Consider the following 55,851-nt stretch of genomic DNA (forward strand, 5'->3'; position numbering starts at 1 on the left):
GAATTGAAAACCACGACCTCAGCCACACGCCACACCGCCTGTGGTTCAACCGGCATGCGCAATTCCAAATATCGGAGGGGCGAAGGTTGCTGAAATCAACGGGACACAACGCATATCGGCAAAAAGCCCGCACAAAACCCGATGAGTTTGCCAACACCAGCCCTACCAACCCAACCTGCCCAGTCAGATCCAGAGCAACCGAACGGCTCAAATCCCCATAGACACAGCTGATCCGCAAAGACCAACCCCGCGATTTCCCGCTTGCGCGCTTCTCCGACGCCAGGCAACGCCCCGCTCTTACTCAAACGTACCGCGTGGCGTCCGAGAAACCTGCACCGAAGCAGACGTCTGCCGACGGCTAAGCTTATGTCAGGATAGGCGAAACCGTACTGAAATACTTTCGCGCTGCACCGAAGGGAGGCTTCTTTTTCTGCTCTGCTGGGCGAGCACTTTCTCCAATTTTCTGGCTCAGTTCGTATCCACCGGCTTCGACCGCATACGACCCGCGGTTTCCCGTTCGGCGCGCTTGCAACGCATGGGCGGCAGCCCCTTATCCATCAGCGCCATATCTTCCAGGACCATATCGCCCATCTTCTTGAAGGCCACGTCCATCGCACCCGCGCGGTGCGCCGAGTGGATAAGACCGGGAAGCCTGCGGGCACGGTGGTCGGGCGGCAGCGGCTCCTCGGGCCAGACATCGGACGCGGCAAGGATATGGCCCCGCTCCACCGCATCGAGCAGGGCGTCGAAATCGACCACATCCGCGCGGCTTAGCAGAATAAAAGCGGCGCCGGGACGCATCCCGGCGAATTCCTCTGCCCCGAGAAACCCGCGGTTTTCAGTTGTGACGGCGGCCATGACGAAGACGAAGTCGGAGTCCTTGAGCACCTCGTCAAGGCTCGCTGGCGCAACTTGGTGGTCCTGAAGGATCGACGGCGGCAGCCAGGGGTCGTGTACCTTTACGTTGCAGCGAAAGCCGATCAGCAACCTGTTGAGCGTCCGCCCCAGATCTCCAAATCCGATTATGCCGACGTCGGCGCCGGTCAGCAGGCGTGCCGACAGGTTGCCGTCGCCCCCCCAGAGTTCGCGCCCGGCCTTAAAGTCGGCATCCGACGCGCTGATCTGCCGGGCGAGGTCGAGCGCGAAACCGAGGCCGATCTCGGCCACCGGCACGGCGAAGACGGCACCGGTGGTGACGACGTGGATGCCACGGGCAAACACCTCGTCGTACGGCATGTTGTCCAGGAGGTTCGATTCGACGTTCAGCACCGCCCGAAGCGACGTCATTTTGGCGAGCGTCTCCGACGGGATCGGAGGCTGGCCAAGCACGTATCGCGCCCTTGCGAGAGTGGCATCGTCGAGCCCGGCGACGGCTTCGGCTTCGGTCTCGAACAGTTCGTACCGGTCCCGCAAGACTGCCAGTTTGTCCGACGTGAAGATCAGATCGAGGCTGCGCGGCTCCGGGGCGCAGATCACGAACGGCTTGGGTGTTGCGGGCATTTTGGCTCCTCCAATCGAAAATGAATCGATTTACTTGCATAATAAACCGATTTATCGTCGGATTCGAGACCCGAAAACGGGACTCCGGGGAGGAATATGCAGCCGGACGACAAGCACAGACGCGCGACGATACACGACGTCGCCCGGGCCGCCGGAGTATCGGCGGCAACCGTGTCGAAGGTGCTGCGCGGCGTGAAGACCGTTCGGGCGGAAAACGCCGAGCGGGTGCACAAGGCGGTGAGCGAGTTGGACTACCGGATGGACCCCGTCGCCTCGGGCCTGCGCGGCGAACAGCGGCGGATCATCGGCGCAGTGGTCCCGGATCTGGAAAGCCCCTTCTTCGGCAAGCTCGTGACGGAGCTGGAAAGTCTCGCCGAGGCGGCGGGCTATCACATGATCGTCGCCTCGTCGCGCGAGAACGAGGCGCGCGAGGCCGACCTTGCCGCACGGATGAACGATTGGCGCGTCGCCGGCTGCATACTGGTGCCGGTCCGGTCCGAACGCGGGCCCGGGGCAGAGAAACTGCTAGACTTCGGCATGACGGCGGTACTCGTCGACCGGGTCTCGGCCGACGAGCGCTTCGACACGGTCTCCGCCGACAATCATGAAGCGTCGGCGTCCGTGGCGGATCTGTTGATCGGCCAGCAGGGCCACAAACACATCCTGCTGCACGGCGCGACGCGAATCTCCAAAGCCATCCGAAACCGGCTCGCCGGGTTCGGGGAGAGGGCCCGGACACTCGATCCGGGCGTCGTGATCGACGAGCTTCTGTCCGACGAGCAGCTGGAGACCCAGCGTGCCGCGATCCGGTCCTATTTCGATGGCCAAGTGGACGGCCATCGGCCGACGGCCATCTTTTCCCTGTCGCAGCATTCGACCCTGCTTGTTCTCTCCGAGATCCGTAGGATGGGCCTGAAGATTCCCGAGGATGTGGCACTCGTCGGCTTCGACGATGCAGATTGGATGCAGACCACCTGGCCCTCGATTACCGCCGTCGCGCAGCCCGTATCGGCCATTGCCGAGCGCGCATTGGCGGCGTTGCTTGCACGCGTCGAGGGAGAGCACACCGGGTTCCCCGTTCAGTACCTGGAACCCTGCACATTGCTCGTCCGCCAATCGGCCGGACAGACGGAGACTGAACGACCGCGTCGGTCAGGCCGGAGCGGATAACCCAACGAAATGGTCCAAGAGGAGGAGGAAACCATGTCGAAACTGAAAACCACCCTGAAACTCGGCGCCACGCTCACGGCATTGCTCGCCGTCACGCCGGCAATGGCTGAGGGGGAATACGGCGTCTTGATGAAAACCCTCGCCAACCCATTCTGGGGCGCGATGGGCCAAGGGGTCGAGGACGGCGCCACGGAGGCGGGCGTCGAATATTACATGCAGGCGGTCGAGAGCGACCAGGCGGCCGAAAGCCAGCTCAACGTCTGCAATACCATGTTGGAACGCCAGCCGGTGGCGATGATCACCGCCGCGATCAACTCGACCAACCTGCTGCCCTGCCTGAAGGCCGCGCAGGAATCGGGCATCAAGGTCGTCGACCTGGACGGCAACCTCGATCAGGCGATCCTGGATTCGGAAGGAATCGAGATCACGTTCCGGATCGGCTCCGACAATGTGCTGGCCGGGGCTCAGGGCGCTGAATACGTGGTCGGCCAGCTTGGCGCCGATGCCACTGGCCCGGTGCTGGTGATCGAGGGACTCTCGGGGAACATCACGGGCCAGAAACGCGCCCAGGGCTTTGCCGACAAACTCGCGGAGCTCGCGCCGGGCCTCGAGATCGTCGCCTCGCTGCCGGGAGACTGGGACCGCGGCAAGGCCGCCAACATCACCAACGATATCCTGACCCGCAACCCGGACCTCGTCGCGATCTTCGCCGCGAACGACGGCATGGCCCTGGGCGCGGTCGAGAGCGTCTTTGCCGCCGGAAAAGGCGGTGACGTAGTCATCGTCGGTGTCGACGGCAACTCGGACGCCGTGAAGTCGATCAACGAGGGCCGGCTTACGGCATCTGTGGCGCAGCTGCCCTACCTCGTCGGCAAGCAAGCGGTCGAGAACGTGAAGGTGGCCGTCGAGGGCGGCTCTGTCGAGAGCGAGATCATCGTGCCCACACTCGTGCTCACCAAGGAGGTGATGGACGCCGGTACCGAGCCGCTGCTCGAATACGTCAAGTGATCCTCCCGCCGGTTGGGCCTTAGGGCCCTGCCGGCACTTCAGACGGCCTGACGCGCGCCGCGGCCCCTGCCAGCAATGCCGGAGACGACCTCCCAATGACGCAATCCAATTCCGGACCCGCCAAACCCGGCCCGAGCCTCTGGGCAAGGGCACAGTCGAGCGCCATCGAGCAGCTTCACATCCGCCTTGAAAGCCTGATCGTGCTGCTCGTGCTCGGCGCCATCATGTCGGTGCTGAGTCCCTATTTCCTGTCGGTCAGCAATTTTATGAACATCTTTCTGGCGACCGCCACGATCGGGGTGCTTGCCATCGCCGCGACCTTCATTCTGGGCTCGGGCGGGCTCGACCTGTCGCTGGGATCGGTCATGGGCTTCGCCGGTGTCGTCGGCGCCTGGGTGGCCGTGACCGCGGGCCTTCCGACAGGGATCGCGGTCATCGCGACCATCGGGGCCGGCGCCCTCGCCGGTTTCGTCAACGGCATAATCATCACCCGCGCCTTCGTGCCTGCGTTCATCGTCACGCTGGGGATGCTTGGCATCGCCCGCGGTCTGGCGCTGGTGATCAACAACGGCGCGGCGATCTACGGCCTGCCGCCTGCGATGGTCTATCTCGGCCAGGGCCGCCCCATGGGCATCCCGATGCCGGTGATCATATTCATCGGCACCGCCATCGTGATGCACATCCTTCTCGCCTACACCCGCTACGGCCGCCACACGCTCGCAATCGGCGACAGCGAGAACGCGGCGCGCACGGCGGGCATCAACGTCTCGCGCCTGCGGCTGTCGCTCTATACGCTCTCGGGCGCGCTCGCCGGCCTCGCCGGGCTTATTTTTGCGACGCGCGTGAATGCGGGCGACCCGACCGCCGGGCTGACCTACGAACTCACCGCCATCACGGCGGCCATCATCGGCGGCACCAATCTCTTCGGCGGGCGCGCCTCGATCCTCGGCACGATGATCGGCGCGCTGATCATGGGCGTGCTGCAAAACGGCCTCAACCTGCTCGCAGTGCAGAGCTACTACCAGCAGATGGCCATCGGCGCGGTGCTAATCCTCGCGGTCTTCATTGACCAGTGGCAGGTCCGGAAGGAGAGCCGGGTATGACCCTTCTCAACATCACCAAAGTCTCCAAGGCCTTCGGTCCGGTCAGCGTGCTGCATGGCGTCGACATGAGCGTCGACCGCGGCGAAGTGGTCGGCCTCGTGGGCGACAACGGAGCCGGCAAATCGACTCTGATGAAGATCGTCACTGGCATGTACACGGCCGACGCGGGCGAGATCACGCTCGACGGCCAGGACATTCTCGGCAACACCCCCGGCGAACGACGTCGGATGGGGATCGAGATGATCTACCAGGATCTCGCCCTCGCCCGGCAGCAGGATGTCTCCGCCAACATCTTCCTTGGCCGCGAGCCGGAAAAGAAGGTGCTCGGGATGAATTTCGTGGACAAGGCCACCATGCGGCGAGAGGCCCAGGCGATGATCGACCGGCTGGGCGCGCGGCTCCCCGCGATCAACCGGCCAGTGGGCTCGTTTTCCGGCGGCCAGCAGCAATCCGTCGCCATCGCTCGGGCGCTCACCTTCGATCCGAAGCTCGTCATCATGGACGAACCAACGGCGGCCCTCGCCGTTCGGGAGGTGCAGGGCGTGCTGGACCTGATCCGCCAGCTCAAGTCGGAAGGGATCGGCGTGATCCTGATCTCGCACCGGCTGAACGACGTGCTTTCGGTCACGGACCGGATCGTGGTGCTGAACCACGGCCGTGCCGCCGCCAATCTCACCACCGCAGAGACCAACATGACCGAGGTCGTTTCCGCCATCGTCGGCAGCGCCGAGATGGACCACGCGGCCGCGCATGAAGCAAGAGGATAGACATGGCTCAGCTTGGCCTTCACACGTTCGCCGCCGCACCCAGATGGGACCAGGCAGAAATGCGCGCACTTCTGGACAAGTTCCAACAGCACAAGATCCGCGTGCTCGAGATTCCGCTGCTCAACCCGGCCGAAATCGACGTGGCCGAGACCCGCGCTTTTTGCGAAGAAACCGGCATCGCGCCGGTGTGCTCCCTGGGTCTGCCGCCGGAAATCGACGTGATCGCGGATCCGGACTCTGGCCTCGCCTTCCTCGAACCGGCATTCCAGGTGGCAAGCGGCGTCGGTGCCTTCGCGCTCGCCGGCGTCACCTACGGCACAATCGGCAAGATCTCCGGCGCGCCCCGCTCCACCGAGGAATTCGACGGCACCGCGCGTTTCATCGAACTCGCGGCGAGAGCGGCGAGGTCGCATGGGCTGAAGCTCGGGCTGGAGCCGTGCAACCGCTACGAGACCCATATCATGAACACCGGTGCCGATGGCCGCGCTTTCTGCGAAGCGGTGGGGGCCGACAATGTTTTCATCCACATCGACACCTACCACATGAACATAGAGGAGGTGTCCTATGCCCAGGGCTTCCGCGATTGCGGCCCGTTCCTCGGCTACGTTCATCTGTCGGAGAGCAACCGTGGCGCGCCGGGAGCCGGGACAATCGACTGGGAGCAGGTATATGGGGCTCTTGTCGAGGTCGGTTTCGACGGCATCACTACGCTGGAGAGCATGAATTACGTTCATCCCGCAATCGCCTCCGCTCTGGCGATCTGGCACCCAGTGGCCGCGAACCCGGACGACGTGGTCGACGTCGGCCTGCCTTTCCTACACGAGGTAGCGGCGGCGTCCGGCTTTCTCTACACCTGACCGGGATTGAGAAGTAAGCGTGCCGCTGTCAATTGGGCAGCAACTCATTCTTCGGCCCACATGCTGCGCTCTTACGGTGAAGGACGGGGTCGGCAATGTTGATCGTGAGATACCCTGTGATGAAGCCAACGTGATCAAGCAAATTATCCTGACCAGACGATCAGATTTGAGTTCTAATTCGTAGAGTACAGCCGGCGTGGTTCGAGTAGCGGACTTTGGTGTTTCATGCAGCGAAGGTCGGTAAACCGCCCTTCTTGACGAATGCTGCAGCCGGCATGGACGGCAGCTTTGGATGCGAGGCGGTCATCCGAACCTGTCTCTGAGATGACCGTAAGACCGTCCGGGAGGCCTACCATTGAGACTGAGAAGATCTGAAAACGAAAGGCATTTGATGAACAGGATTGCGTCGCTCGCGTCTGGGCAAAACCAATTGAACCAGAATTTGACCTGGTGACCCACTCTCTATCGCAGATAGTACTGGGCTTGAGCTGTGCGTGTCAGCGACCTACCCAAACACGGACGAATTATACCGCGGGTCGGTATCGCGATCTGCCGACCCCAAAGGCTCGCCATTTTCCCGATACCCAACGTAGCAAAAGGGGCGGCCACACTGACATAATTGCGATGAGTCGGAGGCCGGGCACGGTCTTTACGTTCGGTCTCGGAAAGTCGCGATATCGTGCGATCCTCAACGACACGCGTTCTTACCCCAGTTTTTTGATTGCCGCCTGTGGACTCGCCTCACGATGACATCTAACCGTGAGACCGCTCGCGCAACCTTGGTCCGCAGGATCTTGAGATCCAGATCGAGATTCCGGGCCTTGGCTTTCCGCTTCAGGGCGGAGATCATGCCCGATCTCTCAGCTTCATCAGACTTTGCGATCTCGACGCAGGCCGGGTCCACTTCGTCCATGGACATGGGAGCGACGCGCTTCTGCACCTGCTTCTTGATATCGAGCGTCGTCCAACCGGGGCCGAGGAGCGGCTTCAGTCTTGCGATCTCGTCGGGCCACGCGTCGGGATCCATTATTGCAATGCGGGAGAACTCTTTGTCTCGGGCTGCAATGTCCAGCGCCTGCGTTCGAAATCGTCGCTGGAGATCCTTCTCCAGCTTCGCTACGGTCAAACCTTTGGGCTCGCCCAACTCAACAATTAGGTCTCCCAAGAGTGTTGCCCGTTCCGCCTCGGTGCCGAGTTCAGCGGCCTGATCCAGCACCTCGCCGACTCGTCTGTTCTGTTGCTCACTCAGCATCAGGTCTTTCCCCCGATGGTGGCAAAGAACTCTGCTTCATCCTCTTCGGACGTGGCCGGCTGAACCAACGCCGGAGCTATGTAGTCTTTTTCCAGTGACCGGATCGCGGCGGCGGCGCATCTGCACGCAGCACGTGGCTGCGAAACGGAAGGGCTGTTGGCGGCCTGTCCATGCTGGAACTTCTTAACGAGCAGAAAGACGATCTCGTCGAACGTGAAACCGGCCCGGGCAAGCATGTGAGCCGTCGAGAAATCCATGGCGGAGCGACTTCGTGCCTGCTCCTTGAGGCCGCCAGTCATTCCCTCCCAGCGACCGGCGATCCTCGCACCGACGAGGATCTTGACTTCGAGCCGACCCATCACATCGGCTTTTTGCTCTGTCGTCAGTTGGGTGTACTCAGGCAGGTCGAGGCGTCCGACACCAGAGCCACCGGAGTACCCGCGAATGATCTCCTTGCAGGCGCTGTCGGTCAACATGGCTAGGGGCTTGGGCCGTACCACACGGTAGCCCTCGCCGAAGGCGATCCAGCCGCCAGCGCCGCGACCGTCGAGGCCAACCACGATCCCGGCACGGCTAGGCAGGTCACTGAACTTCGCGGGAGTGCGATAGATGGCGTGCAAACCTCCCGAGACGGTCCTGTGCACGCGTGTATCTCCGGTCAGCCCGTGCTTCTTCAGCCATTGTTCGGGAGCCGATCCGGGCTTGTAGATATCGAGATCGAGGGCATAGAGCCCGTGGCCCATCAGGATTCCGACGCCGTTGCAACGTCCCTCCCAATCGTGAGCGTCGATGTCGAGACTGGCGTCAAGGTGCCCGTGTTGGGTCAGCGGAGTCTTTTGCCACTTCTCACCAATCTTCTGGACCCTTACCGGGAAGACGGGAATGCCCATGGTGATGAACTGGCGGGCATCATCCCCAGACATAGGGCAAGATCGAGCGCTGGCACCAGACCATGAAGAACCGTGTTCTGCTGGAGAACTACTACCTGCCAGGTGACCTCGAACGGCAGATCGAAGCCTTCGTCGAGCACTACAGCAACCACCGCTACCACGAGAGCTTGGGCAACCTGACACCCGCTGACGTCTACCACGGTCGGGGCGCTCAGATCCTGTCAATGAGAGAGGAGATCAAGAAACAGACAATCCGGAAACGCCGCTTGCAGCAGGACAGCGCTGCCGCGTAACCTCAAACAGAAAGCGAACCGGAACTCACGTTACGAAATCGCCTCGCGATCTCCGAAAAACTCTGACGACGGACAGATCCTACTGTCGCTTCTGGTCGGGATGTTTCCTCTGGGTTTTGCCGGTTCGCTCATCGGCTTTTCGGGGGGTCTCGCGGACGGCATCTCGGTTGCCGCCATGCTGTCGGCGGTAGCAGACCTCGTAAGCCTTGGCGCAGCTATTGCGACGGTTCTGGTTTTCCGATCCCTCGTCAAGGCGACCTACCGGAAGGCGCGAGATCCCGGCAACGTGACGCCGCTGTCTCCGCGGTCGTCCTCGAAGCGCCCCGCATACGGGAACGTCCGGAAGGCGGCCTGAAGGACCACGGACCGAATTGTTTTCGCGGCCGAGTTTGAACTGCTCCGGAAGGTTGCCGTTGCTGTTCGTCGCGCTCGCCTGAGAGATTCATTTCCAAAGTGCATTGTGAACTAAGAGAGCTTTGTCTCGCCGTTCGCCTTGTCCGTCATCAAAAGAAGTGGTCCGACTGAGTTGATCCCGATCTGGAACCACGATGTAGCGGCTGTAATCATCGAGGATGGTGGAGAGATCGAACCAGCCCCAACCAATGACCCTCAGGTAGGTGAAGTCCGTCTGCCACAGCTGGTTCGGTCGCATTCGCCATTTTCGCTCGGACCATGTATGGATGGCGTCCGCGGGGCAAGGGCTTGTCGTTGCGATTTTGGCGTCTGGTCGGTTGCGGCCATGTATACGGCGTCTGATCTGCAACACGGCGGCTGCGCGCCCTGATGTATTCCGCGGTCGCTTTGGTTCCAATCAATGGCACGCGCTTCGATGCGCTCCGGTTCGAACAGGGTGTCCTCTGTGGAATGACGATCCCGAATTCCCCGAGATGTGCCCGGATCGCATTCATGATCTGTGTCCGCTGGCGCACCAGAAATTCCCTTGCCTTGTGGGTAACCAGCCGGCCTTGCGTTTCTTCGAATTTCACGGGACGAACCGCATCGAGGTCCGTGTGACAGCCTCACAGATCGCTTCCGCGTCCGCCTGGTCTGTCTTGCCTCGTTTCACATAACCCTTCACGTAGCTCGGCTCCACCTTCAAAACCATCAAGTCGGAGCTGATATGGCCGCTCGCCTGGCAGACCCGCGCACAGGCCGAAAACGCCATCGCCAAATACATCGACGGGTTCAATAACCCCATCAGGCGACAGTCATCGCTCGGTTTCCAAAGCCTCATCGCCTTTGAGCGCAGGAGCCAGGAAGTGAGCTGAACGCTCTCCGCAAGATCCGGGCAAGTCCAGTTTGGGTGCTTGGCTTCATCGCTGACGCTGCTGTGTATATCGACAGCTGATCGGCGGGAGGCCCGGGTTTCAGCAGAGCGGGGCAAGCTGGCGGCGAAGCTGTCGTTCGTCGACCTTGGAGGCGTGACGTTTGTCCATGGGGATGCTCTTCACGTGTACGACATTGCCCACACCATGCGTCTCGGCGTTTCGACGCCACTCGTGCAGATGCAACGGATCGCCCTCAATTGCCAGAACAGCCGATTCATCGTTCAGCCGTACCAGCGCGGCGCGGCTTACACCCGGCCAGTAGCGCGCCGAGGTTTCTACCTGCAGCGGCATCGGCTGCGAGATCCCGTCGGCCCGCCAGCGCCCGAGAAGCCATAGCCGCCCCTGCGTGTCCATCCGCGCTGCATCTCCGGTCCGATGCCAGATCCGCGCGTCTTCGCGGATCTTGTCGCCTGCATCCTGTGCCGGATCGATATATCCCGAATTGACGTGATCGCCGGAGACCTGGATTTCTCCATCCACGAGGCGCAGTTCGAGACCCGGCACCGGGGGCCCGGCGAGCAGGCCGCCACCGGCTTCCATCTCGGCCCAGTCCGCGTCCGAAATCGACTCCGTTCCGATATGCGCGATCGGCTCGGCTTCGGTCGAACCGTAGACGGCGACCACGCGCAGGTCCGGCCTTTGGTGCCGCAGCCGCTGTATCGTGTCGGGGAAGACCGGGCCGCCGCCCGTGAAGATTGTCGAAATGCTCGACGGAACGCCCGTTGCCGCCAGTTTTTCGCAGATCGCCGGGGGCAGCAGCAGGCGGGTGGCGCCGCTGCGGGTGATCCAGTCGCGAATCTTCTCGATCTCGGCACGGTCCTGGCGGGTCAGTTTCCAGTTCGGCAGCACGGTGCAACGCCCGGCGGCAAGGTTGACCAGAGCGAATACCGGGAAACCGACCAGATCGCGCTCGGTGCCATCGGAGGCCAGCAGCGGCGAAACGGCTGCGTTCTGCGCCATCAGGAAGCCATGGCTGCGCAGGATGCCCTTGGGCGCGCCGCTGGAACCGGAGGTGAAGGAGATCAGGGCCGGGTCGTCGGGCGTCACTTCCGGTGATTGGAAGGTGTCGTCCCCTGTTCGCGACGCTTCAAGCCAGTGCATCCGCCAAAGCGCCGGCAGCAGGCGGAGCAGCCAATAGCGCCCCGCCGTGGCGAGCGCCACGGGTCGCGTCACGCGTATGGCATGCAGAAGCCCCCGCAGGCCCAGTGCCGGTTCGGGAAATACCGCCACCAGCCCGGCTTTCCAGATCCCGGCCAGCGTCACGTAGAGCTCCGACGTGACCGGAGCCGCCACCAGCACCCGGTCCCCCTTGCGCAGGCCGCGCTTCAGAATTTGCGCCGCAAAGGCGGTCGAGCGCCGATCGAGTTCGGCGTTGGTGGTGATCTTTCCGGACGGATCAAGCAGCGCCGGGTCGTTCGGCGTGCGCGCAACCCGCGCCGCGAAGGCTTCAAGCAGGGTTGTCATCAAGCACTTTTCCCATCAGCGCGTAACGGCGGAACATGCGCCCCCCGAGCTGGGCGCTTCGCTGGGCCGAGACGTTCGTCTCATGGATCAGCGCGTGGATCGCGGTGGCGAAACCCGCCTCCTGCGCCGCGCTGTGGAAAACCGATGCCAGCGCTTGCCCCGCGCCATGTTGCAGGCTGGCATAGGTCTTGAGAATGACCGTGTCCGGGGCAGGACCCGCGCCATAGTTCGGAATGCCAAAGAGAAAACCCACCAGTGCGCCTTCGGAATTGTAGGCGAACAGGACGAATTCGCGCCGGATGACGGGCACGAAGGGAAGGTACATCCCCAGGAACGCCTCCCGCGAGATGGGGGTATAGAAAGCATTCCCGGAGAAGGCGGATAGCGACAGGTCGTAGACCTGAGAGAAATGCGCCTCGGGATCGGTGCCGTCCCAGGTTTCGACACGAATTTCCGGGTCCACGGGCGGTGGATTGTCCATGCCCGCAAGCGTGACCCGGGCGGAGAAATACCGGGCGATCGGGGCAAAACCGGCGGCCTCGAAGGCGGCAAGGTCGGATGGCCCCGAGGTTGGCTCCATGAGGAAGGGCGGCGTTCCATCGGTTTCGGTGACCAGCCGGTAGCTGTTCCAGGTGGTGCCGTCCATCGGGCCGAGAAGCCGGCGGGCACCGGCCTCGCGCGCGGCGGCTGTGGCCTCGGCGAGAACCGCAGCCCCGTCCTTGACCGAACCGCATGAAAACTTTCCCACCGCCATGGTTGGCGCGCCTTCCCAGTCCGGCGCGTCGGGAAACAGCGTTGCATGGGCAGTGCCGTGGTTGAATTCCTGGGTCACAGCTTTCCTCCCTCGAAGGTTGCGGCAGAGATGGCGTAGGCGAGCGCTGGCAGCAGGACCGCCAGCACGCCGAGCCGGGGCATGCGGTATCGGTAAAAGACGCCGGGGCGGGTCACCGTCGCCATGCCGACCAACGCGACGCTTGCAATCATGACCAGCCCAGCCTGCGGTGCCCAGTGTTTCTCGGCCGGGTTGAAATCCATCAGCCAGTTCCAGACCGGCGGCATCGCAACGCCCAGCCCGAGAAAGGCGGCAAGCCGTGTTCCAAGGCCAAGGCCCGACATCGCCAGCATCGTCAAACCCACGCAAATCCCTGCAAGACTCGCCCCGAAGGCATCCAGCGCGTTGAAGCCCGTTGCGTTGCCAGCGGCGAGCCAGCCAAAGCTCAGCGCGGCGAGTGCCGCGACCGCATCCAGTTCGGGATGCGCGCTGGCGCTGGGGGATTTGCGTTCGGCGACGAGGTGAAGAAGCAGCATCAGAACGCAGAAGACGACGTTTTGCGTGGCCGTGACCGAAAGCAGAAGGAAGATCGCGGCAAGGTACGCGCGCGCGATCTGGGTCGGCAGGCCGAAACGGCGGGCGGTTGCATGGAACAGGGCCAGTGCCCCGAGATAGGTGGCGAACAGGGTTATCAGGTCTTCGGCACTGCTTGTCCTGTGTTCCCGCAGAATGATCAGCACCGCCAGCGGCAGGAACAGGTTGTCGAAACCGCGCCAGCTATCGGCCTCCACGAACGTGCTGAAGGTCGCGATCAGGAAGGCGAGGATCACGACGTTTTCGCGCGAGATGCCGGACAGCAACAGCAAGCATGTCATTGACAGGATGACTGTTACCAGGAAGAGGACCGCACTGCCCTCGAGGCTCTTTTGACCGTCCTCGACGGCAATGAAGCGCCTGCCATAGGCGCTGCCGGCCAGTGCGGCGGCGGCGTCGCCAAGTGTCAGAACGGCCAGCGGCAGGATATAGAGCAGCGGATCACGCTGGCTGAGCAGGAGCACCAATCCGACCGCGGCAACGATCAGGAAGTCGCCATAGGACTGCCGCTCCACGGAATGGAGCGCGGCGCCGGCACCCTTGGAACGCAGGGCGGGCAGGCGCATCGCGGCCATCGCCAGAACTGCAAGACCGAGCAGCAGATAGACCGGCCAGTTTTCGGAAAAGACGTACGGCAGGCAGATCGCAAAGAGCCCGGTGACCACATGGACGATCTTGCGCTGCAATTCGGCGCTCCAGCAGGCAGCCTCCGCTCGGCGGCGCACCAGCATCATGAAGCCGAGCAGGCCCGCAATGGAGAGTGCCGCCAGCAGGATCGGGCCGAGCAGGGCCATCACCGCACCTGCTCGATCACGAAATCGGAGTAGAAAAAGGCTTTGTCCATCTGCTTGAGGTCGTTTTCCAGAGCGGTGAGTGGCTTCACCCGGTCTGCAAGTGAAGCAGGTACCCGGCGCGGCGCCATCATGTTCCAGTAGACCAGCCGCGCCCCCGGGCTCGCGCGCTCAAGAAGTCGCGCATAGGCGGCTTCGGCCGCTGCGGGCGACATGTATTCGAAGATATCGGACAGGTTGAACCCGTCCACCGGCGTGGTGCCGCTGGACTCCATGGGGCCGTGGACCAGTTCGAGCCGGTCCAGCCTGTCGCGGATGATCTCGTAGGGCTCCGGCCGCCAGGGCATCGGCAGTGCCGCGCCATGCCCGCCCTTGAGGATCCAGTGCAGGAACGGGTTCTCCGCCGGGTCGCAGGTGACCCCTGCATGGCGGATGCGACGGGCGACATGTTCGGCGACGGAGCCCTCGACATGGTCGAAGAACGCCTTGTCCCGGCCCATTCGGCCCATTGTGAAACGGGAAAAGAAAAGCTGCAGCATCAGCCGCCAGCGCCAGGTGACGAAGCGCTCGTCCAGGAAACGCACGCGTTCGGCCTGTGGTCGGGAGACGAAAACATCGTCGATGGTTCGACGGGAATGGATAAGCGGCAGGAGCCATTGGCGGAAGATACGAAAATACCGCTCGAACCGGCCGACACCGCCAGCGCCAAAGGCTTCGACCTGTGGGCGCAGCGCCTGCCAGCGAGTGCGGGTCTCCTCCGGCAGGTTCTTCAGCGCGCGGTCTAGCAATGCGCCCCGTCGCTCGCTCGGGCGCGACCCCATCAGTTCGAGGAATTCCGGCTGCTCCATCGCGCGCATCGCGCCCATGCGCAGGCGCAGGCAATCGAGCTGTGCCGCCGACAGGTCGACCGCCGTAACCCGCTCGGGGTCCAGTGTCAGGAGCGCCAGCGCGTTATCGCCCGCCGAGCAGACCGAGAGGAAATTCTGCCCCGGATCCGGGCGCATCGCGGCGACCAGGATATCGGCATCCTCCCATAACTGGGCGTAGCGGATGATGTCGAAGCGGGCCCGCTCGGCGATGTCATTGCGTGTCATGGCCGAGCCGAACCTCCCCGCTTTCCCCGTCGACGGTCAGCCACGCGCCCTCGGGCACCCAATCCGTCGCCCCCTTGATGCCGACGACGCAGGGGATGCCAAGCTCCCGCGCCACGATGGCCGAATGTGACAGCAGCGAGCCGCGCTCGACGACAATGGCCGCCGCGTTGGAAAAGACGGCGATCCAGCCGGGGTCGGTGTTTCGTGCCACGAGGATTTCACCAGCGACCAGGTGCTCGCTGCGCGGGTCGCGGATCACGCGGGCAGGCGCGGTGACACGGCCCGCCGAACAGCCCGTGCCGATGCGGGCATCGCCGGTCTCTTCCGGTTTCGCCTGTGCCGGCCCGGCGCGCACCAGCAGCGCCGCACCGCGCCCGATGAGGCGTTCCGGCGGATCGGGCAGGCGTGCGTTGTGATCCTGTTCCGCCTTGCGGGCAGATACGATCGCGCGGAGATCGGTCGAGAGGGCATTGCCTTCGATGGCGCCCAGAACCTCCCCGACCGTCAGGTGGAAGATATCGCGCGGCGCGTCCAGCCGGCCATTGGCCCAGAACTCCCGGCCCATGGCGAGGAAAACGCGCCGGGCATGGCCAAAGATCCGGGTGCGCTCGAAGCGCAGGTTCTCCCGGTCCCGCACCCGCGCCTTGGCATAGACGGTGGCCCAGCGGGCGAGCTGTCGGCGGACCGGCCTGCCCGGAATTGCTGCCTCCCAGTCGGGTTCGGAGCGCTCGGCGGTGGCTTTGGCGGATCGGTTCGCGCTGGCTGCAATCGCGGCGAGAAGCTGCGAGGGGTCTTCATCGAGCGGGATCGATTCCAGTTTCAACTCCTGCGTGCAGCGATCCCCGAAGCGCTCCAGATAGGCTGTGAACGCGGCTTCGATTTCAGGCTGCCCCGCCAAGGCCACGCGACCGTCTTGGAGAAGGGCGTTGGCCAGCCCTGCCGCGGCCACCATCCGGCCCATCTCAGCGATCCGCTGCGACGGCTCGGCAGAGACAATATCGCCTTGGCCGATCATCACGTCGTTATGCAGCGACAGTCCCGCCGGGCCGGCCCATTTCTCCAACAGCTTGCGCGATCCGCCAAAGGCCATCATGCAGAGGAAATCGTTGACCAGCGGCGCATCCCAGCGGTCGAGAAGGTCCGCCTCGATGGTCCGCCACGTGGCGGCCAGTTCGGTGAGATTGGCCCTCTCGGGCGGCGTGCCGGTGGCAAGGGCGCGTTCCAGCCGCGTAAGGAACCGGCGTTTCGTGGCCGGCAGGCGCAGCGCGGCCCAGAAAAGGCCCATGGCGACCCGCGTCGTTCTGAGCGTTTCGATGAACCGCTTCAGCCCGGTGGCCGGTGGCGGGCCGATGGAATCCCGAAGTTCGGCCGGAAGCGGCTCATCGACCCCCATCATGGTTTCCATGTGGTCCCGGTTGCGGGAGAAGCCGGGCAGAAGCGCCAATGTCCGGTACCAGTTGCCGAGGTTGTAATAGACCCGGCCATCGACGCGGGTAAGCAGGTTGTCGAAGACGGGCGTGTTGGCGGAGATCTCGGCAGGGCGGACCCCGAGCAGCGCCACGAAGGCCCGGTAGACCCGGTTATAGACATAACAGGCAAAGCTGTAGGTGAGCGGGCTGACGATGCCGGGATAACTCTCGACGATATTGGAATTGTCCAGCACGACCAGAGCGCCGTCCGGCATCGGGCGCGGGCGTAGCAGCGTGGTGATCGGGCGGGATTGCAGCATGTAGAGCCGCGCGCCGTCGAGCGCCCATTCGATATCCTGTGGCCTGCCGAAAACCTCCTCGGCGCGCGTGGCAAGGGTGGCGATCTTCTGCGCCTCTTCCTGCGTCAGGACCTGCGGCTCCGCGGGAGTAACGAGCAACTCGCCTGTCTCCGAAACCTGCCAGTCTTCGCCATCGGCCGCGCCGGAAACCAGCGCTTCGCCCAGTCCCTCCACCGCCGAAATGACCCGGCACCCCTGGAACCCGCTGACCGGGTCGGCCGAAAATGCCACACCGGCCGCGCGCGCCGGCACCATTTGCTGAACGATGATCGCCGGGGCTTCGGCCGGCGCGGCATGGGTTGCCGCCCGGTAGCTCGCGAGGCTGTCGGAAAAGCCCGAGGCCCAGACGTCGCGGATTGCGGCTTCCACCTCCGGCGCGGGAATGTCGAGCCCGGTATGGAACTGGCCGGCGTGGCTGTGCGCGCTGCCGTCCTCGGCCCGCCCGGAGGAGCGCACGGCGTATGGGCCCGGTCCCAGGCGTTCGAGCGCCTCTTGCAGTTCTGCGGCGAGTTCTGGCTGCGCGACAACACAATCATCCTGCCAATGGCAGGCTTGCGGCGAGACCACGCAAAACGCGGGCACATCGAAGCCCGCCTCGGATAACCGGTGGAGCGCCGCGCCCTTGCCGCCGGCGGTTTCCACCGAGATCTCTTCGGGCTTCAGGATCAGGTTCATGGCTCAAGCCCCGAATTCGAGCGGAAGGAAGCCTGCCGCGAGGTAGCACAGCAGCACCCATAACCCGGAAGCCATGTCCACGCGCCCTTGCCAGACGGGATCGGGTGTGGCCCGAAACCGCATCATGCAGAAGGCGACAAGCAGCAACCCGGTGCCGCCCGCTGCCGTGATCGCGGTCGCCGCGCCGAGCGCTTGTCCCAGGGCGGCGAGCAGGAGGAAAGCGATGACGACCGTGGCAAACCATATCAGGACTGCCCGCCGTGGCCCCCACAGGCCCGAATAGGTCTCGACCCCTTCACGCTCCTTCTCGGGCGCCCAGACCTTGCGGCCGATCTCGATCACGCAGCCATTGGCGAAACTCAGCGCAAGGAACCACGCGAGGGCGGGTGAGGGGGCTCCGCCGCCGGCGGTCCATTCGATGCCGGTCAGCATCAGGTCGATCAGCGGCATGATCAGCATGTGGCTGAGCAGGTAGACCACCGGGCGGGCCTTGAGCCACGCGGGCGATCCGAATTCGGCGGTCATCAGGGTCAGCCAGACCCATGTCAGGCACAGCAATCCCAGCGTTGCCAGGTTCCACGACCACGCGAGTGCGAGCATCCCGGCACCCACCACGGCCGCGAGCGTGAGAATGGTCCGCAGGCTGACCAGCCCGCGCGGGATGGGCCGTTCGGGCCGGTAACGGCAGTCGTCCTCCAAGTCCTTGTACTCGTCGCAGGCACGCATCTGGAAGAAGATCCCGAGCGCCAGCAGCGCCGCGATGACATAGGCCATGGGGCCGGGCAGGGGGCGCCCGGCCAGCATCGCCGAGACATTGATGCTGGCGGCGGCGAACACGGAAAGCAAAGGCACTGTCCGAACAAGCGGAAAGCGCTCGGATTGGTAGATCCAGAGGCGTCCTGCGAGGCCCGCGGTCATCTCTTGCGCGCCAGCTTGTGGTGGGCAGACGCGAAATGCCCCGCCGCCATCGCCGCCACGATGGAGATTTCTCCACACAGGCAGAGCGCCGCCGTCACCTCGGCCAGGGCCGCCGCGCTCTCCGGTCCCTCCAGCCCGACAAGGCTCAGCGCTGCGTGCTGGCTGGGAAGGCGCGTGCCGCCGCCTACGGTTCCCACGAGGATATTCGGCATCGTGACCGAGCAGAACAGCCCGTCCTCGCGCCGCTCCAGTCGCGTGAAGCCCACCGCGCTTTCGGCGACGCAGGCGGCATCCTGCCCGGTCGCGATATAGAAGGCCGCCAGCGCGTTGGCGTAATGGGCCTGGGCGCCGAACTGGCCGGAAAGCAGCGCGCCGAGCCCTGCCACGCGGCTGTAATCGAGCATCGCGTCGATATCGGTGCGCAGCACCTTTTGGACGATCTCCCCGGGCAGGACCACCGAGGCGCTGACCTTGCGCCCGCGCCCGGTCAGGGTTCCGAGCGAGGTCGCCTTCTTGTCGCCGGAGAAATTGCCCTCGACATACCAGCGCTGCGGCTTGATCGGGCATTCGGCGACCGCCTTCTTGCCAAGGGCGTCGGTCGCGATGGTCACCATGTTCTGTCCCGCGGCTTCGCCGGTGGTGAAGCGGCAAAGCAGGAAAGCGATGTTGTTGTCGATCACGGGCTCCAGCGAGACGAGCCGTCCGTGCGATGTCGTCGCTTCGGCGGCCTTCTTCAGCTGCTCCACGTTGCTCACGACCCAGTCGACGAAACGTCCGGCGCTCAGCAAGCTGTCGAAGACGAAGGCCGGGGAACGGAGCACGCCTTCATAGAGGACCGCTGTGCTGATCCCGCCGGCCCGGGTGGCGGCCAGGGCGCCCCGCGCAGAGGACGCGACGAGCGCGGCTTCCGTGGTCGCGAGCGGCAGGTGGAAATCTCCATCCGCGTGCAGGCCGCGCACACGCAGCGGACCAACGACGCCCACGGGCACCTTCACCGTTCCGATCATGTTCTCGATATTGCCCGAGTAGGCTTCGGCGTTTGCCAGTGTCTCGGCATCGGCCAGGAGCGCCTCGCTCAGCTCGGATGCTTTCCCCTGTCCGCGAAGCACCGTCCACAAGCTGGTAATTGACGCCGACGATGCCGACTGCGTACCCCGGAATGGCGCATGCGCCGCATCACTGGGAAGCATGCGGCTTTCGCGACCGTCCTGAAAATACAAGGCCCGCACGCGTTTGAGCATATCGAGCACATGGTTGGGGACAATCACGACCGTCACCTCCAGCATCCCGGCCGGCTCCCGCAGCGCGCCGGCAATCATGCCGAGCGTACAGACGGGACCTGTCCCAAGCAAGAAGTCGCAAGGCCCGCAAACAGGATGGTCGATTGTCGCGAGGCGATGGTTTCGGGCTTTCCAGACCTGTTGAAGGCCGCCGAAATCTGGACCGCATGATGTGCCGGGATTGCGGTCTTTCGGACATGGTGGCTGGCTGGAAGGGGCTGCTTTCATGTGAATGCCACGCCGTGGGCGTGGCATTCACACGGATATCACCCGTAAATCAGGTTCGGCAGCCACGTTATGACCTCGGGGAAGAGCATGCAGACTGCGAGGCCAACGACCTGCAGGAACAGGAATGGAAGCGCCGCTACGAAGATATCCTTCATGGGAATCGACGGCGGGGCCACCCCCCTGAGGTAGAAGAGAGCGTAGCCGAAGGGGGGCGACAGAAAGCTCATCTGCATGTTCACGAGGTAGAGCACGCCAAACCACAGCACGAGGTCGTTCGGGTCGTCGAAGCCGAAAGCGGCCGCCCCAAGGGCCTTGATGATAGGCACGAAGATGGGCACGCAGAGCAGCAGGATTCCCACCCAGTCGAGAAACATCCCCAACACAATCAGCAATATCTGCATGACGATCAGGATACCCCACGGGCCGAGGCCCGCGCCCTGCATCGTTTCCTGCACGAATTGCTGGCCGCCTTCGAGCACGTAGAGGCCAACGAAGATCGTCGCGCCGAACATGATCCAGATCACCATGGCGCTGGCCTTGAGCGTGGTCAGGCAGGCTTCACGGACGGTCGCCCAATCCAGCTTGCGGTGGATCGCCGCGACGATGAAGGCGCCGAAGGTGCCGATGCCGGCGGCTTCCACCGGCGTGGCGACGCCGGTGAAGATCACGCCCAGCACGATCACGATCAGCGCGATCGGCGCGGCCATCTTGCCAAGCAGGTTGAATTTTTCGCGGGTCGAGACGCGTTCGCTTTCCGGGATCGGCGGGCCGAGATCGGGGTTCAGGAAGCACCGGAAGGTGACGTAGAGGATGTAGAGACCAGACAGCATCAGGCCGGGGATGACCGCCCCGACGAAGAGCTCACCCACCGATTGTTCGGCCACCACCGCGTAGATGATGGCGAGGATCGAGGGGGGGATCAGGATGCCGAGTGTGCCGCCGGCCATGATCGATCCCATGGCGATCTTCGGATCGTAGCCGCGCTTGAGCATCGCCGGCAGCGCGATGATACCCATCGTGACAACCGCCGCGCCGATCACTCCGACCATGGCGGCGAGGATGGTGGAGGCGAGGATCGTCGCCGCCGCCAGTCCGCCGCGCAAACCGCCGAGCAGCTTGTAGATCACGTCGAACATATCGTTGATAAGCCCGGCTTTCTCCAGCATCGCCGCCATGAATATGAAGAGCGGTATCGCTGAAAGCTGGTAATTCGTCATCAGCGGGAAGATCCGGCTGGGAACGATATTGAGCGCCCGTGCGTCGCCCAGAACGAACAGGAACACGCAGGCCAGCCCGCCGGTGACGAAGGCCAGCGGCAACCCCGCCATCAGCAGGGCTACCAGCGATCCGAACATGATGAGCGTCAACAGCTCGATGGAAATTTCGAGGCCCATGGTCTCAGTGTCCTCTCGCGATCGTGCGGATATCTTTTGATAGCTTGGAAACGCCCTGCAGGATCAGAAGCAGCGATCCGACGACCATCATCCATTTCATCGGCCAGAGCGGGATCTCCCACTCGTTGAAGCTGATCTCGCCCCAGCGGATATTCGGGTCCGTCCAGTCGCCGAAGGTCAGCATACCGAGCATTTCGAAGAAACCGACGTCTCCTCGTGCCCAGTCCGACACCACGGAGTTTCCGGAAGGCACGGCGATGGCGTCCATTGCGAAGATGTAGGAGGTCACCAGCAGCGTGCCGGCAAAGATGAAGAAAAAGATCGACGTGACCAGATCCGCCCAGGCTTTCTGTGGCTTGCGCAACGGGGCGTAGAAGATGTCTACCCGAACGTGGCTTTCGGTGAGCATCGCGTAGGATCCGGCAATCAGGTACTGCATTCCGAACATCAGGTACATGGACTCGTGGGCCCAGTTGGTCGGCGAATTGAAGACGTAGCGGACGATGACCTCGTAGTAATAGACGAAGACCGCGATCACGGCCCAGTAACTTACGAATTCGCCAGCATAGAGCGCGAGCCGGTCGATCCAGTTCTCGGCGAAATCGGCATCGCCGCGGCGGGCATCGGGGTCGAACTCGGCGGCCCGTGCCGCCGTTTCCTCGTCGATCTCGAACTCTTCCTCGTTGTCCTGCTCGGCGAGCGCGCGTGCGCGGCGCGCCAGTCCGGGCAGGAGCACGGCGTCGATCGCAAGCAGCGCGAGGATGACGAAGAACGCATAGCGCGCCATGCTGTTCCAGAACGCCCGGCCTTCGGCGGCCTCATCGGCAGCCGGGCCGTATTCGGCAAGCTGCGCCTGCGCTTCCGCGATCCGTTCGCGTCCGGTTTCAATCCCCTTCTCCGCGCGCGACAACGACTTTTCCGCGCGGCGCTTGGTAAAGCTGCCTTCCTCGGCGACCTGCACGGCGGCCTGAAGCTCCGGCAGATCCTTCTCGGCCGTCTCGACCCTCTCTGCCTCACGCTCGATCGTTCGTTCCGCGGTCCGCACGTAATTGCTGGCATCCGAATAGAGCGAGCGTGCCGCGCGCTCCTGCCCGTTTGCGAACAGGATCGCGATGAAAAGCGGGATATAGACCAGTCCCAGCAGGCTGCGGAAATAGAAACGGTGCAACCCGAGCAAGCCGCCGGTCACGAGGATCATGTACCCCAGCGGCAAACCATATGTCCGTTCCCCCGGCGCGGTCTTCCGGGCCAGGTACATCGCCGCAAGCGGAAACAGGATGAGCCCCACCCAATACATCCAGTGCGGCAAGGTGAAATCGATATTCGGCATGCTTCACTCCAGCTCGACGGCATTGCGCCGCCACGCGCAAGTGTCCGCGCGCCGGGGCGCGCGGACATTCCTCATGGCTAACGGTGTCAGAGATCCAGCGTAAGGCCTTCAATCTGCTCGGGGGTCACGTAGCCGAGCGAGCCGGACATCATGTAGTCCAGCTGGATCTTGAAGACACGCGCCGCGTCCTTGTCGCGGTTGGCGTATTTGAACCAGATCGGCACGGCGACCTCGGTCATCAGCTCCACGTCATCCTGGGTTAGGCGCGTCACCTCGGTGCCGTCGGCCTCGAATTTCGCCCAGGCCTCCTGGTCTGCTGCCTGGATCGCGGCGTGGTGCATGTCCGAATAGACATGGGTTTCCATCTCGACGAACTGCTGCATCTGCGGGCTGAGCGCATCCCAGGCCGCCTGGCCGACGGTGATGTCCATCAGGTCGACCGGCTGGTAGAGCGACATGAAGCCCGGCGGGCCCATGGAGATGTACTTGGTCACCTGGCTGAAGCCGAGCGCGTAGTTCACGGCCGGGCCGACATAGTCGGCGACGTCGATCGTGCCCTTCTCCAGCGCCGGGAAGATCTCGGAACCCGGCAGAACCGTGGTCTCTGCGCCGATTTCCGAGAAGACCTCGGCGACCATGCCGCCGGGAACCCGCATCTTGCGGCCGGCGAAATCGTCGATGGAGCGGATCGGCACCTTCGAGTGAATGATGTTCGGGCCGTGATGCACGGGACCGACGAAATGCATGCCCTGGGCCTTGTAGAGTTCGCGGGCAATCTCGAGGCCACCCAGCGAATAGTAGAACACGTCCCATTCATGCGGGTTCCGCAACCCGAGAGGATAGGAGGTAAGGAAAGTCGCCGCCGGGATGATACCCTGGGCATAGATCGTGAACGGGTTCACCGCGTCCAGCACGCCGTTCTTCACCGCGTCGAAAAGCTGGAAGTCGCCGACGACATCGTTGGCGCCGAACGGCTGGAAGGCGAGTTCTCCTCCCGTTTTTTCTTCGATTGTCGCACACCAATCCTTGAAGATCTGCAACCCAACGCCGCCGGGCCAGGATGTCTGGATTTTCCAGGTCGTACCCTGACCTTGGGCAGAGGCGATATGCGGCGCTGCAAGCGTGGCCGTTCCGGCGGCTGCAATCCCTCCAAGCGCGCCGCGGCGCGTTACCAATTTTACTGTCATTTTTTCCTCCCTAGTCGACGCTCCCGTCTGTTAATCAACGGTAAGCCCGGTCGAATATATCGTCGAATGCACAAATTGGTATGTTTTTCTTTCCAATACGATCAAGTCGCTAAGTGCCGCCGACGAAAACGAGAAAGATCCGGCGCGGTTAGGCATCATTCCCCCCCACAAATCGATGCGATCAGGTACCGCAGCGGCAATGAAAACAAAGAGTTGCCTTGAATCGATCGCGGTATTCCGGACCCACTTGTCATCTCGGGGCGGATACGGGCGGCACGGCAGCAAGTGCAGTGCCGCCCGCGCAGATCAAAGGCTGTCAACGGCCTTGTGGTGGATCGAGGGCCAGGTTTCTTCGGCCTTGCGCAGCGTTTCTTCCGGGTTCTCCTTGTACTTGGCAAAGACGGCGGCGTTGACGAAGAGATAGAGCTTGCCATCGACGATATCGGCATAGCGCGGCTTGCAGGTCATGATCTTGGTCCTTGAATTGTGCCAATACTTGGCGGTTTCCCGGGGCGGAATGCCGCCGGGATCGGGTCTTCCGGACCGGTCTGCGGAGCAGATCTGCCGGGAATTCGGTGAATGGAAACTGGACGCCCGGCCCCGACGGGGACGTTGCCTTGGGAACAGACGGGGCCGGGCGTGGCGACCGATGCCTCTTTTCGGGGACAAGGAGGCGCCTAGTCGGTCGCGGGACGAACTGGCGCGGGAACGGCGCCGAACGTCCGGGGTTACTTGCCGTAGGCGGTTTCGATCGCGCGTAAGGTGTTCTCGGTGTTGTTCACGTCGCTGGCGATCATGCGGAAATTGGTGAGCGAGGCGGCGTAGCCGTCATAAAGCGGGGTGATCGCGCCAGCCGTCGCGTCGGTGACGACCATGACCTCGAAGCCGGCCTCGATCAGCGAACGCATGTGGCTCTCGGTGCACAGGTTCGAGGACATGCCGCCGAGGATCACCTTGTCGATGCCCGCCTTGCGCAACTGGAGCGCCAGGTCATTGCTGTCGGGCCCGTAGATCTTGTGCGGGCTGGTTACGATCACGTTGTCACCGTCGATAAAGGGCTTGTAGAGTTCCAGCCAGTCGGCACCCGCGCCTTCGAAACCGTCGAGACTCAACGCATGGGGCCGGTCGAACATGCCGATGGAATGCATCAACGTCTCCAGCGTGCCTTCGAAATGCCATTCGTGATCGTGTTCGAAATAGAAGTGCGGCGAGACGAAGACCGGCATTCCGACCTTGTCCGCCACGTCGAAAAGCGCCGCGAGATTTTCCACCGTACCGTTCGCGGTGATGCTCTGGCCGACAACGCCCCATGTCACGCCATCCGGCGAGAGAAAATCGTTCTGGGGATCCGTGATTACGATCGCGGTGGTCTCCGGCGTGATCTCGAAGCCCGGCAACGGCAGGCCGTCATTGACCGGCGGCATCCCGGCGGTGACGGCGCGCGCTTCCATGCCTTGTGCCAAGGCTGTGCCACTTCCCAGCCCGAGGATTGCGGTGCTGGAGGTGAAGGCCATTCCGGCGCCGAGCAGGGCGGTTGCCAGGTTCATGCCAAGGATATTGCGGGAATTGTTCATCTTGGTGTCCTCACGTAGATTCATTAATAGGTTTCAATTGGTTGACTTGCGCGCGTCGTGCGTTTGGCGGTGTGCCTTCCGGGTGGCGTCGCGGTGTCACTGAACATCTTCTGACTACGTTAGGACGAGGCGCCCGGTCTTGACCGGGGGTGTCAAAGACTTGACCGGGCGCGTCAAAGCCGGCGAGAACCGATCACGCGCGCGTGATCGTTCCAGCCATTGGCACCGCATCCGGCGGTCGGGGTGCAGGATGCAAGAGGATATGGCCCCATGATTTCAGCCTTTTACGCAAGAAAGCAGATCGAGCAGGCGGTCAATGTGCCCGACGTTTCGGCGCTGTACGACATCGTCTCCCTCACGCCCGAGAGCGCTGCGGACCCAACGGCCATGATCCATCCGGACGACTATCATTCCCTGATGGAAGCCATTGCCGCGAGCGAGTGGCCGGACCTGCGCTTTCACATGCGGGTCTGTGCCGGCATGCGCTGCGACGAGTTTGGCGCCTTCGGTCTTGCGATCAAGTCCGCGCCGACCCTGCGTCACAGCCTCAAGCGCATCGGCCGCTACACCCGGCTGCACAACCAGATTTCCGAATTCGTCGCGTTGGACAGGGGAGAGGTGTTCTGTTGGACACATCGCAAGCCATGGATCGCGCGGCTGGGCAGCCACCTGTCGAACGAGGCTGCGCTTGCGACCACGTTGACGCTATGCCGCGAGGCAACGACGCCGAGCCTTACTCCGGTGCGCGTGCAGTTTGTACATCGGCGCGAGGGGTCCATCGCGGCGTTGGTCGAGCATTTCGGCATCGAGCCGGTGTTCGGGGCAGAGTTGGATGGGATGCAGTTCGCCATCGAGGAAATCGACAAGCCGACCGCCGTCGGCGACCCCGGTATCTGGCAGTTCTTCACCGATCATCTTGAGAGCCTGCTGCAGGCGGAGGAACAGCAGCCCGATCTGCCGCTGGACACACGGGTGGTGGAAGAGATCGCCAAGCTGCTCAGCGGTGGCGTGCCGCCACTGGCAGAGGTGGCGATGACACTGGGCATGGGGGCGCGCACGTTGCAGCGTCGGCTCGCGGAGCGGGGTACCACATACCAGGCGTTGGTCGACGAGGCGCGCCGGCAACTCGCGCATCAACTGGTCGGCGGGTCGCAATACGCGCTTTCAGAGATCGCGTTCCTGACCGGATTTTCGGAACAGAGCGCCTTTATCAGCGCTTTCAAACGCTGGGAGGGGCAGACCCCGCGCGCCTTTCGGCAAGCGGGAGCCGCGGGGTCAGGTGCCGGGTGACGAGGGGCCGCGTCGCGCAAGCTCGGCTTCCAGCATCGCGATGCGGCTGTCCCGCTCGGCCAGCAATGCCGCCGCCCGAGCCACGTCGATCCGCTGCGGGATATGTTGCGGGCAGTTGACGTCCCAGGCGGCGATGTCGAAGAGAATGGCCCGCTCGGCCCGTCCGGAGCCACCCTCGGGACGCAGCCGGTCTAGCAGTGAGGGATCTTCTTCCACCACGCGGGCAGACCCCCAGAGCCTCACGCGCCGGGCATGTTCATAGTCGATCAGGAACAGGTAGGCGCGCGGGTTCTCCGAGAGGTTGCCCAGCGTGATATATTGCTTGTTGCCCGCGAGATCGGCGAAGCCGAGTTGCCGGTCTCCCAGCACCTTGAGAAAGCCCGCCGGGCCACCGCGATGCTGGATATAAGGCTGGCCAGCGGCGCTCGCAGTGCCGAAGAAAACGCTGCTCTGCGCGCCGATGAACGCGGCAAGCTCGGGCGTGATCCGGTCGGACCACGGGCGCTTCGTCTCCACATTCGCATAAAGCGCGCGCGACCCTTTTGCCGCCTGTACTGCCTTGACCGCGGCAGAAAAGGCGACGTCGCTGGGGGGAGGGGTGACCATTTTCAGAGCCCCAGATCACTGAGCGAGGGGTGCTCGCGCGGACGGCGGCCAAGAGGCCAGTGAAACAGCCGGTCGGCCGCATCTATCGCGAGGTCGTTGATACTGGCATGGCGTTCGGCCATCAGCCCTGCCGCATCGAACCGCCAGTTCTCGTTACCATGAGAGCGGATCCACTGACCGGCCGGCCCGCGCCACTCATAGGCAAAGCGCACGGCGATGCGGTTGCTGTGAAAGGCCCATAGTTCCTTGATAAGGCGGTATTCCTGCTCCTTCTGCCATTTCTCGGCGAGGAAGGCGACGATCTGCTCTCGCCCGCTCAGGAAGGTGCTGCGGTTGCGCCATCGGCTGTCGGGCGTGTAGGCGCGCGATACGGCGTCCGGATCGCGGCTGTTCCAGGCGTCCTCTGCCAGGCGCACCTTCCGGGCTGCGGTCAGTGCGGTGAAAGGGGGAAGCGGGGGGCGGCTCATCGTCTGCTACTGTTGGCAATGGCGGCTTGGAAGTGGCGGCGGGCGTTCCGGCCCGCCGCGCGGGGGGCGGCTCAGGCCGCGACGCCTTCGGCGACGGGGAAATCGATGTCGGTTCTGGCCACCTCGTTGAGGTAGTTGGTCCAGATGTTCAGCGCGACGTGCTGGATAATCTCGATCACCTGGGCATCGTCATAACCGGCCTCGTGCACGGCATTCAGATCGCCATTGCTGACATGGCCGCGCGTCTCGGTGACCTTCACGGCGAACCGCACGGCGGCGTCGGCCTTGGCATCGGTCGAGCCGCCCCGGCGACGAGCCGGAACCGTGGCCGGTGAGAATCCTCTACCGCGGCGGACTCGTTGCCCAGAAAGTCCGCGCCTTCGTCGACTTTGCCGCGCCGCGCCTGGAAGCGGCGCTGACCGGCACGCCGCGCCCGCCCGTGTCCGTGAGCGCTTGAAACGGTGCCGTAACGGGAAAAGGGAACGGTGGTTCAGCCGGAGGGTTCCGGAGCGGGAGCCCCCGGCCAGGATTCTCCCCAAAAGAGGGGGTATCAGCCGCCAAACGGCCCGATTTGCCTGCCTTCCCCCGAAATCGTCTGCACGCCCGGCAAGCGCACGAGGTTCTGGTTCCGGTTGGCAACCAGCGGAACCAGTCCTGCGTCCTTGACCCGCTCCACCACGCGCTCCGGCAAGAGCACTTCGGCGCAGGGCATCAGCCGCGTCCCTTCGATCGCCTCGTAGTAGACCAGCGGCAGGTCGCCGAAGTCTAGATTGCCGGCCAGCCATGCCTCCCAGCCCTCCTGCCGGTAGGCCTGCGCGATCAACACCGCGCCGAGCACCGAAGCTGCGCCCCACAGTAACGCCTCCGGCTCTTCTCCGGGCCGCTCCAACTCCTCGAAGGTGAAACCATCGACCGGGTCGAACTTCTTTCCATAGGGCGATCGCAACAGGAAACCCGGCCCGAAACCGCAGATCCGGCCGCCAACCCCGCTTTCGCACAAGGCCGTCCACCCGACGGAAGGGGCAATCTCCTGCCCGGTCGCATCCGCCAGCGCCGCCCAGCTCTCCGCGCCCAAGGCTTCCGGGCCGACCGGGGCCAGCACGACGCCCCCCGTCCGCCCGGCAATCGCGCCGAGCGTCCCGAGCAGCCGCATATCTTCCATCTCGCCGCGAAACGGAATGTCGCTCACGATCAGCGAGAAGGGCGCCCCTTCGCGCTCGACGACCAGCCGCCGGTCCAGCTCCGACCCCTCAAGCGCCCCGTCGCCCAGCGATGCCTGCAACTCCTCCCGGGTCACGTTCCACAGGTGGAGTGAAAGCTCTTCATCCGTCTCGACCTGCGAGACGAGGAAATCGAGTCCGCGCCACGCCGCCTCCAGCGCCTGGAATCCCGGATCATGCAGGATGCCTCGCATCTGGGCTGCCAAAGCCGCGTCCACCGCCGCCACGTATTGCTCCGCCCGCGGGTCCTCCGCCGCCACGATATGTGCGGCCACTGCGTCCCGGATCAACCCTGTCAGGAAACCCTTCTGCGGCGTCGCAGGCGCGGCCGCGGCCTCTGCGGGTTTGCCCAACAGGCGCGCAAAGGTGTCATTGTCGCTCTCCGGTGCCGCCTCGGCCTCGCCGGCTTCCGGTACGTCCTGCAGCAGGGCCCGAACCTCTGCCGCCGCCGCCTCGAAACTCCCCGACATTCGCAGCCGCCGCCGCAAGTCCTTCAACTTCTGGAACGCCGGCAGGATCCGCGCGATCTCGTCAGGGCGGAAATCCTCAACCTCCCGCGGTGCGATCTCCTCTTCGCCCAGCGAAAAAACCGGCCGCTCGCGCTCGAACAGATCCTCGAAACTATCGATATCCAGCGGCAGGATCGGGCGCGTCTCCACGGGCACATCCTGCGAGCGCGTCCCCGGACCCAGATCCATCATCACGAGAATGCGCAGGGGCTGCCCCTCCACCCGTCGCGCCGACGGGTCCACCTTGCCGAAATCCATCGAGAAATGAAGCGGATTGGACATCGTGAACCTCCCTGACCAATGATCTTCCCCGATGGTACAGCCCGCGCCCAATGGATCCAGAAAATTCGTTCATCCGGGTTGCGCCCGGGCATGCCGCCGGCAGCGCTGGACCTTGCTGCCAAGCGCCAATCCCGCTGAAGGCCGTCGTATCGTCTCTGCTTTCGGTCGGAATGGCCCGCTTGACGGCATTGGGAGATGGTAGCCGCGGGGGCTGCCAAGGCGCTCTTCCAATTTGCCCAGTCGTCACAGGCGCCGGCCTTGCCCGGATTTCATCCGCGGCATTTTCGTTTGGAGCCTGATTGCGGTTCGATCCAGATTGTATCTGGCCTTCGACAGACTTATCCCCCGGGCCCAAACGCCTATGGAGCAAGGACATGACGAAGGTTGACACCATTTCGACGGCACTGATTGCGGCCCACCAGAGCGGCCAGCGTGCGGATGCCGGCAAACTTCCGGTTCCGGACTATGACGAGGCGCTGGAAGTCCAGCGGCGTGTCCAGGCAGAGCTCGGCGCTGTCAGCGGTTTCAAGGTGATCGAACGCCCCGATGCGCGCCCGTTCCTTGGGCCCATTTCCGCCGCGTCGACCGTGCCTTCCGGCGGGAACGTGTCGGTGAAAGACCAGATCGGGATCGAGTTGGAGATCGGGTTCGAGCTGATCGCCGAGCCCTCCGATGACATGACGAGCGACCCGAAGGCGTTTTTCCGTCCGCGTCTGGTGATCGAACTGGTCGACACGCGGCTGGATGGCGCTGACGAGCTGGCGATGTTGAAACTGGCCGATATGCAACTCAATGCGGGCCTCGTTGTCGGTCCGGAAATGGCCGACTGGGATGGTCGGGATTTCGGCGCGACCACCGCGTTCCTGTGCTGTGGCGACCAGCAGGTCCTTGACGGCGAGACCACCGTTCCGGGCGGGTCGGCACTGTCCAACCTCGCGCTGTTCTGCACCAATATCGGCGCGCATCTCGGCGGCCTTCAAAAGGGGCAGATCGTGATCACAGGCTCGCTGACGGGCTGCGAATTCTTCCCCGGTGGCATCGACGTTACCGGCCGGGTCGAAGGATTTGGCGAAATCTCCGTGCACCTTGTGTGACGGGGGGCCGGGCGCGGTCACGCGCCCGGACGGCTCCGAACTTCCCTGAAGGAGCCAAAAAATCGGACGCAGCCTCGATGGGTTCCGTTTCAACGCTCCTGCGGGGCTGTGTCCAGCAAGGCCAGCGCGGTCTGCTCGTCGGTCACCAGATTGTTGACATAGCCACCGCGCAGCGAGGCCCGGATGATCGTCAGCTTGTTTATCCCATCCGAGGCGAGAACCGAGACCGGCTTGTTGCGAAGAGCCGCCGGGTTGAGCGCCACCGCTGTCCGGTTGAGCGGGTGATCGACGATTTCGCCCTGCGCATCGAGGAAACAGCCGAGAATGTCGCCCACCGCGCCAAGCTCCAGCAACGCCTCGCGCGCCTCCTTCGCCCGCCGCAACTGCATGACCGAGGATAGGGGGGAAAGATCTCCGGCCGAGATCAGGGCCACCTCGACCCCTTCGGCCATGTGCATGGTGGCCGCGAGTTCCTCGTCGGTCAGCAGGGCCTGTCGGGTCCGCTGGGAATGGCAATAGAGCGGCGCGGTCAGGTAGTGGCATTCCATGCCGAGCGCGTTGGCGATGGCGGTGGCGACCTCGATCGTGTTGGATCCGGTGGCGCGCGGCGCCGCCCCCATCAGGCCGACGACATGGGTGAGGTCGTCATGCGGGCTGAAGATGCACCGCGCGACATGGCTCAGCGTTTGTCCCCAGCCCACGCCGATGCCCTTGTGGTGTTCGAGATGCCGCTCCACCATGCGTCCGGCCGCTTCGCCGATCACACGCTGCATTTGGTGAGCGTCATCCAGCGTCGGCAGAACGCTTGCGTCGCGCAGCCTGAAGCGCTCTCTGAGGGCGTCCTCCAGAGCCACGCAATCCACCAGCGGCAGGCGCAGGTCCACGACCACGGAGCCTTCGGCGCGCACCTGTCCGATGATGCGGTTGACCCGCAGCCGGGTAACGCCAAGCCGGTCGGCGACCTGTTGTTGGGTCTGTCCGCCCACGAAATAGAACCAGGCTATGCGGGCCCTGAGCAACTGGCCTTCGAGATCCGGTTCAAAGGACGAGGCGCTCATTCCAGGTTCGTGTGGTTTTGGCGCATGGCGTCGGAGTCGATCGCGAGGCGATCCCGAAGTTTCAGGATCATGCATTCGAACAGCACATATTGCGACCCTTCATAGAGAGACCCCATTGGCAGCACTGACAGCGTGTCACCGGCCTGCTCGGGCCGGTCATCGGACATTGTCTTTGCCGGGATCGTGAGTACATGATCGGCGGCCTTCGGGCATTGGCCTTCGGGCTGTGCGGTGATGCAGAGCGTCCGGGCGCCAGCAGAGGCGGCCGTTTTCATCAGTGCGGCGACGGTGGAGAAATGCCCCGGTCCGGCGGAGACGATCAGCAGGTCGCCCGCGCCCAGGGGCGGTGTCGTCATGTCGCCCACGACGGAAGCCTTCAGGCCGAGGTGGAAGAGCCGCATGGCAAGGCCCTTGATCTGCAATCCCTCCCGGCCAACGCCGTAGAGCGCAATGCGTCCGGCGCCGGCGATAACCTCTACCGCGGCGTCGACCGAGGCATCGTCCAGGCGGGCGAAAACCGTACCCAGTTCGCCCAGGGCCTGATGGTAAATGCTCATCATTGCTCCTCCTTAAAGCGCACATCCTCACCCTTGGCGAAATCCACCTTTTTCCAAGGCGCGCCAGGCAAATGAGTCCTTATGTAAAAGGAACATCAAGGATACGATAAACACTTGTAAATCTGAAAAACAATTGTAATTGTCCGGTCGGAGGCGTGAATCGGGAAGGCCGGAGGAGGCTTTATGTCCCGGTTGAGAGCTACGCCCGCCATGGAGGAAATCATGAAAACTCTGACACTTGCGCTGGCAACTGTTGCAACCCTCGCCCTGCCCGGGCATGCCGTGGCCGCAGATGGACCCGGCATGACGAAGAAGGACAGCTATCGCTTCGTCATCATCCCAAAGGTGGTCCATCCCTGGTTCGACCTGGTCAATGATGGCGCTCAGGAGGCCGGCGCCGTGATCGAGGCCCAGACCGGCTCCAAGGTGGAGATCGTCTACAGTGCACCGCAGCAGGCCGACGTCGTGCAGCAGAACCAGATCATCGAAAGCTCGATCGCGACCCGGCCCGACGGCATCGCAATTGACCTTCTGGACGCCAGCGGCAACCGCGCCTCGCTCGAGGAAGCTATGGAGCAGGGCATCCCGGTGACCGTTTTCGATTCGGTCCCCCCCGAAGGCATGAACCTGACCTCTATCGGAAACGATTTTTGCGAGCAGGCAGAGATCGCCTCGGAACGTCTCGTCGAACTGTTGGGTGGCGAAGGTGAAGTCGCGATCATGATGGGCGTTCCGACCGCCCCAAACCACGCGATCCGAGCCGAATGCCACGAGAAAGTGTTCGCGAAATATGACGGCATCAAGCTCGTCGCCACCGGCATCGACAATGACAGCATCAAGACGGCCCAGAAACAGGCCGCCGCGATCATGCAGGCCAACCCGGGCCTGAAGGGTTGGGTCGCCTGTGACGCCGCCGGCCCGATCGGCATCGGCCAGGCAATCCAGGAAGCCGGCAAGGTCGGCGAAGTGCTGATGGTCGGCCTCGACAACCTTCCCGAGATGCCGCAGCTGATCCGGGACGGTGTGGCGGACAGTTCCTCCTCCACCAAGCCGCAGATGCAGGGTTACTGGTCGGTCATGGCCATGTGGCAGCAGGCAACGGGCATAGAGACCCCGAAATACATCGACACCGGCATCGCCATCCTGACAACCGACAACGTCGGCGAATAAACCATCTCATCCTTCGTCCGGCCGTTCACGCGGCCGGGCGCCTTCGCGGGCAATGTTCGGGCGACCGGACAATGCCGAGGCAAACCGGCTCGACCGGCAGACGTTTTCCGGGATGGATCATGGCATTTCTCGAAGTAGAAGACCTGGGCCGGGACTTTCCCGGTGTACGGGCCCTGAACGATGTCAGCCTCAAGCTGGAATTGGGACGGGTTCACGTGCTGGCCGGCGAAAATGGCGCCGGCAAGTCGACCTTGGTGAAGCTGGTGACCGGCGCCTATCGGCCCAGTCGCGGGCGTATCCTGATCGACGGGCAGGATGTCGATCAGCACCCCGAACTGCATCGCTACGTGGCGTATGTGCCGCAGGAGCTGAACCTGTTTCCCAACCTCTCCGTGGCCGAAAACCTGTTTCTTCCCTATGACCGGGCCAAGCTTGGCGGGGCAACGGTCAACCGTCGGGAGATTGAGCGAGCGGCGCAGGAATACCTCGATCGTTATGCCATCACGGCCGCACCGAGGGACCTAGTGCGCGATATCTCGGTGCCGGAGCAGCAGCTTTTGCAGATCGCCCGGGCCTCGACCAATCACGACATGAAGGTCTTGTTCCTCGACGAGCCAACCTCGTCGCTGACCTCGACCGAGATCGAACGGGTGATGACCGTGATCCGCGGCTTCCGCGACAGTGACCATGCGATCGTCTTCATCTCCCACAAGATCGAGGAAGTGCTCGAAATCGGTGACGAGTACACCGTGCTCCGCAATGGCGAGAAGGTGGCCGACGGGCTGATCGCCAAGATCGACGAGCCGGGGCTGATCCGTGCCATGTCGGGCGCGGAGATCGCCATTGACCAGCGTTTTCGCCCCGATCCGCCCCCCGAGGGCGCGCCGGAAGAGGTGATCCTCGATGTTCAGGGGCTTTCGGGTCATGGGTTCGAAAATGTGTCCTTCCGGCTGAAACGGGGCGAGATCCTCGGCTTCGCGGGGCTTCTCGGCGCGGGGCGGTCCGAGGTCATGCAGTCGATCTTCGGCTACATGAAAGCAACCGCTGGCACGGTTGCCCTCAACGGCAAGGACTTTCCGCTGGGCGATACCAGCCGGTCTGTCAAGGCCGGGCTGCTCTACCTTTCCGAGGAGCGCAAGCTGCACGGCATCCTGCCGCAGCTTTCGGTGCGCGAGAATATCGGCATCTCGATTCTCGACCAGATCACCGGGCGGCTCGGCATCTCGCGCCGGCAGGAACGCAGCCGCGTGCATGACATCATCAAGGCCTACGACATCAAGGTCGCCAGCATGTCGCAACAGATCTCGAACCTCTCGGGCGGCAACCAGCAGAAGACAATCATCGGGCGCGCGATGGCGACCGAGCCGGTGGTGCTGATCTTCGACGAGCCGACCAAGGGGATCGATGTACGCACCAAGGCGGAGATCTACCGGATCATGAAATCCCTCGCCGAACGCGGGGTGGGCATCCTCCTTGTCTCTTCGGAGATGGAGGAGTTGCGCAAATGCGCCAACCGGATCGTCGCCATGTACTCAGGCAGAATCACAGGCAGCTTCGACACCGCCACGACCAGCAACGAGACGCTGGTGGGCGCGATGTTCGGATCGGAGAAAACAAATGCAGCGTAAGAGCAAACTTGCCTTTCTGAGGAACCAGATGATGGGGGTGCTGATCGCGCTGCTGGTGATCTTCGCGATCTCGGCGGTGATGTCGCCCTATTTCCTGACCTCCTACAACATGACGGTCGTGGCCCGCTCGCTGGCCTTTGTCGGGCTGATCACCATCGGGCAGTCGATGCTGATGATCCTGGGCGAGCTGGACCTCTCGCTTGGCGTAATGGCCGGGCTTTGTGGCGTGGTCAGCGGCATCCTGATGGTCAATTACGGACTGAACCCGTGGTTCGCCATGTTCCTGAGCCTTTGTCTCGGGGCGGCGCTGGGCTGTTTCAACGGGCTCATGGTCACGTCGCTGCAACTCCACTCGCTGGTGCTGACCATTGGTACCGCGGGGATCTTCGGCGGCATCAACCTCGTGCTGACAAAGGGCGTGGCGATCACCAATATCCCCAAGGAGGTGCAGTTCCTCGGCCGTGGCGATTTCCTCGGCATCCCGGTGCCCTTCGTCATCATGATCGTGGTGCTCGCCGTCGCCTCGTGGGTGATCCTGAAGACGCCCTTCGGCCGCTATATCTATGCCATCGGCGACAACACCCCCGCCGCGCGGATGCTGGGGATCAAGGTGGACCGGGTGCGCATTCTCGTCTTCACCGCCGCAGGCACGCTTGCGGCTCTTGCCGGCCTGCTGATGGTTACCCGGCTCGGCACCGCGCAGCCCTCCATTGGCGAGACCTGGGTGCTGCCGCCGATCGCGGCCTCCGTCATCGGTGGGGTGGCGACCACGGGCGGCGTCGGCACGCCTTTCGGCGCCATCCTCGGCGCGGCCATCATCGGGGTCATCGAGAACATCATCGTGCTCTTCGGTGTCTCGCCCTACTGGCAGGGCGTGGTGAGCGGTTTCATCGTCGTGCTGGCGATCTCCTTCGACTCGATCTCGCGGCGTTACTTCCGCGGAAACCGGTAATGCCTCACGGGAGGGAATGACATGAAACTTGGCCTGAACCTTTCCTTTGCGATCAAACGCTGCATCGAAAGCGAACGTCTCGCGACGCTTGTGGCGGAGGATCTGGACACGAAATATGTCCAGTTCACCTGGGACCTGGTCGATCCCGGCTGGCCAGCACAGACGCGCGATGCGCTGGCAAAGGACTATGCGAAAGCCTTCAAAAGCGCGGGCGTGACGGTGGAGAGCACCTTTGGCGGCCTCGCCTCCTATACCTATAGCCACATCCTGGCGCCGAGCCCGGAGCTTCGGGCGCTGGGCCGCGATCACCTCAAGAACGCGATCGACATGACGGCGGCGATGGAGGTTCCGGCGGCCGGGATGCCTTTCGGCTCCTTCAGCGCCGACGATGCGCTGAACCCGGCGCGGCGGGAGGAGATCTACAAGGAAGCGCTGGAGATCTATGTCGGCCTGTCACGCCACGCCAAGGAGCGCGGGCTTTCGATGCTGCTGGTGGAACCGGTCCCGTTGGCGACCGAGTTCCCCTCGACCGCGGCCGATGCGCTGCGGCTGATGCAGGACCTGGACGGGCAGACCGACGTGCCGGTGCGTCTCTGCGTCGACTGGGGTCATGCGATGTTCGAGCCGCTCTTCGGTACGGATGCGAACATGGATCACTGGGCGGAAGTGGTTGGCCCGTGGATGGCGGTTTATCACATCCAGCAGACCGACGGGCACTATGACCGGCACTGGAACTTCACCCATGACGGGCTGGTCACGCCGGAGCTGTTGCGCAACTATTGGGACCGCTACGGCCTTACCGACCAGACCTATTTCCTCGAAATCATCTTTGCCTTCGAAGAACGCGACGAGATCGTGCTCGAAGACATGAAAGCCGCCCTGAAACTCCTGCGTGCGGGATAGGCAAGTATTCGGTTCTCCGCTGTCGGCGATCAACTGCCGCGTCAGCACTGCTCCGTTTCAACGGGCCTGTGCTGGCGCGGTTCTTTTTTCCTGCGTTCAGTTTTCGGTCGCATTCGAGATATAGAGAGGATCGGAGCGGCTGAGGTGGTCGCCCATCATCCGGATGGCGCCCTCCTGATCCCGCTGGCCGAGAAGATCGGCGATCTTCTCATGTTCCTGAAGCGTGGTGTTCTCGCGACCCTCCCAATGCAGAACGGGCTGGTAATACTCAAGCAGCCAGGTCAGCATCGCCCGCGTCACGCTCACCAGAAGCGGGTTGTCCGTGATTTCTGCGATCCGGACGTGAAAGGCGATATCGGCCTGGATAAAGGCCTTTTCGTCGCCGAGCAGGCCACGCTGCTCTTCGATCAGGTTGCGCAAGTCCCGCACATCCTCGGCCCCGCAGCTTTCAGCGGCGAGGCGAACCGTTCCCGCCTCCAGGATCTTGCGAAGCTGCTTGAGGTGGTCGACATTCGACGGCTCGGCCGACAACAGAAGCTTGGCGATCTCGTCCACCTGGCCGAGCGCGGTCGTGGCGTTCAACTCGTTCACACGGCTGCGTTCACCATGGGAAATGGAGATCAGTCCCTTGTTCGCCAGCGATTGCAGCGCCTCGCGCACTGCCGGCCGGCCAACGCCGAACAGCTCCATCAGCGCGCGTTCAGAGGGCATGGCATCGCCCGGCGCCAGTTCGCCGGACTTGATCATGCGCCAAAGGCGGTCAAACACCTGGTCGGACAGCTTTTGCCGTTGGATCGGCTCGACCGGCGTCTTGGAAAAAGGAGTGTCCTGGGGCATGGGGCGACCATCTTGTTACTCCTTTCGGCTTACTTGAGTGCTAATGGTATGACAAGGTGATGAGCTGCTTTTGGGCTGTTGTTGGGTCGGGTGGACCGGTTTTGTGGCTTCTGAAGGCATTTTGGCCCGCATCTGTCGCATAGCAACGCCGAAGCTGGAGCCGGTCCGCGAAAAGACGGTATCCGCGCAGAGCGTCAAAGCTGTTGACATATCGACTCGAAACCTGCACTAGCCGCTTCGAACGTTCTCTGCCGCGTGAGCAGAAGGCGGTCTCCCATGACGGGATGACGCAGAACGTCCTCAACTTCCCAGGTTCCCAGATCACGCGGGGGTCCGACGCGGTGGCGACCCTCGAGGCAATGCGGCTTCGTGGTCACGACATCGCGCAACCCGACTGCGCCCGCCACTTCGTTCCGAAGGGCGGCGATTCTTTTTGGCACGGCCAATGGCCGGCGCCGCGATTGGACACAGACATATGACTTTTGAAACACTCGGCCTGGCGCCGCGCCTCGTTCGTAAACTTGCTGAACAGGGCATCTCCGAGCCGACGCCGATCCAGACCAAGGCAATCCCGCATGCGCTCGCCGGGCGCGACGTCATGGGCATTGCCCAGACCGGCACCGGAAAGACCGCTGCTTTCGGCCTGCCGATGGCGCATAACCTGCTTGGGATGGGCAGCGCGCCCGAACCGAAATCGGTGCGCGGACTGATCCTCGCCCCGACCCGCGAACTGGCCAAGCAGATCGCCGACAACCTCGCGGCTTATACAAACGGCACGCATCTCAAGGTAAACCTCGTCGTCGGTGGCGCCTCCCTTAACGCGCAGGCAACTCGGCTTCACCGGGGCACGGACCTGCTGGTGGCAACGCCGGGCCGGTTGATCGACCTGATCGAGCGCAAGGCCGTCCGGCTCGACCAGACCCGCTACCTCGTTCTCGACGAGGCCGACCAGATGCTGGACATGGGCTTCATCCACGCGCTTCGCCGCATCGCGCCGCTGCTGTCGAAGGACCGCCAGACCATGCTGTTCTCGGCCACCATGCCGAAGTTGATGGCGGACCTGTCGAAAACCTATCTCACCGACCCGATCCGCATCGAGGTCAGCCCTCCGGGCAAGCCTGCCGACAAGGTCGAGCAGGGGCTGCATTTCGTCGAACAGGCTGGCAAGACCACGCTCTTGATCGAGCATCTCGATGCGCATCGCGCGGAAATGGCGCTGGTCTTCACGCGCACCAAACACGGTGCGAACCGCCTGGCCGGAGCACTGGAGAAAGCTGGTTATGCAGTTGGCGCGATCCATGGCAACAAGTCGCAGGGCCAGCGGGACCGGGCGATCAAGGCGTTCAAATCGGGTGAGCTGAAAGTGCTGGTGGCCACGGATGTCGCGGCGCGCGGGCTGGACATTCCGGGTGTGCGGCATGTCTACAACTACGACCTGCCCAATGTTCCCGACAACTACGTGCACCGTATCGGCCGTACCGCGCGTGCCGGCCGTGATGGGCGCGCCGTCACCTATTGTGCGCCGGCTGAAATGTCGGAGCTGAAGGCGATCCAGAAGACGATGGGGCGCGAGATCCCCGTGGAAGGCGGCACGCGCTGGTCCGGGTCCCAGGGCGAGACCTCGCGGCGCGGGAACCAGTCCAAACCGTCGCGTCCGAATGCCAAAAGCCGCCCGCGGCGCCGGACTGGCGGTCGCAAGGCGGCCTGACGCAAAAAAGCGTTTCGGGGAAAACGTGGGACATCCGTATCGCCTTTTTGCGTCTGAAGGGACGCCGGGAGGTGAGGGAAGGCGATCTGTTTTCCCCGAAACACTATAACGTACCGCGCGTCGGGCCTGGCTTAGTATCGGGCCCGGGCGCTGCGGCCCCCGCCATGTTGCCGGGAGCCGGTTTGGGCATTGTCGATCGGAACGATCAGGTGATCCGCTCGACGCTCGCGGCGATCTCGTCATCGTCGAAGCAGCGCTTCCAGTCGTCCTTCATCAGCACGGGGATGCCGTATTCGATGGCCTTGTTGGCCGCATCGGAGAAGACGCCCTTGTGCTGGTCGAAGGTCACCGCGCCCATGATGTTCATGTGCCCAAGCAGGAAGTCGCGCGCACAATCATAGCTCACGCCCTTGGAGATCACCTCGTCCATCGCCTGACGCAGCACCGCCATCAGCGAGCCGTTGACAGTCTCGGAGAGGCCCGGTTCCAGCAGCGCGAACTGCTTCAGCGTCACGCGGTGCGAGCGCGCAACCGGCGCATAGATCGTCCGGGCGACCTCGTTGCCAAGCTCGTAATCGCTCTCCGGCCCCTGGATCAGCACGTTGACGACACCTTGCTTGGCGGCGATCCCGCCGAAATAGTCGCGCCGGCCTTCCGGCGTATCCTCGTCGTTCCAGATCGGCGGATGGCAGGGATGGGACATGAAATAGGTGACGTCCGCGCGCTCCGGCAGGTGGCCGGCAAAAGGCGCCGCGCCGTCGAGGCAGAAGAGCATCGCGCCCGGCTTCACCTTGTCGATGATGGCATGGGAGATCTTGCCGATCAGCGTGTCCGGAACGGCGAGCACGATCACGTCGGCGCCCGCGAGCGCGGTATCGGGATCGACGCAATCGACGCCGAAGGTTTCCTTCACCCGTTTTTGCCCGTCTTCGGAAACTTCCACATGCAGGGTCTCGAAGGCGTCCGTTTTGGCGAGGTTCGCGCCGAGACGCATCCCCATTTTGCCGCCAGCTCCAAACAAGGCCAATTTCGTCACGTCTGCTTCTCCTTCTGTCCATTCCCACCCGGAGCAGGAATCGGATTGACAACTGGTATGATGAGTTAATAACTATGCCAGCATGGTCACTGTCAATAGAAAAGCCGCAGCAATGGGTACACAAATCTCGGAAAAGGGCCGCCTCGACGCGGGCATTCTCGTTGCCTGGTATGGCGATGACTTCACCGGAGCGGCCGCGACGATGGAGGTGCTGACCTTCTCGGGGCTTCCGGCGATCCTGTTTCTCGATGTGCCGACGGCCGAACAGCTGGAACGGTTCCCTGACCTGCGTGCAATCGGTGTCGCCTCCACGGCGCGGACGATGTCGCCGGCTTGGATGGACGAAAACCTGCCGGCAGTGTTCGAACGGCTGAAGGCCTTCGATCCGGAACTTGTCCACTACAAGCTCTGCTCCACGCTCGACTCCTCGCCCGAAACCGGCTCCATCGGACGCGCCATCGAGATTGGAGCAACCGTTTTTTGCTCACGAGCAGTGCCCGTGGTGGTAGCCGCGCCGCAAATGCGCCGTTACCAGTGCTTCGGCCATCTCTTTGCCGGAATGGGCGATCAGGTCTTCCGGCTCGACCGGCACCCCGTGATGTCGCGCCACCCGGTCACGCCGATGGACGAGGCTGATGTCGCCCTCCATATCGCCCGGCAATCGGACCGGCTCGACACCGCCTTGCTGTCGCTGGAAGACCTCGCACGCGGCGCCGGTTTGCCCGAGGTTGAAGCGGGACGGCTCTGCGCGGTAACGATCGATACCATGGATGCCGCGTCCGATGCCGCCGCCGGGCGCGCGATGTGGGGGGCGCGGGAGCGCAGCCGCTTCGTGATTGGCTCCCAGGGCGTCGAATACGCGCTGGTCGAGCATTGGTGCCAGAGCGGCCTGCTGGAGCGCGCGACCCCGCCGACCGGCATCGGGCGCTCAAAGGGCATGATCTCGGTCTCCGGCTCCGTGTCGCCGACAACCGCGGCGCAGATCGCCTGGTCCAAGGAGAACGGGTTTGCCTGCGTTGCCTTCGATGCCACGCAGGTCTGCCACGGGCAGGAGGCCGTCGAGCGCGAGATCGAACTCAGCGTCGCGGCCTGTCTGGCGGCCCTCTCCGAAGGGCGCGACCCGTTGGTGTATACGGCCGAGGGGCCGGACGATCCGGCGGTGCAACGTTTCCGCGAGGAAATCGCCGCGACGGGAACACAGGTTCAGGACGCCTACCGGCTGATTGGCGAATCGCTTGGCAAGATCCTGTTCGAAGTGCTCCAGCGCAGCGGCGTGCGCCGCGCCATCGTCTCCGGTGGCGACACCTCGGGCTTTGCCAGCCAGCAGCTCGGCATCTACGCCCTGTCCGCCCTCGCGCCGACCATACCGGGTGCCTCGATCTTCCGTGCCCACGCGGAAGGGCCGATGGATGGGTTGGAACTCGCGCTGAAAGGCGGCCAGATGGGCTCGCCGGATTATTTCGGCTGGGTGCGCGACGGTGGTGGGCCGCGCTGAGACCGGGCAACAGGGAAAACAGGGAAGATCCATGTCACGCAGCACGATCAAGGTCACATATCGGCTTGAAACGCCCGGTGATATCGAAGCGCTCGCCGCCAAGATCGCCTCAGACCAGTCCACAGGCACCTTCACAGAGCTTCCCGGCGAGACGGAGGCGGTCCGCGCCCGCTGCGCCGCGCGGGTCGAGGCCATCACCCCGCTTGAGCCGTCCGACACACCCTCCTTTCCCGATCCCGGCGGCAGCGGCCCCTATCACCGCGCCGATGCGGTGATCTCCTATCCGCTCGAAGCAGTCGGAACGGATATCGCCGCGCTGATGACCATCACCGTCGGGGGCGTCTTCGCCGCGCGCGGACCGACCGGCATTCGCGTCATGGATTTCGACCTGCCACAGGAATGGGCGGTCCATCCCGGCCCGCAATTCGGCATTCCGGGTTCGCGCCAACTGACGGGCGTGGCCGAAGGGCCGATCATCGCCTCGATCATCAAGCCGTCGCTCGGGCTTCTGCCGGAGGAAACGGCAACAGTCGTCAAGCAGCTCTGCGAGGCCGGCGTCGATTTCATCAAGGATGACGAGAAGCTGATGAGCCCGGGCTATTCCTCTCTCGAGGACCGGGTGAAGGCGATCATGCCGGTCATTCTCGATCACGAGCAGAAGACCGGCAAGAAGGTGATGTATGCCTTTGGCATCTCCTCGGCCGACCCGGATGTGATGACGCGCAACCACGACTGCGTGGTCGCGGCCGGCGGCAACGCGGGGGTGATCAACATCAACTCCATCGGCTATGGCGGCATGTCCTTCCTGCGCAAGCGCTCGAAGCTCTGCCTGCACGCGCATCGCAATGGCTGGGACATCCTCACCCGTCATCCCGGCCTCGGCATGGAGTTTCGCGCCTACCAGAAGATCTGGCGCCTGCTCGGCGTCGACCAGTTCCAGATCAACGGCATCCGTGCAAAATACTGGGAGCCCGACGAGAGCTTTGTCCGCTCCTTCCACGACCTCGCAGAGCCGATTTTCTCACCGGCGGACCGCTCGCTGCCGGTCGTCTGTTCGGGGCAATGGGGCGGGCAGGCGGTAGACACCTACCGGCAGACCGGCCGGACGCTGGACCTGATGTATCTCGCCGGCGGCGGGGTTCACGGCCACCCGATGGGGCCGGCCGCGGGCGTGCGGGCCGTTCAACAGGCGTGGAAAGCTGCGGAAAGCGATGTCGAGCTGGCCGATTACGCGCTGGACCATCCGGAACTCGCGGCCGCGCTCGCCAAGTGGGGTTAGGTCAGAAGCCTGCGACACCCAAGTGAGAGTAGTATGCGCGGGAGAATGGGCATCATCCCCGGTTCCCGCGCTATTTCATGGCATTGGCACAAGGCGCGTGCTCGGCGTGTGGATCAATCTAGTTCCTTGTCCCGTCTGTTTGCCCAGAACCTGCGCCAGCGCGTGTAGATCGCCAGCCAGACGCAGCCCAGAACGACGAGAATCGAGATCGAGATCCACGGGGTGACCCGCGCATCCGGTCCCTCGACCGGCTTCACCGAGATCGCGTTGGGATAGATCGAGGCATAGGGGATCCGCCAGCCGTATTTCTTGACCGCCACCCATTGCGGGCTTTCCTTGGTCGATTTCAGGTCCGCGGCGATGGTCTGCAGGTTCGAGGTGTGGAACTTGAAATAGGGCGGCCAGCCCCAGCCGGTATCCTCGTTTCGATAGACCATCGGCTTGTCCTTGACGTTCATCGCCTGGATGAAGAACACGTCGCGGCTGGTGGTGTTGACCGCCTCGCCGGTGCCGGAGTGCGACCAGAAGATAGAGTTCTCGCCGAAATCGACCCGTTTTTCATAGGTGTCGGTGATCCGCACCACGTCGTTGCGCGGCAGGGTGTAATGCAGGAAGCCCGCGATCACGGCCAGGATCAGGAGCCAGAGGGTCCAGCGGATGTAGTACCACATTGGGGAACGTCCTCAGTTGTAATTCGTGAAATAGATGATGATCCCGATCAGCACGATCGGGACGACATAGACACCCAGGATAAGCTTGCGCCGCAGGGAATGATCATAGTCATCAAGCCCTTCGCGGATGAAGGCCTCCCGGTCGCCGGAGCGGATTTCCTCGTCCCATTCCTCTTCGAGCTTGTCGCGTCGTATCGCGCGCGAGTAGAACGACAGGCTGACATAGACGACGCTCAGCACGACGAAAAGGATCAGCAGCAGTCTGGCAAGCGCGGCCATCGGGAGCTCCGGGGTCGAGGCGCGACGGGCGCGCCCGGGTTTCTCCTCGTGATAGACCGACTGGCGGCCAAGCGCGACGGCTAAATTCGGCAGCCGGGCCATCCTGTCGCGGCTCAACGCCATTGCGGGCGCCATGTCACGGGCCTAGCCTGCAGGCATGGCCACGGATACAGACTCCCGGCTCGTCACTGCCATCGAGGCCCGGCGGGACGACCTGATTTCACTGACACAGGACCTCATCCGGATACCAACGCTGAACCCGCCGGGGCGGTACTACCGGGATATTTGTGAATATCTCGACGGGCGGCTGTCGGAAGCCGGCTTCCATGTCGAGCTGGTGCGCGCCGAAGGAGCGCTCGCCGATAGCGACCGTTACCCGCGTTGGAACATTGTCGCGAGCCGCGAAGGGCGCGCGGGCGGCGACACGGTGCATTTCAACTCCCACCATGACGTGGTCGAGGTGGGCAATGGCTGGAAATTCGATCCCTTCGGCGGCGAGCTTCACGACGGCCGCATCTATGGGCGCGGGGCCTGCGACATGAAGGGCGGGCTGGCCACCTCGATCATCGCGGCGGAAACCTTTGTCCACACCTTCCCGGATTTTCACGGTTCGGTGGAGATTTCGGCCACTGCGGACGAAGAATCGGGTGGTTATGGTGGCGTGGCCTATCTTGCCGAGCAAGGCTGGTTCGACCCGATCCGCGTGCAGCACGTGATCATCCCCGAGCCGCTCAACAAGGACCGCATCTGCCTCGGTCATCGTGGGGTCTGGTGGGCGGAGATCGAAACCATGGGCCGGATCGCACATGGCTCGATGCCCTTCCTCGGCGACTGCGCGGTGCGGCACATGGGGGCCGTTCTGAGCGAGATGGAAGCCTATCTCTTCCCGCTTCTGGCCACCAAGCGGACCGAGATGCCGGTGGTGCCCGAGGGCGCCAAACAGTCCACGCTCAATATCAACGCCATCCATGGCGGTGAACCGGTTCAGGAAGACGACTATACGGGGCTTCCGGCGCCGTGCGTGCCGGACCGCTGCCGCATAACCATCGACCGTCGTTTCCTCATTGAGGAGGACATTGCCGAGGTGAAGGCCGAGGTGACCTCCATGCTGGAGCGGGTGAAGGGCGAGCGGCCCGGGTTCGAATACGAACTGCGGGACCTCTTCGAAGTGCAGCCGACCATGACGGCGGAGGATGCGCCGGTCGTGACCTCCGTTGCGCATGCCATCGAAAAGGTTCTGGCGCGCGCGCCAGATTACGTTGTCAGCCCCGGCACCTACGACCAGAAACATATCGACCGTATCGGGCGGCTGAAGAACTGCATCGCTTATGGGCCGGGCATTCTGGATCTGGCCCACCAGCCGGATGAGTGGGTCGGCGTGGACGACATGCTGGACAGCGCAAAGGTCATGGCGCTGACATTGGCCGAGCTGCTGCTCTTGCCCTCGTGACCTTTGTCCACAGAGTCGCCGCAAGGCAACCGGGTCGTCGTTTCGTGTCCTGAACCTCGGTGCCAGCGCGCCTTGTCGGAGAACCGCGCTCAGACTCCCATACAGGCCGGGGCCGGTTGCGGCGTTCGGCGGAGGGATGCCAATGGAATGGTGGTCCCCCCGGATCCGCGAGTTTCAGCAGGACGCGACACCCCGGATCTGCCCCGAAACGCCCTAGGCGACGGCCTTCGCCGGTGTCATGGCCACGGGGGCCACAACCTGATCGGCATCGAAATTGCTGCTGCAGGCGACAATCAGCCAGCCATCGTCCGGGTCCAGCCGGATGACCCCGAGCGCGGTCCCTTCGCAGAATGCGTTCTTCCCGGTGTCGGCGTCGGGGACCAGGTCCCGAAAGCGCCAGATCGCGTAGACATGGTTTCCGATCGACTCGATCTGCTGAACCTGCATCTCCCGTTCGGCGTGGTTCTCCTGGATCCAGGACTGGTGCAGCTGTTCGACCTGCGATCGCCCCCGGAACACACCACGCGGCGTGATGAACTTGCAGTCCTCGTCGAAGAAGGCGAGGCAGGCATCCACATCGCGGGCACGAAAATCTTCGCTGTAGGTATCCAGCATCAATTGCAGTTCGGTCTTCAATGACATGACTTTCTCCGTGCAGACATACCGACGGCCGAAGCTCGGCGGGTGTTCGCCCCGATTTCGCATGAAACCGTTAGGGAACGGTGAAGCCTGGCCTTTCTGTCTCCGAGCCACGCCCCGAGGCGCATGTATCCCAAGGGTTTCGGCGGTCTCGCACCTGCTTGCCTCACATCGGTGCTGCGTGTAGCGGTAACCGGTACGGCGCGCGGCGCGGGCAGGTTGCCCGCGCCCGTTGCCGCCCGGGACCATCGATCATGACCAATACCCAAACCCTGTCGCCGGAGGCGATGAACATCGCGCGGGGCAATCTGCTGGGCCTGCTGCTGTTGGCGCTCGGTTATTTCATGATGGGCACGGTCGACATGATGGCGAAATACCTCACCCAATACGTGCACCCGTTCCAGATCGTCTGGTTCCGACAATTTGGGCTCTTCGTCATGGCGGTCATGATCCTGTCGCGGAAAGGCACTGTCCTGCTGCGGACACGGCGGCCGGTTCTGCAACTGTTGCGCGGCAGTTCCGCCGCGATTTCGGCCCTGTGTTTCGTCACCGCGATCCGCTACGCGCCGATTGCCGATGCCACGGCCGTTTCCTTCATCGCGCCGCTTCTGGTGACGGCGATGGGGGCGATCTTTCTGGGCGAGACCGTCGGCCGCAACCGTTGGATCGCGGTGCTGCTGGGGTTCGTCGGCGCGCTGATCGTCATTCGCCCCGGTTTCAGCGTGTTCCACCCGGCGATCGGGCTGGTCGTAGCCGCGGCCAGTTTCTTTTCCATCCGGCAGGTCCTGAGCCGGGTTCTCGCCTCCCAGGACCGGACCTCGACGACCATCGTCTATACCGCGGTCACGAGTTTCGTGCTGCTCACCGTCCTGCAGCCCTTTGTCTGGCATTGGCCGCAGGAGAGCTGGATCATCCTGTTGATGCTTGCAATGGCCGGTTGCGCCGCCGTCACCGAGTTCCTGGTCATCCGCGCCTTCGAACTGGCGCAGGTCGTGGTGGTCGCGCCGATGCATTACAGCATCATGATCTGGGCCACGTTCTATGGCTGGCTGATCTTCGGCCAACTTCCCGATCTTTGGACATGGGTTGGAACGGGCGTGATCTTCGCCACCGGCATTTTCCTGATCTACCGCGAACGCCTCGCCGCCCGGCGGATCAGGGCCGGGCGGGTGTGATCGCGGACCTCAGCCCTTGCCGAGCGCGCGCCAGCCGATATCCCGGCGGAAGAAGCCTTGCGGCCAATCCACGGCCTCGGCCATGGCATAGGCCCTATCGCGCGCCTCTTCCAGCGTGCGGCCCCGCGCCGTGGCGTTGAGAACCCGCCCGCCGGTCGCCGTCACCTTGCCGTCCACCTCGGTTGTGCCGGCGTGGAACATCATCTCCCAACTCGTCTCCGGCAGGTCGTCGAGCCCGCCGATCACAGTGCCCTTCTCGTAAGACCCCGGATAGCCCTCGGCGGCGAGTACCACGGTCATCGCGTGGTCCTCGGCCCAGTTCACATGCCGTTCGGCCAATCGGCCTTCGGCGGCGGCCAGAAGCAGGTCCAGCGCCTGTGCCCCCAGCCGCATCATCAGCGCCTGGCATTCCGGATCGCCGAAGCGGACATTGTATTCCACCAGCCGCGGCTTGCCGTCCTTGATCATCAGCCCGACATAGAGCACGCCGCGATAGGGTGCGCCGCGCCGGGCCATTTCCGCCATTGTCGGCTTGACGATCTGCTCCAGCGTCGCCTCGACCAGCTCTGGCGTCATGATCGGGGCAGGGGAATACGCACCCATGCCGCCTGTATTGGGGCCGGTATCGCCCTCGCCGACGCGCTTGTGGTCCTGCGCCGCGCCGACGGGCAGCACCGTCTCGCCGTCGCAGAGCACAAAGAAGCTCGCCTCCTCGCCCTCCATGAACTCCTCGATCACCACTTCCGCGCCCGCCGCGCCAAAGGCTCCGCCGAGGATATCCTCGACACCTGCCAGCGCCTCTTCCTCGGTCATGGCCACGATCACGCCCTTGCCGGCGGCCAGCCCGTCGGCCTTGACCACGATGGGGGCCCCCTGTTCGCGGATATAGGCCTTGGCCAGCTCCAGATCGTCGAACCGGGCCCACCCGGCGGTCGGGGCGCCTGCCGCGTCGCAGACCTCCTTGGTGAACCGCTTGGAGGCCTCCAGCCGCGCGGCTTCCTTGGAGGGGCCGAAAACCGGGATGCCGGCTTCAGCCAACCGGTCCGCCACGCCGGCGGCCAGCGGCGCCTCGGGCCCGACGACGACGAAATCGATGCTCTCGGCTTCGGCAAACTCCACCACCGCACCGCCATCGCAGATATCGAAGCTCGCGCATTCGGCGATCTGCTCGATGCCGGCATTGCCGGGCGCCACGATCAGCCGGTCGCATTTGGGGTTCTGCAGGATCGCCCAGGCCAGGGCATGTTCGCGGCCGCCGCCGCCAAGCACCAGTATGTTCATGTCGTCTCCTCGGTCGGCCTTCTTCTAGGAGGGGCCGGGCCGGATCACAAGCACTCGCGGGCGGGCATTTGGTGTCGAAAGGGCTCTCTGTTACCCTGAGGAAGCCAAGGGAGAAAAAGGATGCTGGAATTCGACGCCGACACCACGCGCCTGCTTGAGCAATGCTATGTCGGCGCCGATGTCACGCGGCGCCGGAGAGCCTCGTTCGACCGCCTGCGGCCCGGACCCGGCGAGCGAATCGTCGATATTGGCTGCGGTAACGGCTTGCTGACGCTGGAGCTGGCGCGCGCGGTCGGGGAGGGGGGCGAGGTGATCGGTGTCGATCCCAGCCCGGACATGCGTGCCGCGGCAGAGGACCGTTGTCGGGAGAGCCGCAACGTGCGCATCCTCCACGGGACCGCCGACGCGGTGCCACTCGCAGATGAAACCGCCGACAAGGCGCTCTCTGTGCAGGTCTTCGAATACCTTTCCGATGTGCCCGCCGCGCTCACCGAAGCTTTGCGCATCCTGCGTCCAGGCGGGCGGCTTGTCCTGGGGGATATCCATTTCGGCTCGCTGGTCTGGCATAGCGACGATCCCGGCAGGATGAACCGGATGTGCGACTCCTGGGACCTCCATGCCGTCCATCTCGACCTGCCAGCGCATCTGCCGGGACTGCTGCGCACAGCGGGCTTTGCCGTCGACGGCACCGACCCCGTGACGATCTGCGACTCCGAGATGCGCCCGGACGGGCTTGCGATCATGATGCTCCGGTTGATGGAGCGCTACGCGGTGGCCAACGGCCATATGGAGGCCGCCGAGGCCGCCGCCTGGGCCGAGGAGCAGCATGCACTGTCACAAGCCGGGCGCTTCTTCTTCTCGATCAGCCATTACGTCACCATCGCCCACAAGCCGCATCGGTAGCGCCGCCGGTTTCCATCCGCTTCCGCGAGCGATAGGTTGGCCAAAATGGCAGGAGAGCAGCCCATGTCAGACCTGATCGACGCACCCGACGGCCCGGGCTCAAACGCGCCCGAATTCACCGTCTCGGAGATCTCCGGCGCGGTGAAGAAGACGTTGGAAGGCGCCTTTGGCCGTATCCGCGTGCGCGGCGAGGTCGGCCGGGTCTTCCGGGCGCGTTCGGGCCACCTCTACTATGACATCAAGGACGAACGGAACGTGCTCGCCTGCACCACGTGGAAAGGGCAGCTGGCAAACCTCACGGTGATGCCGGAAGAAGGCATGGAAGTGATCGTCTCCGGCCGGCTGACGGCCTTCGGGGCGCAATCCAAATACAACCTCAATGTTGAACAGGTCGAGCCCGCCGGCGCCGGCGCGCTGATGGCGATGCTGGAGAAGCGCAAGAAACAGCTCGCTGCCGAAGGACTTTTCGACGAGGCCCGCAAGCGCCCGTTGCCCTTCCTGCCCGAGATCATCGGCGTGGTGACCTCGCCCTCCGGCGCGGTGATCCGGGACATTCTGCACCGGCTGCGCGACCGTTTCCCGCGCAAGGTGCTGATCTGGCCCGTGGCCGTGCAGGGCCGCGATTGCGCGCCGCAGGTCGCCGCCGCCATCGACGGTTTCAACCAGCTCAGCCCCGGCGGTCCCTTGCCACGTCCCGATGTGATCATCGTCGCCCGTGGCGGTGGCTCCATCGAGGATCTCTGGGGCTTCAACGAAGAGATTGTCGCCCGCGCCGCCGCCGCCTCGCAAATTCCACTGATCTCGGCCGTCGGCCACGAGACCGACACCACCCTGATCGACTTCGTCTCCGACCGCCGCGCCCCGACGCCCACTGCCGCCGCCGAGATGGCGGTGCCCGTGCGGCTCGAATTGCTGGCCCATTTCGACAGCCAGAGCGCACGCCTCTCCGGGGCCCTGTCGCGCAACATGACCCGCCGCGGCGAACGCCTGCGCGACCTCGCCCGCGCTTTGCCGCGTCCCGACAGCCTGCTGGCCACGCCGCGCCAGCGCTACGACAACGCCGCCAGCCGCCTGCCATTGGCGCTCAAGACAGGCGTGCAAAGCCGCCGCCTCGGGCTCGCCCACATCACGGCCCCACTGCGCCCGAAATTGCTGTCGCAAAGATTGCAGACCCTCTCCGAACGACTGGACGCCTCGGCCAAACGGCTGGTCCCGGCGCTTGCGCGTGGAACCTCCCGGGCCAGGCAAGATTTCGACGCGCGCGTCGGTCGCCTCACCCCAACGCCACTGCTGCGTGAAAACACCCGCCGCCGGGAAAAACTCTCCGAACTATCCCGCCGGCTGCAAACGGCGAGCCAGATCTCCGTCGCGGGTCGCCGCGACCACCTCGCATCGCTCGAACGCATCCTGCAAAGCCTCAATTACGAGGAAACCATGAAGCGCGGCTATGCAGTCATCCGAGGCGATGGCCATGTCGTCACCACGAAATCCGCCGCCGAACAGGCAAGCAGCCTTGAAATCCAATTCGCCGATGGCCGCCTCAAGCTGGGCCAGACGAAATCCGCCAAACCGCGCAAGGACAAACCCGAACAGGGAAGCCTGTTCTAGCGTTCCGACTTCCTCTTTCTAAAAATATCCTCGCCGAAGGCAGGCGCGCCCCGCGCGCCTTCACGCCCCGACCTTGGGGCCGAGACAGAACAGGTCCTCTTCCGTCTCCCCGGCCTCGTAAAGCTCGGTTCCCGTTTCCTCGCCATCGAACAAGGCCCGAAGCCCCCCGCCCTCGGCATGGAAGGTCCAGCATTGCTGCCCTTCGATCCCTTCATAGACGAAACAGATCATCTCCCCGAGCGGGTACCAGTACCCGTCCTGGCATTCGCCATCGAGGAAACTCCATGTCACCTTTCGCCCCGGCATGTACCGCTCGGCGCCGTAAGCCCTGCCATGGGAGTGGAACAGGAGCGTGCGCCCCTCGGTATGGGCTTCGAAAGCCTCCGCCGAAAGCGGTCCCTCGGCGCGCGCAGGGGCGCAGAGCGTCATCGCGATGACAACAAGAGCGAAAAGGCGGCACATGGCGGCTCCCTGAAAACTGCCCGGCCAACATGCCAGATCCTCTGCCGCCACTCCAGCCCGCCCGAAAGGCACGTGGCGAAACGGATGACAGGGCCGCCGCCTTCCCTTAAGCCGCAGACCATGTCCCTCTTCTCCGTTCCCCTCGCCCTGCTGGCGACGCTCTCTTCGGCGACCTACCTGCTTTTCCTCAGCGCTTCCCCGCCGGGCCTCGTCAAATCCACGCTGAAAACGGCATCGACCCTGCCCCTGGCGCTCTCGGCCCTGGCCACCGGCGCAACGCCTTGGCTCGTCGCCGCGCTCGGCCTCGGCGCACTGGGCGACCTGCTGCTCTCGCGCGCCGGGCAGAGGGCTTTCCTGCTCGGATTGATCGCCTTCGCAATCGCCCACCTGGCCTATCTCGGGCTGTTTCTTTTCGAGGCCAGCGCCGAATTCGCGGAGTTGGCACAAGCTGGGAAAATCGTCCCGGCCTTCCTGCTGCTTGCCTTCGGCGGCGCGATGGCAGGGTTCCTCTGGCCCGCGGCAGGCGAAATGCGCTGGCCGGTCATGGCTTACATCGCCATCATCCTCGCCATGGGCCTCGCCGCCTTCGCGCTTCCCGCGAGCACTGGTCCGTGGCCTCTCCTGGCCGCGCTTTCCTTCATCGCCTCGGACGCGATTCTGGCCAGCGAGCTCTTCCTGCTTCCGGAACGGCATCCGGCGCGCCGCTACACGCCCTATGCGGTCTGGGCGCTTTACTGGAGCGCCCAGGCGCTTTTTCTTGTAACATTCGGGTTGCTGGCGTGAGGCTGAAGCCGCATTCATGCGGCATCGCCGGGCTTCCAAATCGCGCGGCTTGTGATTAGGTGAGAAGGAGTCCCAGCGGAAAGACCCCCATGGCATTTTTCAGTAAACTCAAGGACCGGCTGTTCAAATCTTCCTCCAAGCTCGAAGAGGGGCTGGATGCCATCGTGCAGGATGGCGGCGAGGAGGAGGCGATCGCGCCGGAATCCCCGGCCCGGTTCGCACAGGATCCCGAGCCGGAACCCGCGCCCGAACCGGCCCGTCCGCCCGAACCGGCGGTCCCCGAGCCGGTCACGCCGGAGGCGCCGCAGCCGGGCGATCCCTTCCCCGATGCGCCGCCTTCGGAAATGCCCCAACCGGAGCTGCCCCCCGAGACATCGGCCGCGCCCGCGCGGCCGGGCCTCATGGGCCGGCTCTTCGGACGCAGCGAGCCGACAACGGTGGTGCGTCGCGCGCTCGATGATGACATGCTCGAACAACTCGAGGAATTGCTCATCGCCTCCGACATGGGCGTCGATACCGCGCTGCGGGTGACGGCCAACATGGCCGAAGGGCGCTTCGGCAAGAAACTCTCGACCGCCGAGATCAAGTCCCTGCTGGCCTCCGAGGTCGCCCGCATCATGGAGCCGGTCGCCCGCCCGCTGCCACTCTACCCGAAGAAACCGCAGGTTGTGCTGGTGGTCGGCGTGAACGGCTCGGGCAAGACCACGACCATCGGCAAGCTCGCCAGCCAGTTCCGCGCCGCCGGCAAGAAGGTGGTGATCGCCGCCGGCGACACCTTTCGTGCGGCGGCGGTCGAGCAACTCCAGATCTGGGGTGACCGGGCGGGCGTTCCTGTCCTGACCGCTCCTGAAGGCTCCGATCCCGCGAGCCTCGCCTTCGACGCCATGGAACAGGCGCAGCGCGATGGGGCGGACCTGCTTATGATCGACACGGCCGGCCGGCTTCAGAACCGTGCCGACCTCATGGAAGAACTCGCCAAGATCGTCCGCGTCATCCGCAAGAAAGACCCGGACGCGCCACATAACACCCTCCTCGTACTGGACGCGACCACCGGGCAGAATGCACTGTCCCAGGTCGAGACCTTCCAGAAGCTTTCCGACGTTTCCGGCCTCGTCATGACCAAGCTCGATGGCACTGCGCGCGGTGGCGTGCTGGTCGCACTGGCCGACAAGTTCGGCCTTCCGATCCACGCCATTGGCGTCGGCGAACAGATCGACGATCTGCAGCCCTTCGATCCGGAAGAATTCGCCGCCGCCCTGACCGGCGCCGAGGGCTAAGGCCAGCAAACGCTTTTTTCAAAGTTTCTAATCTGACAACACATCCCGGCAAAAAACGGGAACGCGCGAACAAGGCGAAGCTCTCGCGGTTGCCACGCGAAGCCACCAAGGGCGAGCGGATGACAGGCGTCGATCACGAGGGCTTAAAAGGGCCTGACTTCCGGCGTATGGGAAGGCCCGAGGAACCAACAGACGCGCAACCGCTGGCTGCGCCGTAGTCGGGGTGAGACGTGTCGGACTGGATCATTTCGCTCGAGGGCACGGAGGCCGGCGCCTTGCTCGCCACCCTGCTGGCATTGAGCGCGGCCTTCCTGCATGCCGTCTTCGGCGCGTTGCAAAAGGGGCGTTTCGACCCCTGGCTCAGCCGTGGCGCCATTGACGCCTGGCTGTTTGTGATCTCCGCGCCCATCGCGCTTCTCATGGTGCCTTGGCCCAGGGGCTGGGAGTGGCTGATCATGCTCGGGGTGATGATCATCCATTTCGCTTACAAGATCGGCATGGCACTGGCCTATTCGCGCGGTGCCTTCACCGTGGTCTACCCGGTTGTGCGCGGCTCCGGCCCGCTCTTCACGGTCATTGGCGCCTGGATCATCTTCGGCGAGACCTTCACGCTCATCCAGTGGGTTGGCGTGCTGGTGTTGGTCGCCGGCATCTTCGGGCTGGCCGTCTACAACCTGATCCATGTCGAGATCGACCGCGAAACGCTCGTGCCCGCGCTTTGGCTGGCGGTGGGCACCGGCGCGCTGGTCGCGCTCTACACCACCTACGACGCTTACGGCATTCGCACCACGCCGGATCCGTTCACCTTCCTTGCATGGTTCTTCTTCCTCACCGCCATGGACATGCCGGTGATCGCCGCCCTGCGCTGGCACAACCTGCGCCACCGGCCAGACCCGCGCCCGCTGCTCTGGATGGGCTTTGTCGGCGCGCTCGTGGCCTGGGGCAGCTTCGGTTCGGTCATGCTGGCCACCCGGCTCGACAAGGTGGGTGAAGCAGCCGTGCTGCGTGAGACCTCTACCGTCTTTGCCGCCCTGATCGGGTGGCTCGTGCTCAAGGAAAGCGTCGGCCCGCGCCGGCTCGCGCTGATGAGCACAATCGCGTTAGGCGCCGTCATCATGGAGCTGGGCAGTTGACACCGCCGCAAAAAACGGCTGCAACCCTGCGAAACAAACCCGGAGCCCGCGCAATGGACGAAAAAAAGATCAACCCGCTCCTGAAACAGGTGCTGGAACTTGGCCCGACCATTGCCTTCTTCGTGGCCTACATGCGCATGCGCGAGCAGACCTACATGCTCGCAGGCACCGAATATGATGGGTTTATCGTCGCTGCTGCAGCCTTTGTGCCGATCCTGCTGGTGGCGATGGCGATCCTTTGGAAGCTGACCGGCAAGCTCTCCCGCATCCAGGTGTTTACGGCGGTGCTGGTGATCGTCTTCGGCGGCCTGACCGTGTGGTTCAACGACGAAACCTTCTTCAAGATGAAGACAACCATCGTCTACGGCCTCTTCGCCATACTGCTTGGCATCGGCCTGCTGCAGGGACGCAGCTACCTCGCCTGGGTCCTGGGCGACGCCATGCCCATGGCCGAGGAAGGCTGGATGAAACTCACCCGACGGCTGACTTACGGCTTCGCTGTGCTGGCCGTGGCAAACGAATATGTCTGGCGGACCATGTCCACCGATGCCTGGGTAAAGATCGAGACTTTCGGCTTTCCCATCGCGCTCTTTGTTTTCCTCTCGGTGCAGGTCTTCACCTTGCAGAAATACATGGAAATGGAGGACGAACCGGCCGAATAGGCCGGTCCCGCGCCGTTCCGCTTACGTCACGCCGTGTCGCGTGCGGGCTTTCTCATGCCGCACGTGCCACTTGACGGAAATCCCGCAGGCAATAGCCTCGTTCCGATCCGCCGCATGAAACGAGGCATGTCGTGACCGAGTTCCCTTCCGATCTTCCGGCCACCCGCCGCCTGCACGACGATCCGAACTGGCTTTACCTG

Annotated in this window: 53 protein-coding genes and 4 pseudogenes (1 of these 57 only partly in view); 27 read left to right on the forward strand and 30 right to left on the reverse strand. The window is 63.8% G+C overall.

Features of this window, described 5'->3' with window-relative positions:
• Positions 1–221 (forward strand): hypothetical protein (locus BLR85_RS29455; RefSeq protein ID WP_212635012.1); only part of this gene is annotated, 221 nt, incomplete at its 5' end.
• A gap of 247 nt (positions 222–468) precedes the next feature.
• On the opposite strand, the gene BLR85_RS04305 is transcribed toward BLR85_RS29455, so the two are convergent.
• The gene (locus BLR85_RS04305) at positions 469–1,500 is read right to left on the reverse strand and encodes a hydroxyacid dehydrogenase (RefSeq protein WP_093150286.1); all 1,032 of its coding nucleotides are present in this window, start codon (positions 1,498–1,500) and stop codon (positions 469–471) included.
• A gap of 96 nt (positions 1,501–1,596) precedes the next feature.
• Between BLR85_RS04305 and BLR85_RS04310 the strand changes: the two genes are divergently transcribed.
• The 5 genes from BLR85_RS04310 (at position 1,597) to BLR85_RS04330 (ending at position 6,405) form a co-directional block, all read left to right on the forward strand.
• A complete protein-coding gene (locus BLR85_RS04310) occupies positions 1,597–2,670 on the forward strand; it encodes a LacI family DNA-binding transcriptional regulator (RefSeq protein WP_093150290.1) in 1,074 nt (357 codons plus the stop codon).
• Positions 2,671–2,703: 33 nt separating this feature from the next.
• On the forward strand, positions 2,704–3,678 hold the full coding sequence (locus BLR85_RS04315; protein ID WP_093150675.1) for a sugar ABC transporter substrate-binding protein: 975 nt from the start codon (positions 2,704–2,706) through the stop codon (positions 3,676–3,678).
• Between the two features lie 95 nt (positions 3,679–3,773).
• Entirely contained in the window at positions 3,774–4,781 is a 1,008-nt protein-coding gene (locus BLR85_RS04320) for an ABC transporter permease (protein ID WP_093150294.1), read from the forward strand.
• Positions 4,778–5,548, forward strand: coding sequence for an ATP-binding cassette domain-containing protein (locus BLR85_RS04325; RefSeq protein WP_093150298.1), 771 nt, complete (start codon positions 4,778–4,780; stop codon positions 5,546–5,548). The genes BLR85_RS04320 and BLR85_RS04325 overlap by 4 nt, the downstream gene beginning before the upstream one ends.
• 2 nt (positions 5,549–5,550) lie before the next feature.
• Complete coding sequence (locus BLR85_RS04330; protein WP_093150302.1) at positions 5,551–6,405, forward strand: sugar phosphate isomerase/epimerase family protein; 855 nt, start codon at positions 5,551–5,553, stop codon at positions 6,403–6,405.
• Positions 6,406–7,093: 688 nt separating this feature from the next.
• Here BLR85_RS04330 and BLR85_RS04335 read toward each other — a convergent pair.
• Both BLR85_RS04335 and BLR85_RS04340 read right to left on the reverse strand, forming a co-directional pair.
• Positions 7,094–7,657 (reverse strand): hypothetical protein, encoded by a 564-nt coding sequence (locus BLR85_RS04335; RefSeq protein WP_093150307.1) that lies wholly within the window; start codon positions 7,655–7,657, stop codon positions 7,094–7,096.
• Positions 7,657–8,553: a bifunctional DNA primase/polymerase gene (locus BLR85_RS04340; RefSeq protein WP_342028771.1), complete on the reverse strand. Its 897-nt coding sequence runs from the start codon at positions 8,551–8,553 to the stop codon at positions 7,657–7,659. The genes BLR85_RS04335 and BLR85_RS04340 overlap by 1 nt, the downstream gene beginning before the upstream one ends.
• Positions 8,554–8,567: 14 nt before the next feature.
• Here BLR85_RS04340 and BLR85_RS04345 point away from each other — a divergent pair.
• A pseudogene (locus BLR85_RS04345) lies at positions 8,568–8,840 on the forward strand (integrase core domain-containing protein); the annotation flags it as partial.
• Positions 8,841–9,384: 544 nt separating this feature from the next.
• Here the strand turns inward: BLR85_RS04345 and BLR85_RS04355 are convergent.
• Together BLR85_RS04355 and BLR85_RS29460 are read right to left on the reverse strand one after the other, a co-directional pair.
• Positions 9,385–9,486, reverse strand: a pseudogene (locus tag BLR85_RS04355) (DDE-type integrase/transposase/recombinase); the annotation flags it as partial.
• A gap of 220 nt (positions 9,487–9,706) precedes the next feature.
• Positions 9,707–9,987, reverse strand: a pseudogene (locus BLR85_RS29460) (IS110 family transposase); the annotation flags it as partial.
• Here BLR85_RS29460 and BLR85_RS04365 point away from each other — a divergent pair.
• Positions 9,935–10,108 (forward strand): annotated as a pseudogene (locus BLR85_RS04365) (IS3 family transposase); the annotation flags it as partial. The pseudogenes BLR85_RS29460 and BLR85_RS04365 overlap by 53 nt on opposite strands.
• A gap of 99 nt (positions 10,109–10,207) precedes the next feature.
• Here the strand turns inward: BLR85_RS04365 and BLR85_RS04370 are convergent.
• The 12 genes from BLR85_RS04370 to BLR85_RS04420 form a co-directional block, all read right to left on the reverse strand.
• Positions 10,208–11,632, reverse strand: a complete 1,425-nt coding sequence (locus BLR85_RS04370; protein ID WP_093150323.1) for an AMP-binding protein — start codon at positions 11,630–11,632, stop codon at positions 10,208–10,210.
• Entirely contained in the window at positions 11,616–12,464 is an 849-nt protein-coding gene (locus BLR85_RS04375) for a hypothetical protein (protein WP_093150327.1), read from the reverse strand. Before BLR85_RS04375 ends, BLR85_RS04370 begins: the two co-directional genes overlap by 17 nt.
• Positions 12,461–13,792, reverse strand: a complete 1,332-nt coding sequence (locus BLR85_RS04380; protein ID WP_093150330.1) for a hypothetical protein — start codon at positions 13,790–13,792, stop codon at positions 12,461–12,463. The genes BLR85_RS04375 and BLR85_RS04380 overlap by 4 nt, the downstream gene beginning before the upstream one ends.
• Positions 13,792–14,883: a BtaA family protein gene (locus BLR85_RS04385; protein WP_093150335.1), complete on the reverse strand. Its 1,092-nt coding sequence runs from the start codon at positions 14,881–14,883 to the stop codon at positions 13,792–13,794. Before BLR85_RS04385 ends, BLR85_RS04380 begins: the two co-directional genes overlap by 1 nt.
• On the reverse strand, positions 14,870–17,326 hold the full coding sequence (locus tag BLR85_RS04390) for a PEP/pyruvate-binding domain-containing protein (protein WP_093150339.1): 2,457 nt from the start codon (positions 17,324–17,326) through the stop codon (positions 14,870–14,872). The genes BLR85_RS04385 and BLR85_RS04390 overlap by 14 nt, the downstream gene beginning before the upstream one ends.
• A 3-nt stretch (positions 17,327–17,329) precedes the next feature.
• The gene (locus BLR85_RS04395; RefSeq protein ID WP_093150345.1) at positions 17,330–18,244 is read right to left on the reverse strand and encodes a UbiA family prenyltransferase; all 915 of its coding nucleotides are present in this window, start codon (positions 18,242–18,244) and stop codon (positions 17,330–17,332) included.
• A complete protein-coding gene (locus BLR85_RS04400) occupies positions 18,241–19,530 on the reverse strand; it encodes a hydroxymethylglutaryl-CoA reductase (RefSeq protein WP_093150683.1) in 1,290 nt (429 codons plus the stop codon). The genes BLR85_RS04395 and BLR85_RS04400 overlap by 4 nt, the downstream gene beginning before the upstream one ends.
• Before the next feature lie 260 nt (positions 19,531–19,790).
• On the reverse strand, positions 19,791–21,146 hold the full coding sequence (locus BLR85_RS04405) for a TRAP transporter large permease (RefSeq protein WP_093150349.1): 1,356 nt from the start codon (positions 21,144–21,146) through the stop codon (positions 19,791–19,793).
• A 4-nt stretch (positions 21,147–21,150) separates the two neighbouring features.
• Complete coding sequence (locus tag BLR85_RS04410) at positions 21,151–22,476, reverse strand: TRAP transporter small permease subunit (RefSeq protein WP_093150354.1); 1,326 nt, start codon at positions 22,474–22,476, stop codon at positions 21,151–21,153.
• Between the two features lie 86 nt (positions 22,477–22,562).
• Positions 22,563–23,663, reverse strand: a complete 1,101-nt coding sequence (gene dctP, locus BLR85_RS04415) for a TRAP transporter substrate-binding protein DctP (protein ID WP_093150357.1) — start codon at positions 23,661–23,663, stop codon at positions 22,563–22,565.
• 306 nt (positions 23,664–23,969) lie between these two features.
• Positions 23,970–24,131, reverse strand: a complete 162-nt coding sequence (locus tag BLR85_RS29010; RefSeq protein WP_170844451.1) for a hypothetical protein — start codon at positions 24,129–24,131, stop codon at positions 23,970–23,972.
• 260 nt (positions 24,132–24,391) lie between these two features.
• On the reverse strand, positions 24,392–25,237 hold the full coding sequence (locus BLR85_RS04420) for a cysteine hydrolase family protein (RefSeq protein WP_244520598.1): 846 nt from the start codon (positions 25,235–25,237) through the stop codon (positions 24,392–24,394).
• Positions 25,238–25,507: 270 nt separating this feature from the next.
• Between BLR85_RS04420 and BLR85_RS04425 the strand changes: the two genes are divergently transcribed.
• Positions 25,508–26,527, forward strand: coding sequence for an AraC family transcriptional regulator (locus BLR85_RS04425; protein ID WP_093150362.1), 1,020 nt, complete (start codon positions 25,508–25,510; stop codon positions 26,525–26,527).
• Here BLR85_RS04425 and BLR85_RS04430 read toward each other — a convergent pair.
• The 3 genes from BLR85_RS04430 to BLR85_RS04440 form a co-directional block, all read right to left on the reverse strand.
• Entirely contained in the window at positions 26,513–27,133 is a 621-nt protein-coding gene (locus tag BLR85_RS04430) for a pyridoxamine 5'-phosphate oxidase family protein (RefSeq protein ID WP_093150367.1), read from the reverse strand. The two genes, BLR85_RS04425 and BLR85_RS04430, sit on opposite strands and share 15 nt — an antisense overlap.
• 2 nt (positions 27,134–27,135) lie before the next feature.
• Complete coding sequence (locus BLR85_RS04435) at positions 27,136–27,600, reverse strand: nuclear transport factor 2 family protein (protein ID WP_093150372.1); 465 nt, start codon at positions 27,598–27,600, stop codon at positions 27,136–27,138.
• Positions 27,601–27,671: 71 nt separating this feature from the next.
• Positions 27,672–27,872 (reverse strand): carboxymuconolactone decarboxylase family protein, encoded by a 201-nt coding sequence (locus BLR85_RS04440; RefSeq protein ID WP_212635014.1) that lies wholly within the window; start codon positions 27,870–27,872, stop codon positions 27,672–27,674.
• A 59-nt stretch (positions 27,873–27,931) separates the two neighbouring features.
• On the opposite strand from BLR85_RS04440, the gene BLR85_RS30210 reads away from it, so the two are divergent.
• On the forward strand, positions 27,932–28,057 hold the full coding sequence (locus tag BLR85_RS30210; protein WP_280138463.1) for a hypothetical protein: 126 nt from the start codon (positions 27,932–27,934) through the stop codon (positions 28,055–28,057).
• Positions 28,058–28,150: 93 nt separating this feature from the next.
• On the opposite strand, the gene BLR85_RS04445 is transcribed toward BLR85_RS30210, so the two are convergent.
• Positions 28,151–29,611, reverse strand: a complete 1,461-nt coding sequence (locus BLR85_RS04445; RefSeq protein WP_093150377.1) for a type VI secretion system contractile sheath domain-containing protein — start codon at positions 29,609–29,611, stop codon at positions 28,151–28,153.
• Between the two features lie 374 nt (positions 29,612–29,985).
• Between BLR85_RS04445 and BLR85_RS04450 the strand changes: the two genes are divergently transcribed.
• Complete coding sequence (locus BLR85_RS04450; protein WP_093150380.1) at positions 29,986–30,705, forward strand: hydratase; 720 nt, start codon at positions 29,986–29,988, stop codon at positions 30,703–30,705.
• An 89-nt stretch (positions 30,706–30,794) separates the two neighbouring features.
• Here the strand turns inward: BLR85_RS04450 and BLR85_RS04455 are convergent, their stop codons facing one another.
• Both BLR85_RS04455 and BLR85_RS04460 read right to left on the reverse strand, forming a co-directional pair.
• Positions 30,795–31,763 (reverse strand): sugar-binding transcriptional regulator, encoded by a 969-nt coding sequence (locus tag BLR85_RS04455; protein WP_093150385.1) that lies wholly within the window; start codon positions 31,761–31,763, stop codon positions 30,795–30,797.
• Positions 31,760–32,320, reverse strand: coding sequence for an SIS domain-containing protein (locus BLR85_RS04460; protein ID WP_212635015.1), 561 nt, complete (start codon positions 32,318–32,320; stop codon positions 31,760–31,762). The genes BLR85_RS04455 and BLR85_RS04460 overlap by 4 nt, the downstream gene beginning before the upstream one ends.
• A gap of 222 nt (positions 32,321–32,542) precedes the next feature.
• Here BLR85_RS04460 and BLR85_RS04465 point away from each other — a divergent pair, with 222 nt between their 5' ends.
• The 4 genes from BLR85_RS04465 (at position 32,543) to BLR85_RS04480 (ending at position 36,973) form a co-directional block, all read left to right on the forward strand.
• Positions 32,543–33,490 (forward strand): substrate-binding domain-containing protein, encoded by a 948-nt coding sequence (locus BLR85_RS04465; RefSeq protein ID WP_093150690.1) that lies wholly within the window; start codon positions 32,543–32,545, stop codon positions 33,488–33,490.
• 119 nt (positions 33,491–33,609) lie between these two features.
• A complete protein-coding gene (locus BLR85_RS04470; RefSeq protein ID WP_093150695.1) occupies positions 33,610–35,118 on the forward strand; it encodes a sugar ABC transporter ATP-binding protein in 1,509 nt (502 codons plus the stop codon).
• Positions 35,108–36,070, forward strand: coding sequence for an ABC transporter permease (locus BLR85_RS04475; protein ID WP_093150391.1), 963 nt, complete (start codon positions 35,108–35,110; stop codon positions 36,068–36,070). The genes BLR85_RS04470 and BLR85_RS04475 overlap by 11 nt, the downstream gene beginning before the upstream one ends.
• Before the next feature lie 21 nt (positions 36,071–36,091).
• On the forward strand, positions 36,092–36,973 hold the full coding sequence (locus BLR85_RS04480) for a sugar phosphate isomerase/epimerase family protein (RefSeq protein ID WP_093150395.1): 882 nt from the start codon (positions 36,092–36,094) through the stop codon (positions 36,971–36,973).
• 96 nt (positions 36,974–37,069) lie between these two features.
• Here BLR85_RS04480 and nanR read toward each other — a convergent pair whose 3' ends face one another.
• Positions 37,070–37,810: a transcriptional regulator NanR gene (gene nanR / locus BLR85_RS04485; RefSeq protein ID WP_093150399.1), complete on the reverse strand. Its 741-nt coding sequence runs from the start codon at positions 37,808–37,810 to the stop codon at positions 37,070–37,072.
• 475 nt (positions 37,811–38,285) lie between these two features.
• Here nanR and BLR85_RS04495 point away from each other — a divergent pair, with 475 nt between their 5' ends.
• Entirely contained in the window at positions 38,286–39,518 is a 1,233-nt protein-coding gene (locus tag BLR85_RS04495; protein WP_093150406.1) for a DEAD/DEAH box helicase, read from the forward strand.
• Positions 39,519–39,723: 205 nt separating this feature from the next.
• On the opposite strand, the gene BLR85_RS04500 is transcribed toward BLR85_RS04495, so the two are convergent.
• Positions 39,724–40,554: a phosphogluconate dehydrogenase C-terminal domain-containing protein gene (locus BLR85_RS04500; RefSeq protein WP_093150409.1), complete on the reverse strand. Its 831-nt coding sequence runs from the start codon at positions 40,552–40,554 to the stop codon at positions 39,724–39,726.
• Positions 40,555–40,666: 112 nt separating this feature from the next.
• On the opposite strand from BLR85_RS04500, the gene BLR85_RS04505 reads away from it, so the two are divergent.
• Both BLR85_RS04505 and oiaX read left to right on the forward strand, forming a co-directional pair.
• Entirely contained in the window at positions 40,667–42,049 is a 1,383-nt protein-coding gene (locus BLR85_RS04505; protein ID WP_093150413.1) for a four-carbon acid sugar kinase family protein, read from the forward strand.
• 31 nt (positions 42,050–42,080) lie between these two features.
• Complete coding sequence (oiaX, locus tag BLR85_RS04510; protein WP_093150417.1) at positions 42,081–43,328, forward strand: 3-oxo-isoapionate-4-phosphate decarboxylase OiaX; 1,248 nt, start codon at positions 42,081–42,083, stop codon at positions 43,326–43,328.
• A 113-nt stretch (positions 43,329–43,441) separates the two neighbouring features.
• On the opposite strand, the gene BLR85_RS04515 is transcribed toward oiaX, so the two are convergent.
• Both BLR85_RS04515 and BLR85_RS04520 read right to left on the reverse strand, forming a co-directional pair.
• Positions 43,442–43,999, reverse strand: coding sequence for a DUF1523 family protein (locus BLR85_RS04515; protein ID WP_093150421.1), 558 nt, complete (start codon positions 43,997–43,999; stop codon positions 43,442–43,444).
• Between the two features lie 12 nt (positions 44,000–44,011).
• On the reverse strand, positions 44,012–44,413 hold the full coding sequence (locus BLR85_RS04520) for a hypothetical protein (protein ID WP_342028769.1): 402 nt from the start codon (positions 44,411–44,413) through the stop codon (positions 44,012–44,014).
• Positions 44,414–44,435: 22 nt separating this feature from the next.
• Between BLR85_RS04520 and BLR85_RS04525 the strand changes: the two genes are divergently transcribed.
• The gene (locus BLR85_RS04525) at positions 44,436–45,728 is read left to right on the forward strand and encodes an acetylornithine deacetylase/succinyl-diaminopimelate desuccinylase family protein (protein WP_093150425.1); all 1,293 of its coding nucleotides are present in this window, start codon (positions 44,436–44,438) and stop codon (positions 45,726–45,728) included.
• A gap of 213 nt (positions 45,729–45,941) precedes the next feature.
• Here the strand turns inward: BLR85_RS04525 and BLR85_RS29015 are convergent, their stop codons facing one another.
• Complete coding sequence (locus BLR85_RS29015; RefSeq protein WP_170844452.1) at positions 45,942–46,370, reverse strand: YybH family protein; 429 nt, start codon at positions 46,368–46,370, stop codon at positions 45,942–45,944.
• A 251-nt stretch (positions 46,371–46,621) separates the two neighbouring features.
• On the opposite strand from BLR85_RS29015, the gene BLR85_RS04535 reads away from it, so the two are divergent.
• Complete coding sequence (locus tag BLR85_RS04535) at positions 46,622–47,542, forward strand: DMT family transporter (RefSeq protein WP_244520599.1); 921 nt, start codon at positions 46,622–46,624, stop codon at positions 47,540–47,542.
• A gap of 9 nt (positions 47,543–47,551) precedes the next feature.
• On the opposite strand, the gene purD is transcribed toward BLR85_RS04535, so the two are convergent.
• Entirely contained in the window at positions 47,552–48,823 is a 1,272-nt protein-coding gene (gene purD, locus BLR85_RS04540) for a phosphoribosylamine--glycine ligase (RefSeq protein ID WP_093150432.1), read from the reverse strand.
• Positions 48,824–48,943: 120 nt separating this feature from the next.
• Here purD and BLR85_RS04545 point away from each other — a divergent pair, with 120 nt between their 5' ends.
• Positions 48,944–49,726, forward strand: coding sequence for a methyltransferase domain-containing protein (locus BLR85_RS04545; RefSeq protein ID WP_093150435.1), 783 nt, complete (start codon positions 48,944–48,946; stop codon positions 49,724–49,726).
• Between the two features lie 63 nt (positions 49,727–49,789).
• On the forward strand, positions 49,790–51,334 hold the full coding sequence (gene xseA, locus BLR85_RS04550; RefSeq protein WP_093150439.1) for an exodeoxyribonuclease VII large subunit: 1,545 nt from the start codon (positions 49,790–49,792) through the stop codon (positions 51,332–51,334).
• Between the two features lie 60 nt (positions 51,335–51,394).
• On the opposite strand, the gene BLR85_RS04555 is transcribed toward xseA, so the two are convergent.
• Positions 51,395–51,796 (reverse strand): hypothetical protein, encoded by a 402-nt coding sequence (locus BLR85_RS04555; protein WP_093150444.1) that lies wholly within the window; start codon positions 51,794–51,796, stop codon positions 51,395–51,397.
• A gap of 120 nt (positions 51,797–51,916) precedes the next feature.
• Here BLR85_RS04555 and BLR85_RS04560 point away from each other — a divergent pair, with 120 nt between their 5' ends.
• The 5 genes from BLR85_RS04560 to BLR85_RS04580 all read left to right on the forward strand — a co-directional run.
• Positions 51,917–52,579 (forward strand): lysoplasmalogenase family protein, encoded by a 663-nt coding sequence (locus BLR85_RS04560; protein WP_093150709.1) that lies wholly within the window; start codon positions 51,917–51,919, stop codon positions 52,577–52,579.
• An 89-nt stretch (positions 52,580–52,668) separates the two neighbouring features.
• Positions 52,669–53,856: a signal recognition particle-docking protein FtsY gene (gene ftsY / locus BLR85_RS04565; RefSeq protein ID WP_093150446.1), complete on the forward strand. Its 1,188-nt coding sequence runs from the start codon at positions 52,669–52,671 to the stop codon at positions 53,854–53,856.
• A gap of 230 nt (positions 53,857–54,086) precedes the next feature.
• Complete coding sequence (locus tag BLR85_RS04570) at positions 54,087–54,989, forward strand: DMT family transporter (RefSeq protein ID WP_093150449.1); 903 nt, start codon at positions 54,087–54,089, stop codon at positions 54,987–54,989.
• A 53-nt stretch (positions 54,990–55,042) separates the two neighbouring features.
• Positions 55,043–55,651 carry an inner membrane-spanning protein YciB gene (locus BLR85_RS04575; protein ID WP_093150454.1) on the forward strand — a complete coding sequence of 203 codons (609 nt, stop codon included), beginning with the start codon at positions 55,043–55,045 and terminating at the stop codon, positions 55,649–55,651.
• A gap of 131 nt (positions 55,652–55,782) precedes the next feature.
• Positions 55,783–55,851, forward strand: the start of a protein-coding gene (locus tag BLR85_RS04580; protein WP_093150460.1) for a dimethylsulfonioproprionate lyase family protein. 633 nt of this gene lie beyond the right edge of the window; 69 of the gene's 702 nt are visible here — the first part of the coding sequence; the start codon lies at positions 55,783–55,785; its stop codon lies beyond the right edge, outside the window.

The organism is Aliiruegeria lutimaris (genome assembly GCF_900099935.1).
Taxonomy (GTDB): Bacteria; Pseudomonadota; Alphaproteobacteria; order Rhodobacterales; family Rhodobacteraceae; genus Tropicimonas; species Tropicimonas lutimaris.

What these genes read in the sequence shown, in the direction of transcription:
- BLR85_RS04305 (WP_093150286.1), bottom strand. Translation starts at nt 1,500, where the DNA reads ATGCCCGCAACACCCAAGCCGTTCGTGATCTGCGCCCCGGAGCCGCGC.
- BLR85_RS04310 (WP_093150290.1), top strand. Translation starts at nt 1,597, where the DNA reads ATGCAGCCGGACGACAAGCACAGACGCGCGACGATACACGACGTCGCC.
- BLR85_RS04315 (WP_093150675.1), top strand. Translation starts at nt 2,704, where the DNA reads ATGTCGAAACTGAAAACCACCCTGAAACTCGGCGCCACGCTCACGGCA.
- BLR85_RS04320 (WP_093150294.1), top strand. Translation starts at nt 3,774, where the DNA reads ATGACGCAATCCAATTCCGGACCCGCCAAACCCGGCCCGAGCCTCTGG.
- BLR85_RS04325 (WP_093150298.1), top strand. Translation starts at nt 4,778, where the DNA reads ATGACCCTTCTCAACATCACCAAAGTCTCCAAGGCCTTCGGTCCGGTC.
- BLR85_RS04330 (WP_093150302.1), top strand. Translation starts at nt 5,551, where the DNA reads ATGGCTCAGCTTGGCCTTCACACGTTCGCCGCCGCACCCAGATGGGAC.
- BLR85_RS04335 (WP_093150307.1), bottom strand. Translation starts at nt 7,657, where the DNA reads ATGCTGAGTGAGCAACAGAACAGACGAGTCGGCGAGGTGCTGGATCAG.
- BLR85_RS04370 (WP_093150323.1), bottom strand. Translation starts at nt 11,632, where the DNA reads ATGACAACCCTGCTTGAAGCCTTCGCGGCGCGGGTTGCGCGCACGCCG.
- BLR85_RS04380 (WP_093150330.1), bottom strand. Translation starts at nt 13,792, where the DNA reads ATGGCCCTGCTCGGCCCGATCCTGCTGGCGGCACTCTCCATTGCGGGC.
- BLR85_RS04385 (WP_093150335.1), bottom strand. Translation starts at nt 14,883, where the DNA reads ATGACACGCAATGACATCGCCGAGCGGGCCCGCTTCGACATCATCCGC.
- BLR85_RS04390 (WP_093150339.1), bottom strand. Translation starts at nt 17,326, where the DNA reads ATGAACCTGATCCTGAAGCCCGAAGAGATCTCGGTGGAAACCGCCGGC.
- BLR85_RS04395 (WP_093150345.1), bottom strand. Translation starts at nt 18,244, where the DNA reads ATGACCGCGGGCCTCGCAGGACGCCTCTGGATCTACCAATCCGAGCGC.
- BLR85_RS04400 (WP_093150683.1), bottom strand. Translation starts at nt 19,530, where the DNA reads ATGCTGGAGGTGACGGTCGTGATTGTCCCCAACCATGTGCTCGATATG.
- BLR85_RS04405 (WP_093150349.1), bottom strand. Translation starts at nt 21,146, where the DNA reads ATGGGCCTCGAAATTTCCATCGAGCTGTTGACGCTCATCATGTTCGGA.
- BLR85_RS04410 (WP_093150354.1), bottom strand. Translation starts at nt 22,476, where the DNA reads ATGCCGAATATCGATTTCACCTTGCCGCACTGGATGTATTGGGTGGGG.
- dctP (WP_093150357.1), bottom strand. Translation starts at nt 23,663, where the DNA reads ATGACAGTAAAATTGGTAACGCGCCGCGGCGCGCTTGGAGGGATTGCA.
- BLR85_RS29010 (WP_170844451.1), bottom strand. Translation starts at nt 24,131, where the DNA reads ATGACCTGCAAGCCGCGCTATGCCGATATCGTCGATGGCAAGCTCTAT.
- BLR85_RS04420 (WP_244520598.1), bottom strand. Translation starts at nt 25,237, where the DNA reads ATGAACAATTCCCGCAATATCCTTGGCATGAACCTGGCAACCGCCCTG.
- BLR85_RS04425 (WP_093150362.1), top strand. Translation starts at nt 25,508, where the DNA reads ATGATTTCAGCCTTTTACGCAAGAAAGCAGATCGAGCAGGCGGTCAAT.
- BLR85_RS04430 (WP_093150367.1), bottom strand. Translation starts at nt 27,133, where the DNA reads ATGGTCACCCCTCCCCCCAGCGACGTCGCCTTTTCTGCCGCGGTCAAG.
- BLR85_RS04435 (WP_093150372.1), bottom strand. Translation starts at nt 27,600, where the DNA reads ATGAGCCGCCCCCCGCTTCCCCCTTTCACCGCACTGACCGCAGCCCGG.
- BLR85_RS04445 (WP_093150377.1), bottom strand. Translation starts at nt 29,611, where the DNA reads ATGTCCAATCCGCTTCATTTCTCGATGGATTTCGGCAAGGTGGACCCG.
- BLR85_RS04450 (WP_093150380.1), top strand. Translation starts at nt 29,986, where the DNA reads ATGACGAAGGTTGACACCATTTCGACGGCACTGATTGCGGCCCACCAG.
- BLR85_RS04455 (WP_093150385.1), bottom strand. Translation starts at nt 31,763, where the DNA reads ATGAGCGCCTCGTCCTTTGAACCGGATCTCGAAGGCCAGTTGCTCAGG.
- BLR85_RS04460 (WP_212635015.1), bottom strand. Translation starts at nt 32,320, where the DNA reads ATGAGCATTTACCATCAGGCCCTGGGCGAACTGGGTACGGTTTTCGCC.
- BLR85_RS04465 (WP_093150690.1), top strand. Translation starts at nt 32,543, where the DNA reads ATGAAAACTCTGACACTTGCGCTGGCAACTGTTGCAACCCTCGCCCTG.
- BLR85_RS04470 (WP_093150695.1), top strand. Translation starts at nt 33,610, where the DNA reads ATGGCATTTCTCGAAGTAGAAGACCTGGGCCGGGACTTTCCCGGTGTA.
- BLR85_RS04475 (WP_093150391.1), top strand. Translation starts at nt 35,108, where the DNA reads ATGCAGCGTAAGAGCAAACTTGCCTTTCTGAGGAACCAGATGATGGGG.
- BLR85_RS04480 (WP_093150395.1), top strand. Translation starts at nt 36,092, where the DNA reads ATGAAACTTGGCCTGAACCTTTCCTTTGCGATCAAACGCTGCATCGAA.
- nanR (WP_093150399.1), bottom strand. Translation starts at nt 37,810, where the DNA reads ATGCCCCAGGACACTCCTTTTTCCAAGACGCCGGTCGAGCCGATCCAA.
- BLR85_RS04495 (WP_093150406.1), top strand. Translation starts at nt 38,286, where the DNA reads ATGACTTTTGAAACACTCGGCCTGGCGCCGCGCCTCGTTCGTAAACTT.
- BLR85_RS04505 (WP_093150413.1), top strand. Translation starts at nt 40,667, where the DNA reads ATGGGTACACAAATCTCGGAAAAGGGCCGCCTCGACGCGGGCATTCTC.
- oiaX (WP_093150417.1), top strand. Translation starts at nt 42,081, where the DNA reads ATGTCACGCAGCACGATCAAGGTCACATATCGGCTTGAAACGCCCGGT.
- BLR85_RS04515 (WP_093150421.1), bottom strand. Translation starts at nt 43,999, where the DNA reads ATGTGGTACTACATCCGCTGGACCCTCTGGCTCCTGATCCTGGCCGTG.
- BLR85_RS04520 (WP_342028769.1), bottom strand. Translation starts at nt 44,413, where the DNA reads ATGGCGCCCGCAATGGCGTTGAGCCGCGACAGGATGGCCCGGCTGCCG.
- BLR85_RS04525 (WP_093150425.1), top strand. Translation starts at nt 44,436, where the DNA reads ATGGCCACGGATACAGACTCCCGGCTCGTCACTGCCATCGAGGCCCGG.
- BLR85_RS29015 (WP_170844452.1), bottom strand. Translation starts at nt 46,370, where the DNA reads ATGTCATTGAAGACCGAACTGCAATTGATGCTGGATACCTACAGCGAA.
- BLR85_RS04535 (WP_244520599.1), top strand. Translation starts at nt 46,622, where the DNA reads ATGACCAATACCCAAACCCTGTCGCCGGAGGCGATGAACATCGCGCGG.
- purD (WP_093150432.1), bottom strand. Translation starts at nt 48,823, where the DNA reads ATGAACATACTGGTGCTTGGCGGCGGCGGCCGCGAACATGCCCTGGCC.
- BLR85_RS04545 (WP_093150435.1), top strand. Translation starts at nt 48,944, where the DNA reads ATGCTGGAATTCGACGCCGACACCACGCGCCTGCTTGAGCAATGCTAT.
- xseA (WP_093150439.1), top strand. Translation starts at nt 49,790, where the DNA reads ATGTCAGACCTGATCGACGCACCCGACGGCCCGGGCTCAAACGCGCCC.
- BLR85_RS04555 (WP_093150444.1), bottom strand. Translation starts at nt 51,796, where the DNA reads ATGTGCCGCCTTTTCGCTCTTGTTGTCATCGCGATGACGCTCTGCGCC.
- BLR85_RS04560 (WP_093150709.1), top strand. Translation starts at nt 51,917, where the DNA reads ATGTCCCTCTTCTCCGTTCCCCTCGCCCTGCTGGCGACGCTCTCTTCG.
- ftsY (WP_093150446.1), top strand. Translation starts at nt 52,669, where the DNA reads ATGGCATTTTTCAGTAAACTCAAGGACCGGCTGTTCAAATCTTCCTCC.
- BLR85_RS04575 (WP_093150454.1), top strand. Translation starts at nt 55,043, where the DNA reads ATGGACGAAAAAAAGATCAACCCGCTCCTGAAACAGGTGCTGGAACTT.